The sequence below is a fragment of the Geobacillus sp. LEMMY01 genome (genome assembly GCF_002042905.1).
Classification (GTDB): domain Bacteria; phylum Bacillota; class Bacilli; order Bacillales; family Anoxybacillaceae; genus Geobacillus; species Geobacillus proteiniphilus.
Window position 1 is genome coordinate 1 of record NZ_MVKA01000011.1, and the last position, 57,671, is coordinate 57,671.

A 57,671-nucleotide genomic window follows, 5' to 3' on the forward strand; every position below is an offset into this window, starting at 1 on the left:
TGAACATATCGACAGCCTTCCTGTCATCAAACAGTACATCCAACAGTTGCAATTGCTTGGCCGCCATATGACGAACGCGCCGCCCATTTATGTTCCCCGCGCCTCTCAAGGGTTGCCGGCGAAATATGTAAAACAGTTCCAGCTGGAGTCGATCGTCATCGCCCCGATCTACGTTCCGTCAGAAAACCGTCTCATCGGCGCGGCCATTTTGGATTGCGGCCCGAGAACGCCGTTTCAATTGTCAAATGATATTTATACCGCCGTGATGAAATTCGGCCAAAGCGCCGGGGAAATCCTAGCTAAATTTAGCGGCGGGCGTCCGGAAATCGCCCCATCGACGCCCCATTTGTCACCGCGGGAAATCGAAGTGTTGAAGCTTGTCGCCGAAGGGGCGTCCACGTATGAAGCAGCGAAGCGGCTCCATTTGAGCGAGTATACGGTGCGTGATTACGTCTCGGCCATTTTGCAAAAAATGAACGCCAAAAATCGGACGGAAGCGATTGTCAAAGCGATCCGCGACGGGATTATTTGACAATGGCGCATCCTTATTTTCAGGCAACGATCGCTCTTGTCGAAAAACGGGGGCACTCCCCCCTCAAAGGAAGCGAAGGTGTCCCAAAAGGATCGGGACACCTTTTCTTATTCCGGCATATACGTATCAAACAGCTACTGGAAAATGATATGTCGTGCTTTGTTGAAAGAAGAACCACCATTTGAGACAGCTGCTTGTCGCGCCTTATGGCTTTGCTTCGCTCGGTGGCGGGTTTCCTTCTCCGCTCCCATCGGGAGACGGAACACTTTGCCCCGAGGAAGGTTGGTTTTCTTCTGCCATCCCACTTTCCTCCGATTGGTTTTGCTTGTCGAACCACTCGGCGAGCGCGCCGAGCCGACGTTCGAGCTGCCACATTCCTTCCTGCCAAATCTCACCGGTCTTCACTTGCCCATCGAGCTGGTTTTGGATCGCTTCGAGGAAGACGCGCAAGGAAGAGATCGCTTTCATCGCTTCCGATTGCTCCCCGAGCTTCAGCTTTTCCGTCACATAAGCCGCCGCTTTCTCCAATACGTTCTTTTGTTTCTCCCACGCCGCCACGTCTTGGTTTGTTGCGGCCAGCTGTTCTTCTCCTTTTTGTTTCAGCTCGCGCCAACCGGCAAGAATCGTTTCATACTGCTTCCTTTCGCCGCTTCCCACCGTTCGTTTGTCCGCGATTTGCGCTTCCAGCTGTTCGAGGGAGCTGGCGAGACCACCTCGTTTTTCTTCGATGCTCCTCCATTCGTTCTCCCGCTCCTTCACCCGCTCAGCGAGCGCCGGAACGTCCGCCTGCAGCGTTTTCACCATTTGCGCCGCGCTGTCGTCGCCTTGCTGCTGTTCGTCGAGCTGCCAAATAAGCCGCTCCGCTTCTTTCGCGACATCGGTTTGTTCGAGTGCGTTTTGTTGTCGTTCCGCTTGCGCTATGGCGGCGCCATCGAACGATGTGGATAAAGACATATCCGGAATGGAAAGGCGCGACGCTGTCAATTTTGTCACCACCAAGGTGACGTCTTTCAGGCACTGCTTAATGGGAAAGCCATCAAAGCAAAGGCCGCCGAATGTTAGTTTCGTCACATCCAGTTTCATCCATGTGGCGCTCGCCTTTCCGCCTGAACGAATCGATAAGACCATTGTTCCTTGTGGCGTGTCGATGACCTGCTCCATCGACAATCCGCTGATGTCCGCTTGAATAAACGCAATGGGCAGTTTCCCGACAATCACTTTCGGCGAACCGAGAATGATCCCTCCTAAATCCAAAATGCCTACCACTTTGTCAGCGTGAATGACAAATCCTTTTTCCTCCTCCGCCGCCAACGAATGCGTTCCGCCAAGCGGCAGGCAGAGAAGAAGCAGCAGAACAAGAAGGATGATTTTCTTCCATTTGATTCGCCCCATCGTTCATTTTCTCCTTCCTCTATCCCGTCATCGTTGGCGAATGTGGAGGAAGCGGTGGGGGGGAAGACGGATAATCGCTGTCGGCCGACTGCTCTTTCTGTCCGTTCCATCCAGCCACGAGAGCACCGCCAAGCAAGCCGATGACGCCCCCGATGATGAGGCCGCCCGCCGCACCAATGAAGGAAAGGATAGAAGTGAGGATGAGAAAGCTGCCGAGCACGACATGGCTGTCCGGTTTGATGATGCTCAGCACCGCCAGCACCATCATCACCAGCCCAGTCACCAGCCCAGCCCACATCAGCCCGCTTCCAGGAAGCAATAACATGGGAAATACGCTAATTCCAACGATTAATACAAACACCGCCCCTGCGATCGCCAACGCCGAGCCCAGCACAGGCCGATAGCGATTGGCAGCGAGCAAATAGCCGAAAGAACACGGAACCCCCCAGCCGAGGGCGTACGAACCAAGCGGGCCGATCCACCGGACAGCTGTATGGACAGACAAAAAACCGAAGTGGAGAAGCGAAACGACGACCACGCTAACCCCAGCGGCCAAAAGCAACACCGCTCCCCCCCGTCGGGCGGCCGCCCACGCTTGCCGCCACGTTTCCGTCCGCCGTTTATGCCAGCTGGCGCAAACCACGCATCCCCCCAATGCAAGAGCGATGATGATCGCCATAAGGACGACAAGCGGCGCCGATTGCACCCACGATTGCCACGGAAACGACCGTTCGGCGACGCCGATGGCGTTCAAAGCCAGAAACGTCCCAACTGATCCTCCAAAAAACATCCACAAATAATGGAGCAAAGTGCGGACGTAACGCCCTTGTTCTTCATGGCGGACAATCATGTTATGAAAAAGAATCGCAAACAATACACTGCTTGCCATCCCTCCTGCCACCGCACCGATGGCCCCGAGCGATACCCATTGGCTGCCGCCGACGAACACTCCTGGCAAAAAGGCCACCGTTCCGTATTTTATCCGCGACAGCACCGACGGGCGGTCTTGAAGCGGCCAAACAATCAGCGCCAGACCGACAGCCAAGGCCAAGCCCCCCCATAGCGCCCCATCCATCCCTCCTCCGATGACAATCCCGCCAATAAACGCTCCTGTCAACGCACCGACGATCACCATCTGCACGATCTCGCCCATCTTTCTCATCGTCTTTCCTCCTTGTTCTTTTTGTCTTGGCCTCCCTAATGTCCCTTTCACACTTTTGACGGGTGTTGGTCAGAAAAGGATCCGGCTTTGAGAATGCTACACAATGCTCAATGCGATGGACTTTGTAAAGCTTTCATAGACGACTATGACTCAAACATTCATCGCCCAGCTGCGCCAGACGCGAACCACGTTGTTTCGTTTTTCGGAAACAAGATGACAGGAATGTTTGTTCCTATTCATTTTGGGAGGAATAGGAAATGAACGGTCCAAATAAGAAATGATCAAGACGGATTAAAAATCACCGACGCGGCTGCCGTCTTTCATATTCGCGACGACTTTCAGCTTCATGTTTGGAATGGTAATCGATCCTGCCGACAAATAGTGCGTATTCAAGCTCGGTTTTTCAAGCGTCAAGCTCGGCGCGCTCAAATCGATGACATTGAGCGGGTTGTCGGTTTTATGTTCTTGCACCTCTAGCCCCGTAAATGACGTACTAGCCGCTTGAATGCCTGTAACGCGCAGTTTCAAATTTTGCCCGCTGACATTGCCGCCGGTGACGACGACGTCAATGCTTTTAATGCCATAAGCACCGAGAGCAGATTCGGTGTTGATGTTTTTCGTCAACACCAAGTTCGTAATATCGGCTGTTGCCAAGTCAATGGCGCCTTGTCCCCATGCACCTCTTTGTTCTGTTTCGCCGATGGCCGGATACAGCTTAAACCCTGTTCCCGTGATTTTGTCCGCGCTGATTGTAAACCCGCCGACCCCAGACAGCGGAAATGCGGCAAACGCCGTTCCTGACAAAAGCAGCATCGCCAGCAGCGCGATTAAAGCGGCGAAGCCGGCTCCACCGGCAATGGCAAACCGTTTCGTATTGACCGTAAACAAGCTCCCCATCATCCATGCCCCCCTGTTTTTCCATTCATTTTTTCTTTCTGTACATTCCGACAAGCGTTCAGTGATTCCTATTCCCCCCAAAATAAATACCTTGTTTCCTCGCAAACATCGATTCCCATCATCTTGCTTTGCCTAAGGGAAACGGTGGTTGATCCCCAGCCGAAGAAAACAGGAAAACGAGAACCGCTTTTGGCCATGAGACCCCAACCGTTGCTTCCGCGCTCCATTCTGGGTGCGCCCCGCTTTTGAAGCGGGCAGGCGGGGCGAGCCCGCCTGCGTGACTTCTTATGAATCGGAATCGGCGATCGCCTTCTCCAACTCCTCGACGCTGTCATACCGTTTCGCTCGGCTGATTTGTTTTTTGCGAATGTTGAACTGTTTGACGACATAGTTGTTCAGCATGTCATAGTCGATCTCGAGCGCATATGTGCGGGCGAGCTGCTGCTGGCGCTTTCCGAGCTCGGTCAAATAGGCGACATAGCCGACGACATGCGGCCATAATTCGTCCATATATTGGATGAACAAGTCGTAATACCGCTCATTTTCATTGACGAGCCGCTGGATCGTGTAAAGGCCGAATTGGATATGGCGGCCTTCGTCCATGTTCAAATAGTCGATGCCTTGCAAAAGGCCAGGGAACAGCCCGGCTTTTTTGTAAATTTGCCGGAACGTGTAATAACCCGATTCGGCGAGCGTCCCTTCGACGATCATGTTGTATACCGTGGCGGCGCGGATGACTGCTTCCGGCGAATCATCGGTGTACAGCCGGTTCATCGCTTCCGGCAGCGCTTCGTAAAAAATGCGTTTATAATGGTCGTTATGGAAGACGGACAAGTCCATGGCCCCGATGCCGACTTCCTGCTGCCATCGGGAAAACATCTCGACATGTTTCGCTTCATCATGCATAAACGTCGTCAAAAACATCACATCTTCGAGCCGCCCTTGGCGCGCGAGGGCGTTGGTCATCGGCAAAATATCGAGCGTCACGGCCTCCTCCCCAGCGGAAAAGCCGGCAACGAGCGGCAACGCCACGATCTTTTCTTCGCTTGTCAAACGGGCGAAATCTTCTTTATCTTGGCTGAAATCGATGTCCGCCGGGTTCCATTTCCCGTTCCGCTTCGCTTTTTCATACAATTTGTACATCGGATGCTCCCAATCGATCGTTCCTTTCACCGTTTGAAATCCGTCATGGCGAACCATCGTTTTCCCCTCCTTATGAAATCCGTCATGGCGAACCATCGTTTTCCCCTCCTTATGAAATCCGTTATGGTGGACCATCGGGTTCCCCTCCTTAAAACAATGTCATCGGCCGTTCGTTCACATCGCAAATGATCGTTTTCGTCTCTAAATACGCTTCAAGCGCCTGCATCCCAAGCTCACGGCCGAGGCCGCTCTGCTTATAACCGCCAAACGGCGCGGTCGGCGACAGCACTTGGTACGTGTTGATCCACACGGTTCCGCTTTTCACCCGCTGCGCTAAGCGGAGCGCCCGTTTGATGTCATTCGTCCAAACCGCTGCAGCCAAGCCGTAAATCGTATCGTTGGCAATGGAGGCGGCTTCCTCTTCATCTTGAAATGGAATGACAGCGGCGACCGGTCCGAAAATTTCTTCACGGGCGATGCACATCGATGGCGATACATCGGCAAAGACGGTCGGTTCAATGAAATATCCGCCACCAAACCCCTCGGGCACGCCCCCTCCAGCGGCAAGCCTCGCCCCTTCCCGCTTGCCGATGTCAATGTAGCGCAATACTTTCTCGTATTGCTCCCGGCTGATGACGGGGCCAAGGTCGCTGCGCGCATCCGTGCCGGGCCCGACTTTCAGCTTTTTCGCTTTGTTGGCCAACAGCTCGACAAACGTTTCGTAAACCGGCCGTTCGACTAAAATGCGGCTTCCTGCTTGGCACACTTGCCCTGAGTTGTAGAACACGCCAAACAGCGCGCTTTTCGCCGCTTGTTCGAGATCCGCGTCCGCAAAGATGATATTCGGCGACTTCCCGCCCAACTCCAGCGTCACCCGCTTAATGTGGGGAGCGGCCGTTTGCAAGATGTGGCGCCCGGTTTCCGTCTCGCCGGTAAACGCGATTTTCGGCACGCCCGGGTGGCGGACGAGCGCTTTTCCGGCCTCATCGAGTCCAGGCAGGACGTTGACGACGCCTTCCGGCACGCCGGCCTCATGGCAAATCTCAGCAAGCTTCAACGCCGTCAGCGGCGTTTCCGGCGCCGGTTTTAACACCATCGTACAGCCCGCCGCCAGCGCCGGGGCGATTTTCCAAGTCGGCATCAGCAGCGGAAAGTTCCACGGGGTGATGAGCCCAGCCACCCCGATCGGCTCCTTCATCGTCCACGCCATATAATCCGGCGCCGAGCCGGCGACGGAAAACGGCAGCACCTCCCCTTGCGGCTTGACGACGAGCGAGGCGAAAAAGTCGAAGCAGTCGGCGGCAAGCGGAATTTCGATAAACAACGCTTGATTGATCGGCATGCCGTTTTCCCGCGTCATGAGTTGCGCCAGCTCGTAATGATGCTGGCGGATCAGTTCGGCGATGCGCCGCAAGATGCGCCCGCGCTCGAGCGGCGGAATCGACAGCCAACGCCGGTCCGAAAACGCCTCTTCGGCGATGGCGACCGCCGCGTCGACATCTTTTTCCCCGGCGTTGGCCACACGGGCCGTCACTTGGCCTGTCGCCGGGTCGATGACGTCAAACATCGCGCCATCCGCCGCCGGCCTCCATTCGCCGCCAATCCATAAACCAGCTTCTGTTGTTTGCACAGAAATCATCGTCGTCTCTCCTTTCCCAACCACTATATCGGGCGCAAAGCCGATTGAGACAGCGCATTTTCAAGTGCTTACAGCGCCCCTGGCGACATCCCGCCATGCATTCCCAAGCTCGCCTGCTATGGCAACAAGTCGCTCCGCCCGATTTCCTGCAAATATTCGCGGTACGCCGGGTAAATGGCATCTAGCTGCGGCAGCACTTTCAACGCGTTCACAAGCGGCCCCTGCACTTTGATTTGCTGGCGGGCGAGCGCCTGCTGCAAGTCGAGCTGTCCGAGCCAAAATTTATGCCCCACATCAGCCGTCTGCTCAAAAATGAGCTCCGGGCGCAACGCTGTTTCGCCGCAGACGATTTTCAGTTTCCCATTTTCCTGCGCCCATGTAATTTTCGCTTCCGGCTTATGGAAAATGTATTGGACAAACGCGTCATATCCAGATCCTATCTCCGTCGCCGCAATCAATTCTTTTGACTCTTCCGTTTCGGCCACGCGCTCAAAAAAGCGGCCGAGAACGTCGTATACTTCCTGCTCACTTTGAAACACCGGCATGCATATCCCCCTCCCTCTAAGCATCGATGGACCAAGGCGCTGCGGCCCTCTTTTTTATTCATCAAAGCGGATGATGCCGCGAATGTTTTGCCCGCTCTTTAGGGCGGCGAATCCGTCGTTGATTTGGTCGAGCGAATAGACGGCGCTGATGAGCGGTTCGAGCTTCAGCTTGCCCGCCGCGTACAAATCAAGCAGCTTCGGGTAGTCAACCGGCGGATTGCCTTGGCCAAGCCAAGAACCGGTCAACGTTTTGGATTGGGACGGCAGCGAAAAGGCGTTGATCTCCACCGTTTCATGCGGCGCGGCGATGCCGACGATGACCGTCGTTCCCGCTTTTCTTGTCATGTTGTACGCGTCGGCCATCGTCTCCGGGCGGCCGATCGCTTCAAACGCATAGTCGACGCCGATGCCGTCGGTCAAGTCGAGCACGGCGCTGACGGCATCGTCCTCGCGGGCGTTTACGGTGTGCGTCGCCCCGAACGTTTTCGTCATCGCCAATTTTTCATCGACGACATCAATGGCAATAACTTGTTTCGCCCCCGCTAACGCGGCTCCTTGAATGATGTTGAATCCGACGCCGCCGGCGCCAATCACAGCGACTGTGCTGCCCGGGCGCACTTGCGCTGTATGAATGACCGCTCCCACCCCGGTCATGACGCTGCAGCTGATCAACGCCGCCAACTCAAACGGCACATCGCGGCGAATCGGGATGGCTGCCTGTTCCGGCACGACGGTGTACTCGCTGAACGCTCCGGCGGTTAAAAATTGATAGACTGGTTTCCCACGCAGCGAAAAGCGCGTCGTCCCATCCGGCAGCGTGCCGGTCGCCGTCAGTCGAGCCGCCTCCTCGCACATATCGGGCCGCCCGGTGCGGCAGTAGCTGCACGTCCCGCATGACGGCACCCAATTGAGCACCACATGGTCGCCTTGTTTGACACTTGTCACCCCTTCCCCGACTTCCTCGACAATGCCCGCTCCTTCGTGGCCGAGCACAATGGGAAGCGGGAGCGGCAATTGCCCTTGAACCACATGCCAATCGCTATGGCAAAGGCCCGCCGCTTTCATTTTCACTTTGACTTCCCCGCGCTTGGGGCTTGCCAAATCCAGTTCTTCGATTGACAGCGGCTCCCCGTAGCGGTGCAATACTGCGGCTTTTGCCATGTCGTTCCCTCCTTTTCCATCCGCCCATTACGCCCGCTTGCTGGCCATATCCGCTTCCTCTTCACGGATGCCGCGGCCCCGCAATGCATCCAAATAGGCGTCCCATTCCTGCTTGAGCGCTGATTTCAGCTTAAAAAAACCGAGAATAAGCGAGCGTGTTGAATGATCTTGCAAAAACACCTCACGAAACGCGTCTTCGAATTCTTCCCGTTTTCCTGGAATGCCATGATCCTTTCCATAAAGCAAATGCTTATCCAGCAACCGGCGAATGGTCGGGTTGCCCGGTCCGCCGCTTTGCCGGTAAAACGCCTCGATACGCTTTGACATCGTCAGCTCTTCTTGTTCCTCGCGCATGTTCCTTCCTCCCTCTTTAAAATCGCGGCCGCTGTTTGCGCGTCCGGAACAGCCGCCAGCCAAGGAAAACGACCAAGATGACAGAAGCGGCCAACCCGATGTTGGCGATCGTCGTTTTGCCCATGCCGAGAAACGTTCCGCCCGGGATGCTGGCGACAATAAACCCGGTGGCCATAATGATGGCAAACGCGATGAGGGAAAGCGCCAGCCGGTTGGCGATTTGATTGAGCGTATTGCGCGTCACCGGGTCGGTTTGGACTTGCACGGTCATGCGCCATTTGTTTTCGGCCATCGTCTCCAACACTTTGTTGAACCGGCGCGGGAAGGTGGCGATCATTTCCGCCGTTTCAGCGACAAGACTCGCGTTGGCGCGAAAATTAAAGCGCTTTCCGAGGATGCTTTTTAAAATCGGAATTTCATACGCCTCAACGACTTCGCCGTACGAAATTTCCGGGCAAATCCAGCGCGCCGTCCCTTCGGTGGCGGAAAATCCTTTCGCCCAAAGCGCCAAGCCGTTCGGGACTTTGCAGTAGTTGCGGAGCCCGATCGCCGTCGCTTCAAGGACGAGGCGGCCATAGTTGTAGCGGCTGCTCCCTTGATGGGCGGACACATAGTTTAACGTCAACGTCCGCAGTTCATCTTTCAATTTGACAACATCGGTGTAAATGGTGGGCGACATCAGTTCCATAAACACTTCGGCGGCGTCTTCCGCCTGGTTGAGCTGGATGTGCAAAATGACACGCATCAAAATTTGCGCCATCACGCTGTCCATCCGCCCGGTCATCCCCCAGTCGATGATGACCGCCTTTTTCGTCCGCTTGTCGATCATAATGTTGGAACCGTGGGCATCCGCATGGTAATGGCCGTCAAGCATCGTTTGCACGTAATGATGGACAAGATCGATCATGATGTTGACCCGATCTTCGAAGGTGAGAACATCGACAGGGAAGTCTTTAATGAGCCAACCGTCAATGTACTCCATGATCAAGACGTTTTTCGTCGCTTCATACACGTGCGGAACCGTGACATGTTCAGCCCTCCTTTCGTACTTTTGCTTCATTTCTTGCATTTTTCTTGCTTCTTCCGTCATGTCAAGCTCATCCATGGCGCTGCTGTAGTAATCTTGCACGAGCCCCCCGAGGTCAAGGGCAGCCTGTAGTTCGGGCGGCAGCCGCTTTTGCAGGCGGTCGGCCATTTTTTTAATGATGGCGATATCGGTCCGAAACAGCTTTTCGACCGTCGGACGCACGACTTTGACAGCCACAACGGGTCCGTCTTTTAATTTGGCTTTGTACACTTGGGCGAGCGACGCCGAACCGAGCGGCTCCTCCTCAATCCATTCAAACGTCTCCAAGCCGTCAGGCAGCTCCCGCTCCAAAATGTACTCGATTTTGGCAAACTCAATGGGCGGCACCCGGTCAAGCAATTTCTCCAGCTCAAGCGTAATCGGCTCTGGCAATAAGTCTTGCCTTGTAACAAGCACCTGCCCGAGCTTGATGAACGTCGGGCCGAGCTCCTCAAACGCTAGGCGCAGCCTCCGGCCGATATGGTGCAAATATTGTTTGTCTCCCTCGTTTCCTCGCAGCTTGCGGGTGATGGCGTCGCCAAGCACCATGCCAAGCCCGTTTTTGACAAGCACAGCGATGATTTTCCGCCGCCGTTTTCCCGCCGTAATGGCAGCCAGCTCCTCTTCAATGGCGGCGCCAATGGCCGCAAAGTCGCGCACTGGTTTTGGCTTGGCCGTTTCGAGTGATGCGTGCAACCCGCTTCCCTCCTTTCTGCTTACAGCCGCTCGATGATCGTGGCGGTTGCCATGCCAAAGCCGATGCACATCACTTGCAATCCGTATTTCCCGTCCATGTCCTCAAGCTCATGGAGCAGCGTCGTCATCAACCGGGCGCCGCTCGCGCCAAGCGGATGGCCGAGGGCGATCGCCCCTCCGCGCGGATTGACCTTTGTCATATCCGGTTCGAGTTCTCGCTCCCACGCCTTGACGACCGAAGCGAACGCTTCATTGACCTCGATCGCATCCATCTGATCGAGGCGCAAACCGGCCTTTTGCAAAACGCTTCTCGTCGCGGGAATAATGCCGGTGAGCATCATGACCGGATCTTCGCCGACGACCGCGCGGGCGACGATGCGGGCTCTAGGCCGCAAGCCAAGCGCTGCCGACTTTTCTGCCGACATGAGCAGCACGCCGGCCGCTCCATCACTGACTTGGCTGGAATTGCCGGCGGTGATGACGCCGCCTTTCGGCTGGAATGACGGCGTTAACGCCGCTAACTTTTCGAGCGAGGTGTCGCGCCGAATCCCTTCGTCGCGGGTGAAGGACACCGTCCCCTCCTCGCCCGGCACGTCAAGCGGAATGATTTCCCGCTCAAACATCCCGCGGTCGGTTGCCGCCGCCGCTTTTTCATGGCTTTGCAAGGAAAACGCATCAAGCTCTTCCCGAGACAATCCCCATTTTTTCGCGATCATCTCCGCAGAAATCCCTTGCGGCACGATGTTGTACCGATTTGTCAGCTGGCGGCTGAACCGCCCCATGTCGCTTCCCATCGGAACGCGCGTCATGCTTTCGACCCCGGCGGCGATGGCGATGTCGATGTCGCCGGCCAAAATCGCCTGTGCCGCGTTATGGATGGCCTGCTGGCTCGAGCCGCACATCCGGTTTAATGAAAACGCTGGCACGCTGGCCGGAAATCCGGCGGCAAGCACCGCCTGGCGGCCGATATTGCCGCCTTGCTCCCCAGTCATCGTCACACAGCCGACGATGACGTCTTCCACCAAGCTGGCATCCAGCCCATTTCGGTCGACAAGCGCCCGCAGCACCGGAACAAGCAAATCGACCGGATGGACGTTCGAGAGCGCCCCTTTTTTCTTGCCGATCGCCGTGCGCACAGCGTCGACAATGACGACTTCCCTCATGCCCCTCCTCCTTTTCTGTCTGGACATCGAACTTCCTTCAGCACGCATCGAAGCGCGGCGTCCGTTTCGTCAAAACGTAAACAATTCAATGCCGCCGGAGACGTTTAAGCCAATCCCCGTGATGTACTTCGCTTTATCGGAACAAAGGAACACGATGGCGTTGGCGACGTCTTCCGGTTCGCCCGGGCGGCGGAACGCCGTGCGCTGGATCATCCGCTCGTTCATTTTCGGGTTGCCCATGCGGAATGCTTCTGTATTGATGATGCCCGGCACGATGGCGTTGACGGTGATGCCGTAGCGCGCCCCTTCAAGCGCCATGCTTTTCGTAAAGCTCAACACCGCTCCTTTCGTGGCCGAATAGCTCGCTTGGCCGAAGCCGCCAAGCGTCCCGGCAACAGACGACATGTTGATGATCCGCCCCCATCCTTGCTCTTTCATATACGGCCATACCGCTTTCGTACAGTTGTACGTGCCGGTCAGGTTCACCCGCAAATCGCGCTCCCACAACTCGTCGTTTTGCTTTTCGATTTGCGAAACGTGGTCGAGCGTGCCGGCGTTGTTGACGAGAATGTCAATGGAACCGAACTCTTCCTTGACGCGGGCAAACACTTCTTTCACTTGCTCGCGGTCGGTGACGTCCATTTTGAGGGCCAGCGCTCGCCGCCCCATGGCGCGAATTTCTTCCGCTGTCTTTTCGGCGTACACAACTTTTGTACTTTGCATCACTTGTGAGAGCGGCCCATATTTTTGCGCCGTCTGTTTGCTTTCTTCATCCGATTCGAGCAAAATATCGGTAATGACGACATCCGCTCCCGCTTCGGCAAGCGCCAAGGCATCCGCGCGCCCGAGGCCGCGTGAGGCGCCGGTGACGACCGCCACTTTTCCTTTCAGCAGTTCCGCCCATGACGACATCGGTGATCCCTCCGTTTAACGTAAAAATTGCGGTTGTTTCTTTTGGAAAAACGCCGCCAGCCCAATCGCCGGCTCTCCCGTCTTAAACGTTGCCGCAAATGACGCCGCTTCGATGCCAAATCCGTCTTCTGGAAGCCCCTCGGCCGCATAGATGGCCCGCTTGGCGAGCCCCATCGCCCGCACTGCCCCTTCCGACAGCTGTTCAGCCAACGCTGCCGCCTCCTCTTCGAGCCGCTCCGGGGACGTGACGCGATGAACGAGGCCGAGTTCGAGCGCTTCTTGCGGGTCCAACCGCTTGGCGAGAAAAATGAGTTCAGTCGCTTTCGCCCGCCCGACAAGACGCGTCAGCCGCTGCGTGCCGCCCGCGCCGGGAATGAGGCCGAGCGAGACTTCTGTCAGGCCGATTTTGCCGCCGCCCATGATGCGGAAATCGCACGCCAGCGCCAGTTCACAGCCGCCGCCAAGCGCGTAGCCGTTGATGGCCGCGATGACCGGCTTCGGCATCGTCGCGAATCGGTCGAAACAGCGCTGCATGCGGGCGCTTTGTTCGGCGATGCCCGCTTCATTGCCGGCAAACTGGGTTCCTCGCTGAATCATGTCCTTTAAATCAGCGCCGGCGAGAAACGTTTTCGGATGGGCCGACGCGATGACGACAACGCGCACCCCACGGTCGACTTCCAATTCATCGGCCGCTTTCTCCAATTCTTCCATTAATCGCTCGCTAATGGCGTTCGCCGGCGGATGGTCGATGACGATCCACGCCACTCCTTTCTTCCGCCGTTCGATGTGCAGCGTTTCATATGGCATTGGGATCCCCTCCTTTCGTTCGATGGAACGGACGACTCCTGGATATTCTCCCGCCGTAAGCGAAGACGCTTCAGCCTCCGATCCGCTCTTTTATACATGCACGCCGTATGGGGCGTACAGCCGCCTTGCAGTGACAAGGCGCTGGATTTGCTGCGTGCCTTCGAAAATATCGAACACTTTCACATCGCGGTACAATTTTTCGACCAAATGTCCGTCAAGGCCGACGGGACCGAGCAGTTCAAGGCACATAGCGCACACATGAAGCGCCATTTTACCGGCGACTGCTTTGCAGACGGCCGCTTCCATCGCATTCGGCTCGCCAATGTCGGCTTTCCACGCCGCTTCCCACGTCAACAGGCGCGCCGCCTCGATCTCTTGCTCGGCTTCGGCCAGCCGCTCGGCCGCCTCGTAATACAGCCGCCCCTGTTTCGGATAGTCGCTCCGGACGATGTCAAGCGTATATTCATAGGCGGCGCGGGCGATGCCGACGGCCATGGCCGCGACGATCGGCCTCGTGCTGTCAAATGTTTTCATCGCCACTTGGAAACCGGACGGTTTATTCGCATTTGCGCTATACAGCTCTTCACTGCCAAGCAAATTTTCATCGGGAACAAAGCAGTCTTCAAACAAGAGCTCTGCCGTCTCATTGGCGCGCAAACCCATCTTATGGACGGTGCGGGTCGCGACAAATCCCGGCGTCCCTTTTTCGACGACAAACGCCCGGTGCCCGGCGCGGCCCAACTTCGGATCAACCGTGGCGAACACGACGACCCAAGAAGCGCGGGCGCCGTTGGTGATGAAAATTTTTTGCCCGTTTAATACATAGCCGCCGTCCACTTTTTTTGCCGTCGTGCGGATGCCGGACGCGTCCGAGCCGGCTTCCGGTTCCGTCAAGGCGTAAGCTCCCCAGCGCGGCTCCTCCTTCGTGAAAATGGACAAAAACCGCCGTTTCTGCTCCGGCGTGCCGCTCGATTGAATCGGCGGCCCGCCAAGGCCAGGGCCGGGAAGGGAAAGGGCGATGCCTGGGCATCCCCACGCGAGCTCCTCGGCGGCGATGACGGCCACGCGGTTGCCTTCGCGCTCTTTTTTCTCTTTCTTTCCTTCCGCATGAGACGGCGGACGCCCTCCGCCAAACGAAGACGCATTCAGCTGGATGCCCATTTTGTTGACTTTTTGCAGCCATTCGTCCGGCACCCGCCCGAGCCGGTCGGCCTCCAGCGCGATCGGGCGCACTTCATGTTTAGCAAACCAATGAACGAGTTCTTTGATTTGTTTTTGCTGCGGTGAGAATTCAAAGGAAATCATGGCGCCACCCTCTCTTTCCGTTTGCCCAGCAGCTGTTCGCCGCGGCGGATGAGCCAGTCCGTTTCCCGGCCGTACAGCATCACTTGCGCTTGGGCGTCGCGCATCCATTTTTCGGCCGGGTATTCTTGCACGTACCCGTGCCCGCCGAGCATTTGCACGGCCTGATCGGTGACATAGCGCAGCGAACGATGAGCCCGCGACAACGCCCTCCAGGCGTAGCCGCCCGCCTGTTCATCCCCTCGGTCAACCGCAGCGGCCGCTTGCCATACAAGCAGTTTCGCCCCGCGGCATTCGAACGCCATCTCTGCGATCGTAAATGACACCCCTTGGAACTTGGCGATCTCTTGTCCGAACGCCTTTCTTCCCGCGGTGTATTCAATGGTGTAATCAAGCGCCGCCTCCATCAAGCCGACTTCCTTCGCCGCTTCGATGACTTGGTTTCGGGCGCGCACGCGGTTGAGCAATGCGTGCGCTTCCGGTCCGCGGGCAACGAGTTGCTCCGGACCGGCGTACACTTCCGCAAACCGAAGGCGAGCAATGCCAGCAGCAAGCAGCCCAAGCCTTATGTCTCCTTCTTCGATCTCCCATACTCGCTCATCAAAGGCGAGCAATACCGTTTCCTCTTCTTCGTCCCTAGCGGCGATGACCGCCCAGTCGGCTTTCGACGCCAAGCGGACTGGAGACGACACCCCGTCCACAATATATCCGCTGCCGCGCCGGCGCACGCGAATCGCTTCCTTCAGCGGTTCTTTTTGTTCCGCTTCGTCGATCCAGGCGACAGTCGGCCATCCGCCTTTCGCCATTTCCCGGTACCGGTGCCACACGCGGTGCTCGGAAGACAGACGAAAGAGGGAAGACGCCTCTTGCGCCCCCGGAAGCCCTTGAATGACGCCTAAATCGCCATAGCTGAGCCCTTGCCAAATGAGCGCTTGCGACAGAAGGGGCAGTTCCAAGCCTCCCCACGATTCCGGGAGCTCGAGCGCCGACAAGCCGAGTTCATCCACCCGGTCACTCAAGTCAGCCGAAACGGTCCGGCGTTTCTCACACTCTCTCGCGGCCGGCCGAATTTTCTCGACGGCAAGGCTGCGGGCGACTTGAAAAAACGCCTGTTCTTCTTCAGTCGGTTGAAACGAAATCACCTTGTCCCTCTCCTTTTCCATTACGATTGGACAGCGGGAATAAACTCGCTGGCCCATTCACGCAGCTTCTTTTTGTCGATTTTGCCGATTATGTTTTTCGGCAGGTAGCCGACCTTTTTCAAAAAGCGCGGGCTTTTGTATTTCGCCACCCGCTTTTGGCAAAACTCAATCAGCTCCTCTTCGGTCACTTGGGCCCCACGCCGGACGACGACATACGCGGCGACTTCTTCCCCCATTTTCGGCGAAGGGACGCCGACAACGCCGGCTTCAAGCACATCCGGATGGGACATAAGCAGTTCCTCGATATCGCGCGGGTAAATGTTGAATCCGCCGCGAATGATGACATCTTTTTTCCGGTCGACGATAAACACGTACCCGTCTTCATCGATGCGCGCCATATCGCCGGTATACAGCCATCCGCCGCGCAACACTTCACGGCTTTCCTCTTCTCTCCCGTAGTACCCGTGGAACACGTTCGGGCCGGAGACGATCAATTCTCCCACTTCATTTGGAGGCAGGCGGTTCCCGTGTTCATCGACGACCGCCACTTGCACCCCGGGAAGCGGCAGCCCTACTGAACCACGCTTGACCGGCTTGGTCGGATCGGTAGCCGTCACAATCGGCGCCGCTTCTGATAATCCGTAGCCTTCTAGGATGAGGCAGCCAAATTTCCGTTCAAATGCTTCGGCCAGCTGCGGCGGCAGCGACGCGGAACCGGACACGCAGGCGATCAAGCTTGACGTGTCATACTGATCCGCCTCCGGGCAATGATACAACGCATGGAACATCGCCGGCACCATCGCCGTATGGGCGACTTGATAGCGCTCGATCGCTTCGAGCACTTTCTTCGGCTCAAAATACGGCAAAAGCACAACTTGTTCACCGAGCAAAAGCGCGACGTTCATCATGGTAAAGCCAAAGGCGTGGGAAAACGGCAGCACCCCGAGCGACACCCGTTTGGTGTGGACCGGCAGCCGCTTCGCGATTTCGGCCGCGTGTTCCGCATTGCTGCATAAGTTTCGGTGCGTGAGCAACACGCCTTTTGGTTTGCCCGTCGTTCCCGATGTGTAAAACAGCGCCGCTGTTTCCTCCTCGCCAACTGGCACCGAAAAGGCAGAGCCGTCCGTCCGTTTCATGGTGTGAAACAGCGAATGGGGAGAATCCGCCTCATCCAACGTGAACAATTGCGGAGATGACAAAAGCCCTTCCGCCGCTTCTTTCACCTTGGAGATGAGCCATTCGGTCGTCAGCACGGCTTTTGGCTGGCAATCAAGCAAGATGTGGCGCAATTCGTGCGCCTGCAATAGCGGCAGCACCGGCACGACAACCGCTCCCGCCTTGACAACGGCGCTGAACGCCCAAATCACCTCGGGACCGTTCGGCATCGTCACAACAACCCTGTCGCCTGACCGCACCCCCCGCTCGACTAACACACGGGCCAGACGCGATGACCATTCGTCGCAATCAATGTTCGTGTATTCTTTTCCCTCGAACAACAACAACGGATATGGGCCGTACTCCTCGATATTCCTTTTCCAAATATCTGTCAAATGCATCGTTCTCTCTCTCCTAATCCAGTTTGTCGGAAGACGGCAAACGCTGGTCTCTCCTCCGTTTGCCGCCTCCTTTAAGCCGCCTACGCTTGCTTCGCGCTGTTATAGGCAGCCAACACTTCTTGAAGGCGGAGCGCCAACCCCATATCCCCGTCAATCCGCAGCCGGCCGCTCATAAACGCCTCCGTTCCGTTCAATTCCCCTTCCGCCATTTTTTTGAAATCCTCGCTATCCAAACTTAACGTGCAATCGGACGGCTCTTGTTCCCCCTCGACGACAAATCCGGTGTCCGGCCGGAGCACCACTTGGTAGACACCGGCTTCAGCACCGCTTAAATTGAATTGGTATACGGCGACAATCCCTTCCGCTCTGGAAATGTCTTCTTTCAATTGTCGATCGATGAGCTCAAATACTTCTTTTACACTCGGCATGATTGTACCTCCTGACTATTTAGAACTATCAGAATTTTTATTGTACATCTTTACTATAAAACGCTTCCAAACAGCCATCCATCCCGACCATTCTCGGAATTTCCCCCCGCATTATGGCTGCACCCCCCGACATTTCTCTCCCCTAGCGACGGGTTTGCAACGCGCGAAGCAAATCTTGCTCCCCGATCAGCTCCAAATACCGCCAATAGAGGGGAAAGGCGGGGACGATGCGCGGCACGAGCTGCAACGCCTTCATTTTCGACCCTTTCGCTTTCATTTTCCCTGTCAGAAGGGCGAACGGCAGCTGAATGTTTCCCCCCCAAAATTGATGAGCGACATCCCCGCTCGTTTCAATGCGAATATCGGGGCGCGCGATTTCTTCGCCAAGAAGGACAGTATATTTCTCTGTCTCCTTCGTCCGTTTTGCGTCAATGCTGATCATTGCCTCCGGTTGAGTGATGGCAAACACAACAGCGATGCCGGAGCGGCTGATATCGGTTCCAATCCGGTTGATTTGCGTCAATTCGTCTCCATGTTCTTGATAGGACGGATGGCTCCCCCACCATGAGCGCAACTCCTCCCATGTCCGCTCGCGCGCCGGGATCATCATAAATTCGCCGATGACGCGGTACAAATGGTTCGCATCGTGGAAAACCGGCACGGTCATTCCCCCTTTTTCGATCGGTCTTTTCATTCCTTACACTAAAAGAAAACACCCCCGTTCACCATTCCGAATTTTGACGGGGCAGGACTGCGAACGCGATGGCTCGTACAGAAATTGAAGGGAGCTGGAAAGAGCGTAAAGGAACGACATCGGGCTGCATTCACGGCAGGCCATCAATGGCCGGTGATTGAACAGAAAATGTAGTTCAGCCATCAGATGGCTCAAATAAGGCTGCCTTTCTCTTCACAAAAGAACATTCAATCTAGAAATGGTTGTTTTTCAACAGCCTTATCGGTCTGGTTCCTTGCCAACCGCGGGTAGGGTTGCGTAAACAAGTGCTTCATCTCCTCTTTTTAACGTTCATTCCAACCGGAGCGAAAGTGGGGAGGAATCGATCGATTTTGTTTTTTGAAATGATCTACGCAACCACGGGCAAGTGGGGAAGGAGGATCAAGAGGCAGAAAAAAGCAACCTCCTTCCATATTCTTATTTTTTGGAACATGAAAAAAAGGTTGCTTTAGCAAGTTTTCGTTCATTTTGCGTTAAGTTTTCGTTTGCAAATGCCCAAAAACCCTTACAAATTCGCCAGCCGCATGACGTCGCGGGCGATCATCAACTCTTCATTGGTCGGGATGACGAGCACTTTGACCGGCGAGTGCGGGTAGCTGATGAACGCTTCTTTGCCGCGCACTTTGTTTAGAATAGGATCCCAGTAAACTCCCATAAACTCGAGGCCGCGCAGCACTTTAGCCCGCACGACTTCGCTGTTTTCGCCGATGCCGGCGGTGAAGATGATGGCATCGACCCCGCACATGCGCGCCGCATACGAGCCGATGTATTTATGAATGCGATTCGCAAACACTTCAAGCGCGAGTTCCGCGCGCTCATTTCCTTCGGCGGCCGCTTTTTCCAAGTCGCGCAAATCGCTCGAGATGCCGGACAGGCCGAGCATACCGCTCTTTTTGTTCAGCACTTCAATCACTTCATCGGCGGTCATTCCCGTTTTTTCCATAATGTACGGAATGAGCGCTGGGTCAATGTTGCCGGAGCGCGTTCCCATCGCCACGCCGGCTAATGGCGTAAAGCCCATGGACGTGTCGATCGACTTGCCGCCTTCAACCGCCGCGATGCTCGCCCCGTTGCCTAAATGGCACGAGATGAGGCGCAGCTGTTCGATCGGCCGGCCGAGAAGCTCCGCCGCCCGCTGGGTGACGTATTTGTGCGACGTGCCGTGGAAGCCGTACTTGCGGATGCCGAATTTCGTGTAATACTCATATGGCAAGCTGTATAAAAACGACTGTTCCGGCATCGTCTGGTGGAACGCCGTGTCAAACACCGCCACGGCCGGCACGTCCGGCAGCACTTCCTGAAACGCCCGAATGCCGACGAGGTTGGCCGGGTTATGGAGCGGGGCGAGCTCGGACACTTCTTCAATTTGCTTGATGACGTCCTCGGTGATGAGCACCGAATCACTGAACTTCTCCCCGCCGTGGACGACGCGGTGCCCGATGCCGTCAATTTCGTCAAACGAACGGATAATGCCGTAGCGAATGAGCTTATCAAGCAGCATTTTGACGGCCGCGGCATGATCCGGAATCGCCGTCACTTCTTGATGTTTTTCGCCATTTACGACAATGGTGAAAATCGCGTCGTCAAAGCCGATCCGTTCGACGACCCCTTTGGTCAACACCGTTTCTGCCGGCATCTCAAACAGCTGGAATTTCAACGAGGAACTTCCCGCATTAATGGCTAGCACTTTCGCCATCGAAAACACAGCTCCTTTTTGCCAAAATCCGCTCGCGCTTACCGTTAGTGTGCGCGATCGGGCGCCGTTTCACTATGCCTTTTTCATTGTATGCCTCCCGTTTTCGTGTTTCAAGCGCGGCTTTGTTTCGCAACCGGTTGCAAAAAAATGTTTTTATCTTGTGAAAATACAAACGGCCTCCGGAAAAGCGAAGGCCGTCAGCTCTCTTTTTCCGCGGCGATCCACGCGTTGATTTTCGCCATCATCGCCTGCATCGCCGATTTGTTGGAGAATCGCGGCAGCTCAACAAGCAGCACGTGTTTCGGCTTTTTGACATTCGGTCCTTTCTTTTGCAAAATAAACACACTTTTCGCCGCCTGATCGTTTTTAAACATCGACAGCGGCAACTGCAAGACTCCTTGGACGATGGCCGACTCCTTTAAAAATTCGTTCAGCTGCCCCGCCTGCGGGCTCGAGAACAACGTATTCGGGATGAGGAAAAACAAGTAGCCGCCCTCTTTCGTATAGCGCAAGCTTTGCTCGATGAACAAATGATGGGCATACGACCGTCCTTCCTTCGCTTTTAAGGCGAAGCGGGCGGCATTATCGTCATCGGGATAATAGCCGACCGGCAAGTCGCAGACGACGACATCAACCGGCTCGACAAACAGCGGCCTTAGGCTGTCTTGATTAAACAGCTGCACCGGATGCTTTTGCAAGTTCGCGTTGACGTACGCCAATTTGACAAGCAGATCGTCGACATCGCTGCCGTAGCTGTTCGCCTGTTTTCCCCGAAGGCCGTTTAACACCGCCGTCAATAAATTCGCCGTGCCGACGGCCGGGTCGAAGATCGTCAGCGCCAAACGCGAGCGCGTAAACTCGCGAACTAAATACGCCAAAAACAAACTGACCGCATCCGGGGTCATTTGATGATGCGGCTGGACATGTTTGCGCATCCCTTTTAACACCGCAAGCTGAAACGCCTTGCGGATTTCTTCGTTTTGAAACCGTTCCAGCATCAGTTCGCGATACTGCTTTTTCAACCGTTTCGCGTTCAGTTCGCTCACTTCGCTTTGCAGCACGTCGCCGTGGAACAAATTTTCCCCCGTCTCCGCGACGGCCTCCAAATACGTGCATTGCAATTCTTCTTGCAAAATCTGGGCCGTTTCATCCAAAACCGTAAACATTCGTTCGACTGGCGTCATCATGTCAGGCCTTCCCTCCTTTCTAGCCGCGCCCCTGCTCCTTATTGTACGCCCGCTTGGCTTCACAGGCAAGAAAGGGCGGCAGAAAAGAAACGACCCCGAACGAGTCGGGGCCGCTCTCCATTCTTTCGCATATGACAAGTGAAGCAACCTGCTGCTCTTCGTTATTTCGCCGCTTTCGCCGCTTCAATCGCCGCTTCGTAGTTCGGATGGTTCGTCACTTCCGGCACGTATTCGACATACGTCACCGTGTCATTGCTGTCGATGACAAACACGGCGCGAGCAAGCAGGCGCAGTTCTTTGATCAAGACGCCGTATGCTTGTCCGAACGAGACATCGCGATGGTCGGACAACACTTGAACGTTCTCAATGCCGGCGGCGCCGCACCACCGCTTTTGCGCAAACGGCAAATCGACGCTGATCGTCAACACTTTCACATTGTCGAGCTTCGCCGCTTCCTCGTTAAACCGGCGCGTTTGCGCGTCGCAAACCCCAGTGTCGAGCGACGGAACGACGCTGATCAGGCGGACGTGCCCTTTCGTATCCGCGAGCGTCACTTCCTGCAAGTTTTGATCAAGCACGGTGAAATCCGGCGCTTTGTCGCCGACTTTCACTTCGTTGCCGACGAGCGTGACCGGATTGCCTTTAAACGTCACATTGGCCATGGGTTCTCTCCCCCTTTAGAAGAAATATGTACTTATTTCCATACTGAATCTCCCAACGACTAAAGTCGTGGGGTTCTCGCGTACTAAAGGGTTTCTCGTACACCTGCGTGCAGAACTCACCCTTATTCCGCAAGACTTTCATGAGCAAACACCTCAATGGTGCTTCACGCCCTGTGCGTCCGATTCAAGACGCTTTAAGAAAAGTATATCACTTTTGACTGCGTCAAAGCAATCGGTTCATCCCATGGAGTCAGTCAAGACTTTGTGGAGAACATTTTTTCGGTTCACTACGGGTGTTGTCAATCACTAGTTAGCGAACCATTTTCAGGAATTGATATCGTAAGCGCTTTCGGACTCTCATCCCTCATCTTGAGGTGATGATATTGTATTCCATTTTTTTACACCCAACCAAAATCCCGAAGCGCCGACAACGCTCGATGGATCGGCGTCCCGGATGACCGCTGCAGACACGGTAGATTCTGACGCACCACATCTGCCCACAACCGTCCTGCCTTCCGTTTGGCCTGTTCAACCCGCTTGGACTTCGTCGAGGCCGAGGCTGCCGTTCGGGTCTCTTCTTCCTCCACCAACTGCCCATTTCTCCGCCAAATCCCGTCGATTCGGGCTGCCATCGCCCTCAGAAACGCCCGAAGCCCTTGGTCTTTCCAGCTGCGGCGGGATTTCACCCGATGCGCAAACCGGCTCATCACGCTCTCGGCGTGGCCCATCGGACGCATGCCGGTCGTCTCCACCCCTTGCTCCGACAGCCACTCCCGATAGTCCCGGATGCATCCCGGCATCGACTCGATCCGACGGATCATGGCAGCCATCTGCTTCTCTTTCGCTTCGTCCTCCAACGTGCCGACCGCGCTGTTCAGCTCCACCAGAAGCCCCTCTTCGTCTTGTTTCGCCAGCTTCTTCCGCACCTCCCGCCAACGCGGATGGCCGGACAGACACTGACGCAGCTCCCGCGCCACATGAAATCGATCCAGCTGAAAGCACGCCCGCTTCCCAAAATACTCCCGGCAGGCCGTGATCCACGACGCCGCGTCGCCGTTGATGATCAAAAGGTCCCGGCACGGATCATAGGCATATTCGTTCATCAGCCACTCTTCAAACCGTTCCCACACGTCTCCCGCCCCTTCATGGAGGTAGTGGCGCCGGTTCACGAGCTCGAGCTGCGAACCGTTTCGTTTCCATCCCTCGTGAATCGCCAGGATTTTCTCTTCTTTCGCCCGTTTCCCTTTCCCCTGGCGGGAAATGAACAGCCCATCCGCCTCCACAAACAGCACTCGGCCGTGCCGTTGGGAAACAGGGTGGTGCAGCGAGACAGGGGCCTCCAGCACCAGTTGGCGAATCGCCTCGTGGCTTAGGACCGCATACCCCACGATCGACTCCAACGTACGGGCTGCTTTGCGGTAGGAAGAGCACTCTACGGCCAACTCGACCGCCGTTTCCTCGAGGCAAGGGCTGATCGACTGCGCTCCATCAAAGCCCAGTTCGGCATCCAGCAAGAAGGTATACGCCCCCGCCTGCCGATCATAGTAGTAGTTCCGTCGAAACGTCACTTCTCCAAACAGCGTTTGGATCGTGGTCGGCCGTTTGTCTTTCAGCTGATACCGGCGCTTGTCCCGCGCTTCCGCCAGTTGTTGATCGATCTCCTCCAAAAGGGCCGCCAACAAGACAGCGAACACCTTTTGAAGAGTTCTGACTAATTGTTCCTCCAGCTCTTTTAATAAAGGCCATTCTGTGGTAAGATGTTTCATGGACTCTCTCCCTCCTGTTTTATGGATGTTGGTCATCACCATCATAGCAGGGAGAGAGTCCTTTTTGCATGACATTTGCTTTTTTCTACCGCGCTTCGCTTGGTGGCCCCGACGAGCGTCGCGAACAAAAGTTCGCAACCCTCGTCGGGGATCATTTCGGAATGTCACCCACAAATATTTTACTCACACWTTCSSATGWCTARAGWTTGCGCCAACKGAYWGMMRAAAACGCCGGWYGCCAACGGTMYSGCTRAATGTCAAAGTCATCKRCYTTTWSGYCTGCGGCGMSKTSWTTCWYKTYTTYCTKCWGCMTCGCCTGMATCTTCTCAAACGCCTGCGGCGCGACATCGAGAATTTTTTCGTATAAGTGCGTGCTTTCATCCAAATGGAGCAGCTTCACCCCGGACGAGTTGACGACGAGAAACGCAATCGGCGTAATCGAGACGCCGCCGCCGCTGCCGCCGCCAAACGGATGTCCGTTCCCTTGGGCCTGCCCGTTCCCGCCGGCTTGCGCCCCTTGGTGGCCATTTTGTTGGCCGTCAAGCATAAACTCGCTGCCGCCGGCGGCAAAGCCAAACCCGACTTTCGACACAGTCAAAATGACGCTGCCGTCAGGCGTCTCCACCGGGTCGCCGATAATCGTATTGACGTCGATCATTTGTTTTAAGTTTTCCATCGCTGTTGTCATCAGCCCTTGAATCGGATGGTTCGTCATCGTCATTCCTCCTAGTAGCCTTCATTTGCCTGCTTGGCTGCCAATGGGTTTCGCTTTGGCAGCCGCCGTCCGCGCCAATGTTTGACCACTCGCAATCCTGCTACCATAGCATGCCCGATTCGAAACTGAATCATACATAAAAACACCGTTTCCGAAGCGGCCCGATCGTAGGCCGGAACGATGGCGACAGCCGGAGTTGTTTTCATGTTCATATAGCGGCTCGCAGCGCCGATGATCATGTATTTCAGCGACCAGCCAAGCCCCACGAGCAGGCCGGTCGATGCTGCGTCGCCGGTGCCAATCGTCGTCTTCCATTCCCATTTCATAATCGTCACGTGACGGTAAAACTGTTTCATAATTTCGTGCAAGTCGACGACTTGCTCGAGAAACCTCTTCAGCTGCCGAAACAGGTCGGCGATTTTTTTTAGGGTCAATTTCCCTTTCTTTTCCTCTTTCCCGCGCGTTCCCTCCACTCCTTTTTTCTGGAGAAACGCCACCCCCGGCGCATCCGGATCCATGTCCAGCTTGATGAGCGGGACGCGAACGGTGTAGCGGAGGAGGCCAAACAGCGTGCGCACCACGATTTTGCATTCATCGTCGTCTTTCATATGGCGAAACACGACCGTCACCGATACTTTCATCCAGGCGACGAGAAGAAGCAAAAGAACGACCGTTGCGATGACCGCGATGACTGCTTTCAATGTCCGCCCTCCCTTTCTTGACCAACCGAACACCGCCAAAGGTAAAATTTGGGCAAATCAAGGGCGGCTTTCCTATTGCCTTCTTTTTTGTCCCCGTCGCCCTTGACGACCCTTTCGCACCTTTGGCAGGTGTTGGTCAAGGGCGAATCCGGCTTTGAGCACGCCCCACGATGCTCAATGGGATGGCCTGTGTGGGTTTTTCATAGAACTTTTGACGCTACCCATCATACATTGTCGCCATCTGGAAAAAAAATAAACCTGCCGTTTCGGCAGGCGGACATTGGTTGACGGTCCGTTCTTGATGCGGGCGGATTGTTACTCGCGGACGACGATCGTATCCGCGAACTGGTCATGCATCCCTTTTTTCTTTTCGGAAAACGCAACAAACAAAAAACCGATGAACAGCAATTTTTTCGCGATGAATTTGCCGACGACTTCGCGAAACAGCACGGTGAGCCAGGTGAGCGGCTCGCCGCGCTCATCGACCACTTTTAAGCCGAACACCATTTTGCCAAGCGTCTGCCCAAACGCTTTCGTCATCAACACGAAATAGGCGTAAAAGACGACGGCGGCCGCGACCGCCGCTGGCGCGAACAAATGGTCCCGCTCAAGCGGCCAATCGAACAGGCGAAAAAGCGGCCAAACGATGAGCCGGTTGAGGCTCGAGACAACAATGACATCAAGGCAATACGCCCAAAAACGAAGCCAAAAGCCGCCGTAGCAGAGGGGGCGCTCTGCCGGCGGGAGATGATCCGCCAGCGGCGCCGTTGCTTGCATGTCCGTCATGTTTCCACTCCTTTATTCGGCGTATAAATACATAAGCCGCGGCGAGGATGGGCGCGACAACAGGCGGATGAGCCCGGCCGCCTCGCTGTCCGGCTTCATCCGGTTCGACACCATCTCAAAGAGAGAGCTCCACGGCGCATCGTTCACGTATTTTACGACTTGAGCGCCGGTTAAATGATGCTCTTTTTTGAGCGCAGCGATCGCGTCATCCAAGTAGCCGAACTCGTCGACAAGGCGGAGCGCCTTCGCCTGTCGCCCGTCATAAATGCGGCCGTCCGCCAGCTTGCGCACCGTGTCTTCCGGCAGCTTTCTCCCTTTGGCTACCACATCAACAAACGCATCATACGAATCATTGATCAGCCGCTGCAAAATCTCCCGTTCCGCTTCGGTCATTTTGCGCGCCGGATTCATGATGTCTTTGTACGGCCCGCTTTTGATCGTGACAAGCTCCACGCCGTACTTCTTTGCCAGCCCTTCATAGTTGACGCTTTGCATGATGACGCCGATGGAGCCGGTGATCGTCTCCGGGCTGGCGAAAATTTTATCGCCGGCCGCAGCGATATAGTAACCGCCCGAGGCGGCCATGGCCCCCATCGATACGTAAATCGGCTTGTTCGTCTTCTTTTTCAGCTTCATCAGCTGATCGTAAATTTCCGCGCTTTCCGCGACACCGCCTCCCGGCGAATTGATGCGCAAGATGATCGCTTTGACGTCTTGATCCTCTTTCGCCTGTTTGATCATTTGCAAAAACGTTTGGTGGTTGTACTGTGATGAGGAAAGAAACGACTCCGCTTCCCCCGCATCTTGAATAACTCCGTTCACTTCCAACACGGCGATTTTTTTCAACGGGTCACCCTCGGCGATGACTTCTTCGCTAAATGGCGACTCCATGAGCGCCAGCCAGCTTTCCGACCAGCCGCCGGCCTTGTCGGACAAAAGAACGCCAACCGCTTGAACAAGCACCGAGATCACAAACAAGGCGGCGGCGATGGCCAACGCGGTCCATCGTTTTCGATTCATCGTCTTCCCCCCCCTGCATCGGCTGCCCATATTTTTAGAATCCTGGCAAACGTGGTACAATATTCATTGTACATCGATTGATTAGATGATGCCATTGGGAGGACGCAAAAAATGGATATGGAACGCAACCGTCTTTATTTTTTTTATAAGCGCGACGACGAGCTCATCGAACGGGTGAAGCCGCTCATTGAGCTGGCGGAGCGCGGTCCGTTTGTTGTCGTCGACGACTATCGGGAAGCGAACATCATCGTCAGCATCGGGGATGACGGCGCGTTTTTGCAGGCGGTCCGGCAGACGGGATTTCTTCCTGACCGTTTGTACGTCGGCGTGTCCGTCTTGCCGGCGCGCGGGTTTTACTGCGATTTCCATATTGACGACATCGATCATATGGTGGAAGCGGCGAAAAATTGGAAACTCGAAGTGCGGCGCTACCCGGTCATCGAAGTGACGATCGACGGCGCGGCTTCGTTTTTCTGCTTAAACGAATGTTCGATCCGCTCGCAAATCATTAAAACGATGGCGATCGACGTTTTCATCGACGACTTGCATTTCGAGACGTTCCGCGGCGACGGCATCATCGTGTCGACGCCGACCGGCAGCACCGGCTACAATAAATCGGTGCACGGGGCGGTCGTCGATCCGCTCTTGCCGTGCTTTCAAGTGAGCGAACTCGCCTCGCTCAACAGCAACCGCTATCGGACGCTCGGCTCGCCGTTCATTTTGAGCGGCTCGCGGACGTTGACGCTGAAAATGTCAGAGGAAACGAGCCATTTTCCGATCATCGGCCTCGACAATGAAGCGCTGAGCATCCAGCATATTGAGCGGATTGACATTCGTTTAAGCGACCGGGTGGTCAAAACGGTGCGCTTGAAAGACAATTCGTTCTGGGATAAAGTGAAACGCGTCTTTTTGTGAAGCGTGTGTCTGTTCTCCCGGCGAAACACCGAATCTAAAATGGCGAATCCGTTCGACGCGCATGCGGCAAGAGGGTGTCTCGTTGCTTTTGAGACACCCTCTTGTTTGGTCGCCGCGCGGACATCGCTCCGCTTCTGGCAGCCGCCAGCTCAACCGGCTCTTTCTGCTTACGACGACCGGCCGGCAAGGCGGGCTTCCCGCTCGCGCAGCTCGACGCGGCGGATTTTTCCGGACGCCGTTTTCGGCAAATCGTCGACAAACTCGATTTTGCGCGGGTATTTGTACGGCGCCGTCAACTGTTTCACATGTTCTTGCAGGGCCGGAATCAGAGACGGATCGTCTTTGTCGACCCCGTCGCGCAATACGACAAACGCTTTGACGACATGGCCGCGCACTTCATCCGGACTGGCGACGACGGCGCACTCTTTGACGGCTGGGTGCTTGACAAGCGCGTCTTCGACTTCAAACGGGCCGATCGTATAGCCGGCGCTGATGATGATGTCATCCCCGCGGCCTTCAAACCAGAAATAGCCGTCTTCGTCTTTGCGCGCTTTGTCTCCCGTAATGTAGTAGTCGCCGCGGAACTGCATCGCTGTCCGCTCCGGATCTTTGTAATAATACTTAAACAGCGCCGGCGTTTCGATATGGACGGCGATGTCGCCGACTTGTCCGGGCGGGCACGGCTCGCCGTTTTCATCGATAATTTCGACGCGGTTGCCTGGCGTCGGTTTCCCCATCGAACCCGGCTTGATGGGCATTCCTTTCATGACGCCGACAAGCAGCGTGTTTTCCGTCTGCCCGTAGCCGTCGCGCACTTCGACGCCGAAATGCTTGGCAAACGTGTCGATCACTTCGCGGTTGAGCGGCTCGCCGGCGGACACGGCGCTGTGCAAATGGGATAGGTTATAGCGGCCGATGTCCGGCACTTTCGCCATCAAACGATACTCGGTCGGCGTGCAGCAAAGCACATTGATGTTGTATTTTTCCAATAGATGCAAATATGTTTCCGGTTCAAAGCGGCCGTAGTAGACGAACCCGGTCGCCCCCGAACCGAGCACCGATAAAAACGGACTCCAAATCCATTTTTGCCACCCTGGTCCGGCCGTCGCCCAAACGAGGTCGCCATCTTCAATGCACAGCCAGTTTTTCGCCGCGGTGCGCAAATGGGCGTACGCCCAGCCATGGCAATGGACGACTCCTTTCGGATTGCCGGTTGTGCCGGACGTGTAAGACAAAAACGCCATATCATCGCGCGAGGTGTCCGCCGCCTCGAGCGTTTCGCTCTCCTTCGCCATGGCGTCTTCAAGCGGAATCCATCCGTCTCGGGGTTCCCCGATGACGAACTTCGTCAAACGGTCGATGCCGTCAATCGGCGCAAATTCGTCCGTATACGGCGCATAAGCGACAACAGCTTTCGCTTCGCTATGGACGAGCCGATATTGCAAATCTTTCGTCCGCAGCATCTCCGAGCTTGGGATGACGACAAGCCCGGCTTTGAGCGCCCCTACGTACACTTCGTATGTTTCAATGAGGCGCGGCATCATGACGAGCACTTTATCGCCTTTTTCGAGCCCATGCGATAAGAAAGCGTTTCCAATTTGGTTGGCGCGCGCCATCAAGCGGCCGTATGTAATCTCTTTCGTTTCGCCTTGCTCGCTCTCCCATTTCAACGCGATCCGGTCCGGGTCGGCGGCCGCATGCCGTTCCATTTCCGATGTTAAATTGTAGCGCTCGGGAGCAATCAAGTCTTCCCGCCTCATCGTTCCTCTCCCCCTCTGTCTTGTTTCGCCGCGGTCGGCATCTCTATTATACAAAATAGTCGTTCTATTTTGAATACCGTTTTTCCCATGTCAACTACTCCCACTTAGCTAACGCTTGAAGTGGGGGCTTGCAACTCCCCAGAAGTGCGAACGGGCATCAATCTCCTTCCTTGACTTGGGGTTGCATCAGGGGCAGGTTGACGACTACCCAACGACGCAGGTCATGCCTGCATCATTGCCGAACGATTCGGCGCGTCTGTTGGCGGTGCTTGACTTCCACGCACAACAGACAGATGTACGTTCGATGTTTTACGGTTGCAACGTTTCCTGCAACCAACTCCCTACATCGAGCAACGTAATTTGGAGTGCCTTGATTCAACGGTTTTCTCCATGCCTTTATTCTATCATACACAAAAGAAAGGAGGAAGGGCGATTCCTCCCCCACTTACTCCCTTTGGTCGTTGAAGTGGGGGTCTCCTCGCCAAAGATGATGAAAGCGGCGGGGAATGCCCCCGCCGCGTAAGCCAGCCGTATGAAATTAGAATTGGCGTGCGCCGCCCAATTGTTGCTGCGCCATGGCTACGAGACGTTTCGTAATCTCGCCGCCGACCGAACCGTTGGCGCGCGAAGTCGTGTCAGCACCTAAGTTCACGCCAAATTCTTGAGCGATCTCATATTTCATTTGCTCCAGCGCTTGTTGCGCACCCGGAACAAGCAGTTGATTGGTTTTGTTTCGTGCCATCTGTTTTCACCTCCTTGTACCTATAGAATGTGTGAAAACAGATGGCGATATGCAGCGATGCTTTTGGTAAATTTTGAGATTCAAAACAGCTCGGCAAACTCATCGCCCTGCCCTGTTTCTTCATCAATGACGAGCGTTTCTGTGTCATTGACTGCCTTTTCCAGAAGCGGAGCGAGGTCGAGCTGGCTCTCATAATGGAACACTTTTTCTTTTTTCGGCTTCGTTTTCGGCGCTCTTGGCGTAAAAATGGTGCAACAGTCTTCATACGGAAGAATGGAAATATCATGTGTGCCGATTTGCTTCGCCAGCTCGATAATTTCAAGTTTATCCATCGAAACAAGCGGGCGCAAAATCGGGGTGTTGGTCACCTCATTGATCACGTACATGCTTTCTAGCGTCTGGCTCGCGACTTGGCCGAGGCTTTCGCCTGTGACAATCGCCAACGCCCGCTGGCGGCGGCGCAGCGCGTCGGTGATCTTCAGCATCGCCCGCCGAGTGGAAATGAGCGAGTACTCGTTCGGAACGCCTTGGTAAATGGCTTGCTGCACTTCCGTAAACGGCACGATGTGAAGCTTGATTCTCCCGCCGTATGTCGTCAACTTGCGCACGAGGTCAATCACTTTTTGCTTCGCCCGTTCGCTTGTAAACGGCGGGCTGAAAAAGTGGACGGCCTCGATTTCCAAGCCGCGCTTCATCGCCAAATAACCAGCAACCGGGCTGTCAATGCCGCCGGAGAGCATGAGCATCGCCTTGCCGCTCGTTCCGACCGGCAGGCCGCCGGCGCCGAAAATGTCGCGGCACGTGACATATGTCCCGTCTTGGCGCACTTCAATGCGCACGTCAATATCCGGCTCACGCACGTTGACCCTAAGTCCGTCCGTCTGCCGCAAAATATGCGCCCCCACCTCGTAGTTCAGCTCGTCGCTTCGATACGGAAACTGCTTATCGACGCGGCGGGCGCTCACTTTAAACGTTTTTCCTTTGTATGGGAGCTGGCGGACGGCGGCGAGCGCCGTTTCCTTAATGGCGTCCAGATCGTTTTCGCACTTCATCGCCAGGCTGAACGAATGAATGCCAAAAACGGTTTTCAGCTTTTCGATGATCGGTTCATGCGGCTCGCCGTTTAATAAAATGTACATTCGGTCGCGCATATATTCAATCTGAATCCGCTCGAACGCCTGCAGTTTGCGGGCAATGTTGTTTTTAAGACGCCGGACGAAGATGTTCCGGTTTTTTCCTTTCGTCGTCATTTCTCCGTAGCGGATCAAAATGCGGTCATAGTTCATCATCTTATTCCGTTACCTCGCTTAATGTTTTGATCGCCTGTTTGATCGCCGCCACCGCCGGCGCGATTTCTTCCTGGCTATTGTCAAACGACAAGCTGATGCGAATGCCGCGCTCGGCGCGGCCCTCGCCGAGCCCCATGGCCAAAAGCGTCTTGCTCGGCGCCTTCTTTTTCGATGAACAGGCCGACGTCGTCGAAACGTAGATTCCGCTTTTTTCTAGTTCGTGAACAAACACTTCCGGCTTCACGCCGCGCTTTAACGAAAAGTTGATGATATGAGGAGCGGCGCCATCGCGCGGCGTGTTGATCTCGATGTCTGGAATCGCAGAGAGCGCTTCAAGCCACTCGTCTTTCAATGCTTGAAGCCGGCCGATGTCCCGCTCGTAGCGCTCGAGCGCCAAGCGAAGCGCCTTCGCCATCGCGACGATGGCGGCGACATTTTCCGTTCCGGACCGAAGCTGCCGCTCCTGCCCGCCGCCGGCAATCAACGGCGCCAAGCGGACGCCTTCACGGACGTAAAGCAAGCCGGCGCCGCGCAATCCGTGAAATTTATGCGCCGATATCGTGCATAAATCGACGCCGGCTTGCTTCAAGTCGAGCGGCACTTTGCTGATCCCTTGCACCCGATCGACGTGAAACAATGTTTTCGGATAGCGGGCCAAGAGGGCGCCGATTTCTTCGATCGGCTGCACCGTGCCAACTTCGTTATTGACGTGCATGACCGACACGAGAATCGTATCGTCGCGCAGCGCGCGTTCCACTTGCTCAACCGATACCCTTCCTTCGCGGTCGACCGGCAAGTACGTCACCTCAAAACCAAGCTCCTCAAGCTGGCGGCACGGTTCGGCGACAGACGGATGCTCGATTTCCGTCGTAATGATATGCCGGCCGCGCCGCTGATATTGCCAGGCGACCCCTTTGATGGCGAAATTGTTCGCCTCCGTTCCGCCGGAGGTAAAAACGATTTCGTTCGGCTTAACGCGCAGCATGGCGGCGATTTGTTCACGCGCCTGCGCCAAAAGCCGCTCCGCCTTCATGCCCAGCCCATGGAGCGACGACGGATTGGCAAAATAGTTCGTTGCGACGGCGACGAACGAATCGACCACCTCGGGAAATGGTTTGGTCGTCGCACTGTTGTCAAGATAAATCATCGCTTCCATCCTCCGCTCATTGTCGGCAAAATATCGCTGTCCATCGTCCATCTTAACCAAAACAGGCGCCAATCGGCAACGAAAACACACAGTCATTTACATTATTCACCAAAAAACCGATAAATATCGGTGAAAGCCGACATTTATCGGGTGGTTTATCACTGCTCCCGGCTGTTATCCTCCTGCCATAATTTCTGCACACGGTCAAACGCGCCCGGCTCGACTTCTTCAACGGCCGCCACCGCCTGCCGGAGCGCCTCCTCATAATCATAATGGCGAAATAAAAATTCGGCTTCTTCCAGCCCTTTGCGGACCGCTGGATAGCGGCGGCGGTAGCGGTTGCCGTATTGAATCGTCCGCTCCGCCAGCGTCGCCTGTTCGATCATTTCCACCGTCCGCTCATACAGCCGTTCCACAGCCGCTTTCGCCTCCTCCAACGCTTGGTCGACCGCCGGCATGTCAAGCGGCTTTTCTTCAAGACGCGCGGCAACGGCTTGCAAGCTGCGTCTCGCTTCCGCCAATTCAAGCGCATACGGTTCAGGCAGCCCCGGCAGCCGGCTTTTTTGCACAAGGCGGAGCGCCTCGGCCAATGTTTTTCGCATGCCGTCAAGCTTTTCGCGGGCGATCAATTCGTCTTTGCGCAGCGTCTGCAGCATCGTTCGAAACTGTTCATGCTCTTCCTTCATGAGGTCGATTTGGGACACAAGCTGCTCAAGCTCCTCTTTCAGGAGCGAATACGCTGTTTTCGCCTCGGCAACGCGGCCTTGAATGAGAAAAAACCGCTTTTGCAACTGGTGCAGCTGCTTTTCGATGCTCCGGTACTTTTCGAGGTCGCTTGGCGCCAAATGGTAGCTTTGCTGGACGAACAGCGCCTCGGCCTCGGTTTCCTTCGCCTCGGCGGCGAGCTCCTGAAGCATGCTGCCAATGCGCGGCATTTCCGTTTGCACATATTGATGCGCGAGCACTTCGTTTTCGAGCAAATCGTAGAGCGCGTCGATCTCTTCTTTCAGCTCAGCGACAATCTGCTTCGCTTCTTCGATGCGCAGCTCATGGATCATGGCCAGACATTGCTCGATTTTTTCCCGCTTTTCCTGAAGCGTGCGCTCCATGTGCAAATGGTCAAGGATGTATCCGCGCTCTTCCATCTCTCGATAGCCATCAGCCAACTCAGCGAGCTGAGCTGGCAACGACGTTTGGCATTCGCCAAGCAGTTTAGGAATTTCTTCCATCATAGCTGTGAGCCGGCCGAGCTCTTCCTTCAGCGTCAGAACCACATCGCGCGCCGCCAAATAGTTGCCGGCTTCCGTCAATTCGGCAAACCGCTGAAACTGCTTTTCCGCTTCCGTTAAACGGACGTCAAGCAAGTCGGCAGCCGAACCGAACGTATAACGGTAAGCAAGCAACGCCTTTTTCGCTTCCCGGTGAGCCGCACGCAGCTCCTCGATCTCCGCCCGGCTTTGTTCCTCGCTGCCGATCAACTCATTCACTTCATGAATGATTTCATGCACTTCTTCCTCAAGACGACGCAATCCGTCGGCGATCTGCCCAAGCAGCCGGCGCGCCTGCCGGTAGCGGTATTTGTCGAGCAGCCGCTCCGCGTCAAACAGCTGTTCTTCCACATTCGGCAGCTTGACGGCTACAATGTCGTCCCATTGCTGGCGCCATCGTTCAAACAGCTGCTCCGTCTCCCCTGTCATATTCAGCTGTTTCACTTTCGCCAGCTCATCCGGCACCGGCCTGTTCATCAAGTTGATTTTCCATTCCTCGAGCCGATCGATTTCCCGGTACATCCGCTTCCGGTACACATGATTATATATGATTGCCCCCGCTCCGAGGAGCAGAACGATCCATGCCATTCCCATCCGCTGATGCCCTCCTTGCACTCAAGCTACTTCTATCGAACAAACGAAAATAGCGGAGAAGGCAGAAATATATGTTTTTCAATGTTTTTATGATACCATGTTAACGACATTTTTTGACCAAAATTTTTATTTTTTTTACAGGATTTTTGCTATGATACATAAGGGAGAAAGGAGGAAAATCGATCATGCGCGACGGGCATATTCATACGCCGTTTTGTCCGCATGGAAGCCAAGATCCGCTTGAGGCCTATGTAGAGCGCGCGATCGAACTGGGCTATACCGACATTTCCTTTACGGAGCATGCCCCGCTTCCTGAGCGGTTTATCGATCCGACGCCCAACCAAGACTGTTCGATGGAGCTGGGCCAGCTTGAGCGCTATTTGCACGCCGTCACTGAGGTGAAAGCCCGCTACCGAAACGACATTGCCATCCGTGTCGGGCTCGAAGTCGATTTTATTCCTGGCTTTGAGGAAGAAACAACCCGCCTGCTCGACGAGGTCGGCCCGTTGCTTGACGACAGCATTTTATCGGTTCACTTTTTGGCCCACGAGGGGCAATATGTATGCCTTGATTACAGCGAAGATATGTTCGCCGACATCGTCCGCCTGTTCGGATCGGTCGAACGCGTCCACCGCGCCTACTACGAAACGGTGCGGCAATCGATCCGCACGGAGCTTGGCCGCTACAAACCGAAACGCATCGGCCATATGACCCTTGTGCGCAAGTTCCAACGCCGTTTCCCATGCTCGGAACCAATGGATGAGTGGATTGTTGCCATTCTCGATGACATCAAGCAGTTCGGCTATGAATTGGACTACAACGGCGCCGGCGCCGCCAAACCGCTCTGCCTTGAGCCGTATCCGCCGGGCGGCGTGATCGCCGAGGCGCGGCGGCGGGGCATCCCGATCGTCTATGGATCCGACGCCCATCGCGCCGCCGACTTGCACCAAGGACGGGACAGGATGGACCGTGAGGCGCTTTCGGTTGACAACCGCCCGCAGCCGTCATAAAATAGGCGAATCAGCCATTTCCCTGCTTGCATCCTGCTGGATGTTGAGGCCAGAGTCCTGCTCCAACCATGATGAAAAAGGAGGCTAGTTCTATGTTTCGTCCCATGGCTTACAACGGAACACGCGAAGAAAATTACGCGCTCGTCATCGAACAGCTGAAATCGCTCATTTCCGGGGAACCCAACTTCATCGCCAACTTGGCGAACGCAGCCGCCTTGCTCAACCAGTTTTTCACCGACATCAACTGGGTCGGTTTTTATCTCGCAGACGGCGAGGAGCTTGTGCTTGGCCCGTTCCAAGGCTTGCCGGCATGCGTACGCATTCCGTTCGGCAAGGGGGTGTGCGGCACGGCGGCCGCCAAACGGCGGACGGTGGTCGTTCCTGACGTTCACCAATTCCCGGGCCATATCGCCTGCGATGCGGCGTCTCAATCGGAAATCGTCGTGCCGCTCATCAAAGACGGCCGCGTCATCGGCGTTCTTGACATCGACAGCCCGGTGAAAAACCGCTTCGATGACATCGACCGCCGCTACTTGGAGCAGTTTGCCAGCGTGCTCATTTCCGCCTGACGAAAAAAGCGCACCAAGCGCGAAGAAGGAATCCGCTTGCCCGGATTCCTCTTTTTTACACCTTATACAAATGACAGTCATCGTGCACAAAAATGCAGTTTTTTCCCGTCTCTTTTGCCATATAAAGCGCGGCGTCGGCTCGTTTGAACAGCTGTTTTGCATCCTCGCAGCCATGGCGCTCCCACCATGACACGCCGCACGAAACGGTCACCGTCGGAATCGTTTGTTCTCTGACTTTTTCTGTGATGCGGCGGGCAATCGAAATGGCTTCAGACAGCGGCACTTTCGGCAAATACACCGCCAGCTCTTCCCCGCCCCAACGCGCCGCCACATCGCCATCGCGAATGTTGGCGCGCACCGTCTCAGCCACTTGGACGAGCACCCCATCGCCCGTTTGATGGCCGTACACATCGTTGATTTGCTTAAAGTTGTCGATGTCAAACAAAATGAGCGCCCCTGATGCATCGGATTCCATGGATGTTTGGATCACCTCGTCTAAGTAGCGGCGCGTATGCAGCTTTGTCAAATAATCGGTGATCACCAGCTTCTCGAGCTCTTCGCGCAGCATCGCGTTCATAAACGCCAGCGTTGAATGTTGAACGAGCGATTCCAAGAGCTTAAACATCTCAAACGTAAATCGGTATGGCTCGCTGGCGAGCGCAATGCACAGTCCTTTCGTTTCTTTGTTTTGCTGCATCGGCGCCGCCATGATGGAGCGAAACGGACCGAAAGCGGACACGCATACATCGCCGGCAAATAAAATGTCATTTCCGCTTTGGCGTCGCTTTTCCACCCATTCGATATAGGGCTCGGACCGATGGTCGAAAAAAAACGGCGTGCTGCCTGGCAAAAGCTCCCGCTTGCCGTCGGCAAACAAGAAAAAACCGACTTCGTCTGCGCCGAACGATTGTTGGATTTGCGATACCATGTACTCAATGGCTTCGTGAAGCCGCGGCCGGGCGTTCAATTGGCGCATCGTGTCGTTGATGAGCTGCAAATCGGCGACAAGCCGGCGCGACTGTTCATACAATTTGGCGTTCTCAAGCGCGCTTCCAGCCGTGCTCGCCAGCAGCGAAATAAAATGAATCTCCCGTTTTGGAAATGGCGCGGCGTATGGAGCGATAATTTCAATCACCCCATACACCGCCTGCACCCCTTTAATCGGGGCGTACAGCATCGAGCGCGGCGGCGCCTCCATTTCCTCGCATTGCACTTGTCCAGTCAAAAACGCCCGCAACGCCGCCGTCTGTTTTTCGCTTTCATCCAATACAAGCGTTTTGATCGGCAAATTTCCGCGCAGATGGTTGTCATGCGACAACAGAAGGTGGTAGGTGAACGATGGATAGACGTTTTGCAGCGTGCGGATAATTTCTTCAAGCACATCATCGATACGCATCGAGGAATGAATTTTCGCGGCGAAGCGATGCAGCTGTCCATACCGTTTCTCTTCGCCCGCCCCTTGCAGCACCGCGCTAAGTTTCCGAAACAATCGCGCCAAATCCGCCCGGATCTCCCACAACAACCGTTCGTCAAAACCACCGTCTTTTCGATACATCAGCTCGACCATCGCCGGCGCCTCATCGGAAAGCATGAAAAAGAGCCGGGCCGCCATATGCGGCCCACCGGCATCGACAACAGCGACTTTCCGTTCTCCATCAGCCGCGATCGGCCGAGCGTCCGGCGTCCCAACCGCGGCCGCTTCCGGATAAAAAGCCGCCCGCACCGGGTCGTACAAATAAAAAACGGCTTGCTCGAGCGCCAGCTCTTCTTTTAGCAGCGCGAGCAACTCGCCCGCCGCCGCCGAAAACGGCCCATCATCCTGAAACGCCAAAAACCAGTGGAAAAATTTTTGTTTAAACGATTCATACCGCTTCATTTCTTCCTTGTTCATCGCCTTTTCCACCCAAACCGGCATCATCATTCCAAACGCGAGAATGGGATGACAATTTTTTTCTAAAAATTGCATCTTTTATTATATCATACGAATAGCGAAGAAGGGAAACAAAATGTTGACTTTATCCTCTAAAAATCATATAATAGCCTTTGTGTAAAATATAGCAGCCTTTGTGCCCACCTTTATGGTCCATTTTGTTCCTCGGCCCGCCGAGGTGCATCGTGTAACTCTTAGCTGCGAGAGCGAGGATGCATGAAAACGAAATGGCCATAATTGTTGGCGCACATCTGCTTTTATTTTACGGGAATAAAAGCGTAAGGAGGAGCAACGAATGGCTCGTTATACTGGCCCAATGTGGAAAATTTCCCGCCGCCTCGGCATCTCGTTGAGCGGCACGGGGAAAGAATTGCAAAAACGTCCGTATCCGCCTGGCCAACATGGTCCGGGGCAACGGCGGAAATTGTCGGAATATGGCTTGCAGCTGCAAGAAAAACAAAAGCTGCGCCATATGTACGGCGTGAACGAACGCCAATTCCGCAAAACGTTTGAAGAAGCGGGCAAAATGCCGGGCAAACACGGCGAAAACTTCATGATTTTGTTAGAATCGCGCCTAGACAACCTCGTCTATCGCTTAGGGTTGGCCCGCACGCGCCGTCAAGCCCGCCAGCTCGTGACGCACGGCCACATTTTGGTCGACGGCAGCCGCGTCAACATCCCGTCGTACCGCGTCAAACCGGGACAAACGATCGCCGTTCGCGAAAAATCGCGCAACTTGCAAGTGATTAAAGAAGCGCTCGAAGCGAACAACTACATTCCGGATTACTTGACGTTCAATCCGGAAAAAATGGAAGGAACGTACACCCGCTTGCCGGAACGTTCCGAACTGCCGGCGGAAATCAACGAAGCGCTCATCGTCGAGTTCTACTCGCGTTAAGGCGCAAAAAAGATCCGAAATGCCGATGCATTTCGGATCTTTTTTCTTAGGCGTAGCGAATCAAATAATACTTTTTCTTCCCGCGGCGGATGACCGTAAACCGCCCCTCAAGGCGGTGTTCAGCCGTTAATATGGCTCCGACGTCTTGAAGGCGCTCGCCGTTGACGTAAATGGCGCCGTTTTGGATGTCTTCGCGCGCTTGCCGCTTCGATGGCGAAATGCCGGCAGAAACGAGCAGCTCGACAAGCGGAACGTCGCCTCCTTCATGAACGAATGACGGCACATCTTTGAACCCTTGCTCAATTTCCGCCGCTGTCAAATTGGCAATGTCGCCGCTAAAGAGCGCTTCAGAAATGCGAATCGCTTGCCTGAGCGCCTCTTCGCCGTGCACGAGCTTTGTCACTTCCTCGGCAAGCGCCTTTTGGGCCGCCCGCTTCTCTGGGGCCTCACGAAGCTCTTGTTCAAGCGCTTCGATTTCCTCTTTCGACAGGAACGTAAAGTACTTCAAGTAACGGATCACATCGCGGTCATCGGTGTTGATCCAAAACTGGTAAAACTCGTACGGCGATGTTTTCTCTTTATCGAGCCAAATCGTGCCGCTTTCCGTTTTCCCGAATTTCGTGCCGTCCGCTTTCGTCACAAGCGGGATCGTCAAGCCAAACGCCCGCGCCTCGCCTTTCGTTTTGCGAATAAGCTCAAGCCCTGCCGTGATGTTGCCCCATTGGTCGCTTCCGCCGATTTGCAGGCGGCAGCCTTCTGTCTCGTACAACTTCAGGAAGTCATACGCCTGCAGCATCATATAACTGAACTCGGTAAACGAAATGCCCGTCTCGATGCGCGATTGCACCGACTCTTTCGCCATCATGTAGTTGACGCTGAAATGCTTGCCGACGTCGCGCAAAAACGTAATGACATCAAGCGGCCCAATCCAGTCGTAGTTGTTTTTGATTTTCGCCGGATTGCCGTCCGCTTCAAAATCTAAAAAGCGGCCGAGCTGCTCTTTAATACGCGCGCTCCATGCCTCGACCGTCTCTTTGGCATTGAGCGTGCGCTCGCTTTTTTTCCCGCTCGGGTCACCGATTAATCCTGTCGCCCCACCGACTAGGGCGATCGGCCGGTGCCCCGCCTGCTGGAAGCGGCGCAGCGTCAAAATGGCAGCCAAGTTGCCAATATGCAAACTGTCCGCCGTCGGGTCAAACCCGCAGTAGAGCGTCACCCGCTCCTCATTCAACAGCTTGCGCAACCCGTCTTCATCCGTCGTTTGGTTGACGAGCCCGCGCCATTGCAATTCTGCAAGCAAATCCATGTCCTTCACCTCTCTATGAATGTCACGAAAAAGAAAACACCCGCCCGTGATGAAGGGGCGAGTGTCGAACCGCGGTACCACCCTACTTAGAAAGCATGACGCTTTCTCGCTCATTTGGATAACGGCGCCGGCCGGCGGATGGCTACTAGGTGCCAAAACCGTTCGCCATCGCTGCTCAGGGAGGTAATTCGCGCCTGCCTGTGGGCTGGCTCGCACCGTCCGCCAGCTCTCTGCACCAGGGAGACAGCCGCTACTTGTTCCCGTCATCGCTTTCTCATATGAAATATATACATTTTTTTATCATAGCGATGCACTCGCTGTCAACCCTAACGCTTTTCGCACAAACGGCGAAAAATCGGCAAAATTCCACAATGACATCCCTTTCCTATGGTATACTTATACATAATGATCCACCACATAGGGGGGCCGGCATGAAACGAAACCAACTTTCCTTTTCTCTCGAAAAAGCGTGGCATTATTTTTCACTTACATACGATGTTGTTTGGAACGTCATCTTGATTTTGCTCATCGCCACACTCTGCCTTGTCTGCTTTGCCATCGGCGCGGGAGCCGGCTATTTTGCCTTTTTGGTCAAGGATATGCCCGTTCCCTCGCCCGACGAGATGAAAAAGGAGATTTACAGTTACGGCGAAACGAGCCATATGTACTTTGACGGCGGCGTGTATTTAGGGCGATTCCGGTCCGACCTTGACCGCGAGGCGGTGCGCCTGTCCGACGTGTCTCCGTACGTCGTGCAAGCCATCATCGCGACCGAAGACGAACATTTTTATGAACATGACGGCGTCGTTCCGAAGGCAGTCATCCGCGCCATGTTTCAAGAGCTGACGAACTCGCCGGTCAAAAGCGGCGGGAGCACGCTTACGCAGCAGCTCGTCAAAAATCAACTGCTGACAAGCGAAGTGTCGTTCGAGCGGAAGGCGAAAGAAATGCTGCTTTCGCTTCGCCTGGAGAAATTTTTTTCCAAAGAGGACATTTTAGAGGCGTATTTAAACGTCGTTCCGTTCGGCCGCAATTCTTCGGGGCGCAACATTGCCGGCATCCAAGCCGCGGCCCAGGGCGTCTTTGGCGTCAACGCCAAAGAGTTGAATCTCGCTCAAGCGGCGTTTTTGGCCGGACTGCCGCAAAACCCGTTCGTCTACACCCCGTTTGCCGCTGACGGCAGCGTCAAACCGGACATCTCGGCGGGCTTGAAGCGGATGAAAACGGTGCTTTACCGGATGAAGCGGGCCGGCTATATTTCCGAAGGGCAGTACAAGGAAGCGCTTGCCTATGATGTGGCGAAGCATTTCGCCGCCCCGAAGCCGTCGCCGTTTGAACGGTATCCGTTTTTGACGATGGAAATCGAGAGACGGGCAAAAGACGTGCTGGCGGAAACGTTCGCCAAGCGCGACGGCTATAAGCCGGAAGAGCTGAAGCGCGACCCCGCTCGTTCCCGCCGCTACCTCGGCGAGGCGGAAAAAGCGCTGCGCCAAGGCGGATATCGTATTTACACGACGATCGACAAGAATATTTATGAGCAGATGCAGCGCATCGCCGCTCGTTACGCCTATTACGGCAGCGACAATGTGTATTACACCAAAGACAAGAAAACGGGAAAAATGGTCGCCCATCGCCAACCGGTCGAAGTCGGGGCGATGCTCATCGAAAACAAAACCGGAAAAATCATCAGTTTCGTCGGCGGCCGCGATTACAAGCGCGAACAGTTGAATCACGCCACCCAAGCGCACCGTTCCAACGGGTCAACGATGAAGCCGCTCTTAGTATACGCGCCGGCGATGGAGATGGGCGTCATCCAGCCAGGCACCATCATTCCCGATCTCCCGCTGTCGATCGGTTCGTATACGCCGAAAAACGCGGACGGAAAAACGCACGGCCTTGTCTCGGCGCGGCGCGCGCTCGAGCAGTCGTACAACATCCCGGCCATTCGGACGTATATGAGAATCCGATCCCGACATCCGATCGACTATTTGCATAAAATGGGGATCAAAAGCGTCGCCAAGCAGGAAGAAAACAACCCGGCTCTAGCGATCGGCGGGACGCACATTGGCGTCACGGTCGAAGAAAACGTCAACGCCTATGCGACGTTCGCCAATTACGGATCGTTCGTTGACGCCTACATGATTGAGAAGATTGTCGACAAGAACGGAAAGATCGTTTACGAACATCAAAGCAAGCCCGTCCCGGTGTTTTCTCCGCAAACGTCGTACTTGATGATCGATATGATGCGCGACGTGCTTCGCGGCGGAACAGCTTCGGCGGTGCCACGCTACTTGAAATTTTCCGCGGACTGGGCCGGCAAAACGGGGACATCGCAGGACAAGCGCGATTCTTGGTTTGTCGCCGTCAATCCGAACGTCACCTTCGGCGTTTGGATCGGCTATGACCGGCCGGCGCCGCTTGAATCGCGCTACAAAGGGCTTTCCTACAGCCGGCGCACCCAGCTGTTATGGGCGCAGCTGATGAATGCGGCTTATGACCAAAATCCGAAGCTCATCGCTCCGTCGAAGCGGTTTCTCATGCCAGGCGGCATCGTCCGCCGCGCTTACTGCGCTGCAAGCGGCTTCAGCCCATCGGCGGCGTGCGAAAAAGCCGGGCTTGTCCGCTACGATTTGTACAATACGAAGTTTGCGCCGCGGACAGGAAGCGAGGACGATTTGACCGAAAGCCGGCTCGTCATCATCGGCGAGCGTCGCTATGCGGCGCTCGAGACAACGCCGGAAGAGTTTGTCACCCGCGAGGTCATTGTGAATCCGGACCTGCTCGCCGATTGGGGGATCAACGGCGAGGTGCAGATCGACGATGTGTTTGTTGTCGCCCCATTAAAGGAAAACGGGCGCCCCCCATCCCCGCCCGTGATCCGCCTCGACGGCGGCCAGCTCGTTTGGAACCGCCATAATGAGCCGGATGTGATTGGCTACCGTGTCTATCAAGTGAACGAAATGGGGGCGCGGCGCATCGTTGCCACCGTAAAAGCCGGAGGGGCGACCACGTTTTCCAAATTGCAGCCAGGTGCAGCGTATTGCGTCACCGCTGTGGACATCGCCGGACAGGAATCGGCGCCGTCGAATCCCGTTTCGCTGCCGTCCGCCTCGTCAACCGATTCCGGTCATCAAAAGAGCGGCGAGCCGTCTTCTCCCCCGCCGTCGGGTGACGTGGAGTGACAAGGGGCTGACCCAAAAGGGTAATTTCCCTTAAACAAAACACAACATATTGTTTCTTATTGATTGTTTTATACCTATATACGGTAATAAGAAAGGGTGTCCCGATCCTTTTGGGACACCCTCTTTCTTGTTTTGTGAAGATGGGGGAAGCACAACGATTTTCGCCAAATGGATGGTTCTTAAGCGAAGGGGAAACGGGCATTTATGAGGTTTTTCAAATTGAGAAATCACGCTGTTGGCCGCGTTTTCCGTTCAATCACCGTCCTTGCAGCCGCCCCAGCTTCGGCTTTTGCCGGAAAAGAACAACAGCGCCTGGAACAGCGGATGTTCCAGACGCTTTTCGCTCGTCAGTCTTCCATCGTCGACAAATCGCCGGTCGGCAAGTTGAGCTCCCACGCTTTTAAGACGCGGCGCATGATTTTCCCGCTCCGCGTTTTCGGCAGTTTGTCGCGGAACTCGATCTCACGCGGCGCTGCATGAGCGGCGAGCCCTTTTTTCACAAATTGGCGGATGTCTTCTTTCAGTTCCTCGGACGGCTCGTACCCTTCGCGAAGCGCGATGAACGCTTTGATGATTTCCCCGCGCACCGGATCCGGCTTTCCGATGACGCCGGCTTCGGCAACGGCCGGATGCTCGACGAGCTTGCTTTCGACTTCAAACGGCCCAACGCGCTCGCCGGATGTGTTGATGACATCGTCAACACGGCCTTGGAACCAGAAGTAGCCGTCTTCATCCATGTAGGCCGAATCGCCGGATACGTACCAGTCGCCGATAAAGTATGATTCATATTTTTGCGGGTTGTTCCAAATCGTTTTCATCATCGACGGCCAGCCTTTTTTGATGGCCAAGTTGCCCATCCGGTACGGCGGCAGGACGTTTCCTTGGTCGTCAATGATCGCCGCTTCCACGCCCGGAATCGGTTTCCCCATCGATCCCGGCTTGATTTCCATGCACGGGTAGTTGCAAATGAGATGCCCGCCTGTTTCCGTCATCCACCACGTATCATGGATGCGGCGGCCGAACACTTTCATCCCCCAGCGGATGACTTCCGGGTTGAGCGGCTCGCCGACGCTCAAAATGTGGCGGAGCGAGCTTAAATCGTATTTTTTCACGACTTCATCGCCTGCGCCCATCAGCATGCGGAACGCCGTCGGCGCGCTGTACCAGACGGTGACGCCGAAATCTTGGATCGTTTGATACCAAGCATCCGGGCTGAAGCGGCCGCCGACGATGACGCTTGACGCTCCGCACAGCCACGGGCCGAAGATGCCGTACGACGTCCCGGTCACCCACCCCGGGTCAGCCGTGCACCAGTAAATGTCATCCTCTTTTAAATCGAGCACCCATTTCGCCGTTTGATAGTGCTGAATCATCGCGTTATGGACGTGCAGGACGCCTTTCGGCTTGCCGGTCGAACCGGATGTATAATGCAAAATCAGGCCGTCTTGGCGGTCGACCCATTCGATGTCGAAGTGCTTGCTCGCCTCATTCATCCGCTTTTTCAAATCGATGTACGGCCCTTCCTCGACAATGTCGTCGCCGACCAAAAAGACGTACTTCAACTCTGGCAAATCACCAACCGGCACGCGCGGCAAGAGCTCCGGCGTCGTAATGATCGCCTTCGCCCCGCTGTCTTCAAGGCGGTCGCGCACCGCTCCTTCCATGAACGCCTCAAACAGCGGCCCGACGATGGCGCCGGTTTTAATGATCCCAAGCACCGCAAAGTACAGTTCCGGAGAACGCGGCATAAACACGAACACACGATCTCCTTTTTGAATGTCCGCCGCCTGTTTTAAGACGTTTGCCACCTTATTGGACATCTCTTTCATTTCTTTGAACGTATATTTTTCATTCCGCACGGCGTCGCGATAGTAGAGCGCCACTTTATTTTTACGGAACGACTCGGCATGGCGGTCGATCGCCTCATACGCCATATTGACTCGTCCCGTTTCATGCCAAGAAAACTCTTTCTCCACTTCCGACCATTGAAACTGTTTGTATGTTTCCTCATAGTTTTTTAAGTTGTAGTCCCCTTGTACGACGGGTAGCCGTTCTGTTTTCATTCTCCAATCCCCCTTATGTAAGTGATTACATTTCTATTATAGTAGATGCGAAACAGTTTCTCAATTTTTAAAATATTCCTTGTCCCCGCTTTTTGAAATTTTTTTGAACCGCGCCAGCCGACGATGTTTTCATGTATAATGGTAAAAGAACGACCAATTTAGGTGGTGGCCGAATGGAACATAAAAAAACGTATAACGCCAAAGAGCTGAAAACCCCGAAAGGAACGCTTCTCATCGAAGGGCCAGTGACGCCGGAAGCGTTGGCCAGCTACGAATTCCACCATGACCTAACTTCCTTCCGCCAGCCTGCCAAACAGCACAAAGCGTTGATCGAAATCGCCAAGCTGCCGGAAGGGCGGATTATCATCGCCCGCCGCGGGGAGGTGATTGTCGGGTATGTGACGTTTTTGTATCCTGATCCTCTCGAACGTTGGTCGGAAGGGAACATGGAAAATTTGCTCGAGCTTGGCGCCATTGAAGTCATTCCGGAGTTCCGCGGGTTTGGCGTCGGAAAAAATTTGTTGATCGTCTCGATGATGGACGACTCCATGGAAGACTATATCATCATTACAACCGAATATTACTGGCATTGGGATCTAAAAGGCACTGGGCTGAACGTATGGGAGTACCGAAAAGTGATGGAGAAAATGATGAACGCCGGCGGGCTCGTCTGGTATGCGACCGACGACCCGGAAATTTGCTCCCACCCGGCGAATTGCCTCATGGTCCGCATCGGCAAACGGGTGGACGCCGAATCGATTCAACGATTTGACCGGCTCCGGTTTATGAATCGTCACATGTACTAAATGCCATGCACAAAGGGGAGAGGAGAACGATGCTTGTCGAACAAGTGATGAAAGCACCGGTCGTGACGGTCCGCGCGGCGAATACGATCGCCGAAGCGTTGCAGCTGCTTCACCATCACCGCATCCGCCATCTGCCGGTCGTCGACGAGGAAGGACGTCTAGTGGGGCTTGTGACGAGCCAAGATTTGCGCGAAGCGAGCCCGTCCATTTTCCGCCTTTCCGAACAGTGGGAAGACTTGGAGAAACCGGTCGGGGACGTGATGAAAACCGACGTCATCGTCGGCCATCCGCTCGATTTTGTCGAAGAGGTGGCGGCGCTCTTTTACGAACACCGAATCGGCTGCCTGCCGATCGTCAACCATGGGAAACTCGTCGGCATCATCACGCAAACGGATTTGCTCCGCACCTTCATTGAGCTGACCGGCGTTCATCAACCCGGGTCGCAAATCGAGATCAAGGTGCCGAACGAGGCCGGCATGCTCGGCAAAACGGCGGCCATCATCAGCGAGCGCCATGTGAACATCGCCAGCGTCCTGTTGTATCCGGACCCAGATCCGAATTATAAAATTTTAGTCTTCCGCGTGCAGACGATGAATCCGATTCCGTTGATCCGTGATTTGCAAAACGCCGGCTATCACGTGCTATGGCCGAACTTGCCGGGGGTTACGTCATGAGCCAAACTTGTGTTTTCGTCTACAGCGAACAATTTCTTCAGTACAAATTTCATGACGACCATCCGTTCAACCAGCTGCGGGTCAAAATGACATACGACTTGCTTTGCACGCTCGGCGCGCTCGAAGACCGCCAGATCGTCGCCCCGCGCATGGCGACCGATGACGAGCTGGCGCTCATTCACGACCGCTCCTACATCGAGGCGGTGAAAGCGGCCGGGCGCGGCGAGCTGTCGGAAGCGGCGGCGCAAAACTACGGCCTTGGCACCGAGGATACGCCGATTTTCCCAAACATGCACGAAGCGAGCGCTCTTTTGGTCGGCAGCACGCTCACCGCCGTCGACGCGGTTCTTTCCGGAGCGGCCGAGCATGCGCTCAACCTTGGCGGCGGTCTGCACCACGGCTTCCGCGGCAAAGCATCCGGCTTTTGCGTCTACAATGACAGCGCGGTCGCCATTCAATACATCCGGGAGAAATACGGACTGCGCGTGTTGTACGTCGACACGGACGCCCACCACGGCGACGGGGTGCAATGGGCGTTTTACGACGATCCGAACGTTTGCACGTTTTCCATTCATGAAACGGGGCGCTATTTGTTCCCAGGGACCGGAAATGTCAACGAGCGCGGCTTAGGCGCGGGCTACGGCTATTCGTTCAACATTCCCGTTGATGCGTTCACGGAAGACGAATCATGGATCGCCGCCTATACGACCGCGCTTCGGGAAATCGCCGACTTTTTCCGCCCGGATGTCATCGTGACGCAAAACGGCGTCGACGCCCACTATTACGATCCGCTCACCCATTTGTCGGTGACGATGAAAACGTACCGCGCCATTCCGAAACTCGCGCACGAAATCGCACATGAATATTGCGGCGGACGCTGGATCGCCGTCGGCGGCGGCGGCTATGACATCTGGCGCGTCGTGCCGCGGGCGTGGGCGCTCCTTTGGCTCGAAATGACGGGACAAGCCGATGTGTCCGGCCCGCTGCCGGATGAGTGGCGCGAACGTTGGCAACCGCTTTCACCCGTCGCGCTTCCGCTTGAGTGGGACGACCCGGATGACTTGTATCCCCCGATCCCGCGCAAGGCGGAAATTAGCGAAAAAAACGCGCAAACGGTGGAAAAGGCGTTGTATTTCATTCGCAGTCAACGCCGGGCGGGGACTTGATTTTTTTCTCCATTTACAGAAAACAACGGATTTCTACGCCCTGTTTTCCTGGTCAACTTCCGTTTTCACCGAAAAACGGACCGACTGCAAGGCGGTTGCAGCCGTCAAAAAAGAAATGGAGCAAAGCAAGCAAGAAGCTGGCCCCCATGTCGAGGCCAGCTTTTTTCATTTCGTCGACTCACGCACCTCCAGCCGATGCGGCAAGACGACGATATGATTGTTCACTTGTTCTTTGTTCATATACTTGGTCAGCAGCCGCATCGCCACCGCCCCGATGTCGTACATCGGCTGCACGACGGTCGTCAGCCGCGGCCGCACCATCGTCGCCAATCGCGTGTTGTCAAAACCGACGACTTCCAACTCATCCGGCACGCGCACCCCGTGGTCTTGGGCGCTGTGGATGATGCCGAGCGCCATTTCGTCCGTGCCGGCAAACACCGCCGTCGGCCGTTCGGCAAGCTCCGTCATTTTCTCATACGCCTCCAAGCCGGAGTCGTACGAATTGTCGCCCTCAATGACGAGCTCTTCCTCATACGGCGCGCCGTGTTCCTCAAGCGCGCGGCGGTATCCGGCAAGCTTCCGCTGGTTGATCGGGTCATCGGTCGGACCGGTCACATAGACAATGCGGCGGTTTCCTTTTTCCAGCAAATACGTCACCGCTTCAAACGCCGCCTGCTCATAGTCGATGTTGACCGATGGAATCTCCTCCGGCCCGATGGTGGCCGCCAGCACGATCGGCACCGACGATTTTTGAAATTCGGCGACGTGCTCCTCAGTGATCGTGCCGCCCATAAACAACAGGCCGTCCACTTGCTTGGCGAGCATCGTGTTGAGCAAATGCAGCTCTTTTTCTTTGTTTTGGTCGGAGTTGCTCAAAATGATGTTGTACTTGTACATTGTGGCGATGTCCTCAATGCCGCGCGCCAGTTCGGCGAAGAAAATGCTTGAGATGTCCGGGATGATCACCCCGACTGTCGTCGTTTTTTTGCTGGCGAGCCCCCGCGCCACGGCGTTCGGGCGGTAGCCGAGCCGTTCGATGGCCTCAAGCACTTTTTTTCTCGTCGACGGCTTGACGTTCGGGTTGCCGTTGACGACGCGCGAGACGGTCGCCATCGAGACGTTCGCCTCCCGCGCCACATCATAAATCGTTACCGTCATGTTGTTTCACTCCTTTTCGCTCGATCCAATAACCGGTCAAATTCCGAATGTATGTACAACTATCATATGATACATTATCGCCAACTCGCAACGAAATCGCAACCATTTTGCCGGTTTGTTCACAAACCGTTCACGGGTAGTTTATCCGAAATCGGCCATCGGCATGAAAGAGAAGCCGTCATTTCACTGTCTTCTTTCGGCAATCGGCTTCCATCCGCACCCAAAACAGAAGACGTCCCCAACACGATGGGACGTCTTTTCATGTGGAAATGTCGCACCTTGCTTTTTTGCCGGCCTCGCTCTCTTACGCCCGAACGAACTGGCGTTGGAAGGCGCGCACTTCTTCCATAAACTCGTTGAATTGGGCGATGTCCATTTGCTGGGCGGAATCGGACAAGGCGACGGCCGGATCCGGATGCACTTCGGCCATGACGCCGTCGGCGCCGATCGCCAAGGCCGCTTTGGCGCACGGGATGAGCAGATCGCGCCGCCCCGTTGAGTGGGTGACATCGACGAACACCGGCAAGTGCGTTTCTTTCTTCAAAATCGGCACGGCGGAAATGTCGAGCGTGTTGCGCGTCGCCCGCTCGTACGTGCGGATGCCGCGCTCGCACAAAATGATCTGCCCGTTTCCTTGCGACATGATGTACTCAGCGGCGTTGATGAATTCTTCGATCGTCGCCGCCAAGCCGCGCTTCAGCAAAATCGGCTTATTCACTTGGCCGGCCGCCTTGAGCAGCTCAAAGTTTTGCATGTTGCGCGCGCCGATTTGGATGACGTCAATGTAGTCCAAGGCGATTTCAATGTCCGCCGGCGTGACGATTTCGCTGATGACCGCCAAATCAAACTCATCGGCGATCCGTTTCAAAATTTTCAGTCCTTCCACGCCGAGCCCTTGGAAGTCGTACGGCGATGTGCGCGGTTTGTACGCGCCGCCGCGCAGCAGCTTGATCCCTTGTTTTTTCACGGCCTCCGCCACCGCTGCGACTTGTTCATAGCTTTCCACGGCGCACGGGCCCATGACGAAATATTGGTTGCCGTCGCCGATTCGCTCGCCTTTCACTTCGACAATCGTGTTTTCCGGATGCTTTTTCCGCGAGACAAGGAGCGCCTTGCGGTGATCGTCTTCCTGCAGCTCGAGCGCCGCTTTAAAAATTTCCTTGAAAATGTGCTGCAGCGTCGACGTTTCAAACGGCCCATCGTTATGCTCGGAAATGAGGTCGAGCATCTTCCGTTCGCGCACCGGGTCGTAGCGGTGCGTCCCTTGCGCTTCTTTAATTTTTCCGATCTCCTGAACGAGCCGTCCTCGTTCATTGATCAGTTTCAACAGCTGCAAGTTGATCTCATCGACTCGCGCCCGCAGTTCGTCTAATCTCTCATTGCTCATGCTTTTCTCATCCTTTCGCCAAGTGTAGTGCATTGTTTTCGCCGCTTGCCGGCAAGCGGCGCCCCCGTCTTGGAGAGCGAAGTCGTTTAATTAGTGTTTATTATAATCGATGGAGCTATCGTTGTCACGAAAAAAATGCTTTTTTGATTAAACGCTTTTAAGCAATAAAGCAAAAAGTGTGCAAAAAACCGCCCGCAGTAAAGGCGGACGGTCAAGCGCCGACATGCTCCGAGAGCGCGCCATACGTAATGGCCCAATGGGACGCATGCCAGACGACGCGGCCGTTTTCAAACAGCAGCACTTGCGGCGACTCGTGTTTCACCCCGGTCGTTTCGGCGATATAGGTTGAGAGCGGTCGCGCCTCTTGGACGTACAGGCAATACACCGCCAGCTCCGGATGGTCTGCGGCGAACTTCTCGCATTCGCCAAACGCCGCCTGGCTGATCGGGCAGGTGAGGCTATGCTTGACGAACAAAAAACGCTCCGTTTCCTTCATGACGCGCTCAAACTGTTCGATCGTCTCCAGCTTCTCCATTCCCATCTCTCTCACTCCGCTTCTTTTCGCGACGTGATGTTTTGCTCGGCGTCATCAAGCGCCGCCTCGGCTTCCTCAAGCAGCTTTTGCAGCGTTTCCCGGTCGGCTGGCCCGGCGGATGGCGGAATCGGAATCGTCGCCTCCTTGGCCTCCTCTCCCGCGTTTTCCCCGCCGGATGGCGCCGTCGTGGATTTCAACGGAATGAAGCTGGCGATTTCCTTCGTTTTCTCTTTCGCCGTTTCCAACCATTCGACAGCCGTTGTTTTCACCGGCTCCCACGTTTCATCGTTGCTCCACTCGGCCAGCCATTTCCGCCCTTTTTCGCTCGTCAAAAACAACGCAGCAGCCGCGCCGGCGATGCCGCCGACCAGCGCTCCAAGCAAAAATCCACCGTTATTTTTCGCCATTCGATACACCCTCCTTTAACGATTGTTTTTTTCTCCATTTTTCCCGTAAATCGAGCAAAACATTTGTCCAGCGCAACGCCTTCACCCATTTTCCTTGCCCCAGGCCCGCCCGCGCCGACAAACCGGCAGCCGCCTGCCGAAGCGCGCGGTTGAGCGAACGGATCGTGCCGCCGATCTCTCCGACCGCTTCGATTGCGCCATTTAGCGTTTCTGCTTTTTTTTGCACATCGCTGGCGATGCCGTTGGCCGTATGGAGAAGTTCACGAACTTCTTTCGCCACCGTTTGCACTTGCTCATCGGCATGATCGATCGCCGCCGTCAGCCGGCGCAGCGTTTCCTGCAAAACGATGAGCGTCCTGGCTATGTAAACGACAAGCAGCAAAAAAGCAAGCGCGATGAGCGCCACGCTTCCATACAAAAGCCATTCCACCCGATTCCCTCCTTGCCCATTCGAACGTTTCATTCCCTTTGTACCCATCTTTTCCCGCTTTCAAACTTCGACATAGAAAAGACGGCTTCCTTTTTGAAACAGGAAAAAACGGGCCATCTTCATCACAGCCCGTTCCCTGTCGGCCGTCAGGCGGAAAGAACGGCCCGTTCGTACGCTTGTTGAAACTTTTGAATGTCGCCGGCACCCATGAACACCAACACCGCGTCTTGATGCTGCTTCAACACGGCTACGTTTTGTTCCTCAAGCAGCTGGGAACGCGGAATTTGCGCCTGCAAATCACGGATCGTCAGCTTGCCCTCATGTTCGCGCGCCGAGCCGAAAATGTCGCACAAATACACGTGGTCCGCTTGCAGCAAACTTTCGGCAAACTCGCGCAAAAACGTCTGCGTCCGTGTATACGTATGCGGCTGAAAAATAGCAACCACTTCGCGCCCCGGATATTTTTGCCTTGCCGCCTCCAATGTCGCCGTAATTTCGCGTGGATGATGCGCGTAATCATCGATCAGCACTTGGCGCCCGACCGTTTTTTCACTGAAGCGGCGCTTCACGCCTTGGAACGTTTGCAGCCGCTTGGCGATCGTGCCCGCATCCACCCCTTCGTAGTGGCAGAGGGCGATCACGGCGAGAGCATTCAATACGTTATGAGTGCCGAAGCGCGGAATGGCAAACGAAGCGAAAAATGTGTTGCGCACGAACACATCAAACGCCATCCCTTCCGTCGTCTTGACGATATTACGCGCCTGAAAATCGTTTTCTTCGCCGAATCCATAAAACAAAATCGGCACTTTCGCCTGAATGTTCGGCAAATACGGATCATCCCCGCAGGCGACGATCGCTTTTTTCACTTGATTCGCCATTTGCTGGAAAGCGGAAAACACATCGTCGACATTGGCAAAATAATCCGGGTGATCAAAGTCAATATTTGTCATGATCGCATAATCTGGAAAGTAGGAAAGGAAGTGCCGGCGGTATTCGCACGCTTCAAACACAAAGTATTTGCTCCCTGGCTCTCCTTTTCCCGTGCCGTCTCCGATCAAATAGGACGTTGGATGGGCTCCTTGCATCACATGGGCAAGCAACCCCGTCGTCGTCGTCTTTCCATGCGAACCGGTCACCGCGATGCTCGTAAACTTGCCTGCCAGCTGGCCTAAAAAGCGATGGTAACGAATGACAGGCACACCAAGCTGACGGGCTGCCTCGATTTCCTCATGCGTATCCGGAAATGCGTTGCCGGCAATGACCGTATAACCTGGGCGAATATTGTCTTTCGAAAAAGGCAGCACCGGGATTCCCCGCTCTTCAAGCGCCTTTTGCGTGAAAAACCATTTCTCTACATCCGACCCTTGCACCGTATAGCCAAGGTCATGAAGCACTTGCGCGAGCGCGCTCATCCCCGTGCCTTTAATGCCTACAAAATGGTAAGCTGTCATCGTTAAGCCCTCCAACCATCGTCTCTCTGTAAGACAGTATATGATATCCATCTCGTTTTGCCATTTCTCTCATTGCGGTGCACCATCCATTTCATTTCCTCATTATAGCACGTGAGGAGGCAAAACACTACCGCCCGCCCAAAGGAGGCCGCACGCCCTCAGCTGTTCTGCTCGCGCCAGCGCTCCCACTCGTCCTCGCTCATCAACACATCGCGCGGTTTGCTGCCGCGCGCCTCCGAAATCAACCCTCGTTCCTCCATCATCTCGATCAACCGGGCAGCGCGGTTGTAGCCGATGCGGAAATGACGCTGCAGGCTCGATGTCGACGCTCCTCCTTGGGCGATGACAAACCGGCACGCCTCCTCGAACAGTTCGTCATCCTCGCCGCCCATCGACGCCGTTTGCCGAAAATCCTCCGGATCAAACAGATAGGATGGGCCTTGCTCTGCTTTCACGTGCGCTGCCACCCGCTCGATTTCTTCATCGGAAATAAAGCAGCCTTGCAGCCGCACCGGCTTGGCCGAACCATTTTCCAAAAACAGCATATCGCCGCGCCCAAGCAGCCGCTCAGCCCCATTCACATCTAAAATGGTGCGCGAATCGACTTGGGAGGAGACGGAAAACGCGATGCGCGTCGGAATGTTCGCCTTGATCAACCCGGTTAGAACATCGACCGACGGCCGCTGCGTCGCGATCAACAAATGGATGCCGCACGCCCGCGCCTTTTGCGCCAGCCGGCAAATCGATTCTTCGACATCGGCTGGGGCGGCCATCATCAGGTCGGCGAGCTCATCAATGACGATGACGATGTACGGCAGCGGCGGCTCGCTGCTTCCGCGTTCGCGAAGATGGGCGTTATACTTTTCAATATCGCGCACGCCGGCGTGGACAAACTGTTCATACCGCCGTTCCATTTCGCCGACCGCCCACTTGAGCGCCCCCGCCGCCGCCTTCGCCTCGGTGATCACCGGGCTGAGCAAATGCGGCAGCCCGTTGTACGGCGCCAGTTCGACCATTTTTGGATCAATGAGCAGCCATTTCACTTCGTGCGGCGCTGCTTTATACAACATGCTGATGAGCATCGCGTTCATGCATACGCTTTTTCCCGACCCGGTCGCCCCGGCGATCAGCCCATGCGGCATTTTTCGGATGTCGGTCACGACCGGCGCACCGCTAATGTCAAGCCCAAGCGCCACTGTAAGCGGCGATGGGCTTTTACGGAACGCTTCGCTTTCTAAAATTTCACGCAGGCGCACCGGACGGCTCGTTCGGTTCGGCACTTCAATGCCAATCGTCCGTTTTCCCGGGATCGGCGCTTCGATGCGAATATCTTTCGCCGCCAGACTGAGTTTGATATCATCGATTAAACTCGTAATCTTGCTCACTTTCACTCCTAAATCCGGCTGCACTTCAAACCGCGTCACCGTCGGTCCTTGCGTCGCCCCGACGACTTTGGCGCCGATATGGAAGCTCGCAAACGTCCGGTCCAAACGCTGGCATTGGTCGCGAAGCCACTGCTCGTCGCGTTCGGCCGCTTTCTCGGGCGGTTCAAGAAGCGCCAATGGCGGCAGTACGCAGCCGTTCGATCGATTTGCCGCCTTTTCTTCCAGCTTGCGCCAATCTTGCTTTAACATGATCACATTATACGGGATGCGCGTTCGTTCGGGGCGGGAAGCCTCCTCCCGGCCCGCGGGCGCCGCCGAGTGACGGATTTCGCGATCTGGGGTCGTCTCCCGCTGTTCTGTCGAAGAAGCGCTCCCTCCGTCTCCATTCCTCATCTGTGACGGCACCCCTCGTCCTTCGCTCTCCAAGCCGCCGTCTGTTACGTGCGGCGCGCGTTCGTTGCCTCGTTCGTCCAGCTCCTGCCCTTTCTTTTCATCCGCCTCGGCATCACGTTCTTCCTGCCCTGCCGCCGGCGCCAGCTCATTTTTTCCTTCCGTTTCCATAACAGCCGCGGGCATCGCTCCGCTCGCGTCTTCGTTCCATTCCTCTGCCCGCTTGGCCAAAGACGCCTCTTCTTTTGGCCGTGCAGCCGCCCGGCTTTCCGTGCCCTCTCGCGCGTCTCGCCGTGTCGCTTCGCCGCGGAGGGCCTCTTCCCGAACCGCCTCATCGCTCCGATTCTCCATGCCCCCCGCGGTCAGCTCGGGTTCATCCGCTCGTTGCCGCTGTTTCCCCCGATTCCGATCATATCCAAAAATTGGGGATGGAACATCGGACGGGCGGAACGGTCGTTTTTCCGCTATTTCCCTTGAAACGCCAGCCGACGGGCGCCGACTCGGCAGCGGCCCGGATTCCTCGCTTTTCGTCCGCCTCGGCCTTTCCCGATTTTCACCCGGCTGGTCATCCGGAATCAACGGAAAGCGGAAGCGGCCTTGCGGATATTGGTAAATGACATTCACCGCGCCGCGTTCGGGCATGTCGGCCGACAGAGGGGAATTCGCTCGCTGCTCGTTCCCTTCCTCTTCCTCGTCGCTCGTGAGAAAACGAAGCCATCGTTTCCAAAATTTCATCCATCACTTCACTTCTTTCTTTGCCTTCGTTGTCGGAAAAAAACGCCACTGGCGTCGTTCCAGTGACGAAAAAACAGGCGGAATCCGTCTGCACCGCCCGTCGGAACGTCAAAAAACGAACGGCTGGCCGACCTCATACTCATCGGACAGCACCAAAATGCCTTTCTCCTGCGGGGCGTTTGGCAGCCCAAGCTCGCGGGCCGAACAAATCATGCCGGATGACCGGACGCCGCGCAGCTCGCTTTCTTGAATGACGAGGCCGTTGGGCATGACCGCGCCGGTTTTGGCGACGACGACTTTTTGCCCTTCGGCGACGTTCGGCGCTCCGCAGACGATTTGCAGCACCTCACCGCCGACATCGACTTGGCAGACGCTCAATTTATCGGCGTTCGGATGCTTCGTTTTCTCTTTCACATATCCGACGACAAACTTCGGCGACAAGTCAGCTTCGATCGGTTCGTCAAAACCGTTTTTCGCCAAGATGTCGTTGATGACGCCGACGAGCTCCTCATTCACTTCCAGCGGACCGTTGCCGGAAAACGGATAGTACGAAGACGCGGAAAAAATGTTATAGCCGACCGTCTCGCCCGTCCGTTCGGAAATGATGCGGACGACATCGCGTTGTCTGACAAACGTCCGTTCCTCATCCGCCGCCGGTTTCAGCGACACAAGCAGCACGTCGCCGACCCCTTCTCGGTTGTAAAACACGTTCATCGCTTCATTCCTCCTTGCCGCTACGTTCTCCGTTTTTTTCCTAAAATGAAAATCGGTTCAAGTTTCCCATTTTCGTATAAAAACGACAGCGCCGTGATCGGCACGCGGCCGCCGGCAAAAAAGCTCATCGTCATTTGCGCGAGCACGTCATAACCGATGTCGTTGCGCACATCAGCGATGATGAGCACATCTTGATGCGGAACAGCGACGGCCATCGTTCCTTCCACGCGCGCCCGCATGTCGGCCAAAAACGATTCGTTTAAAATGCGGCTCGCATCATAGCCGTCATTTGTGTTCAAAAAATAAAACACGTTGTCCGCCACCCGGTCCTCTTTCACCGGCGTCGGCAGCGACCTGACGTTGAAACGGGCGATTTCCTTCACCCGCTCGCGGCTCCATTTGTCTTTCTCAACCATGTGCTCATCAATCAAGCGATACGTTTTGCCTAGGTCGAGCGCATAGTAAATGCGCGTTTCGGCTGTATGATCATCAAACAGCAACGGAATGCCTTCTTTCGTCTCCGTCGGAAACGACGCCGAGCGAATGACAGGATAAATGTTTCGCTCGTTGCCGGACAGTGTGGCGTCTTCTTCCATC

General features: G+C 55.4%; 50 protein-coding genes, 1 pseudogene and 1 other annotated feature (1 of these 52 running past the window's edge). Of the genes and pseudogenes, 9 read left to right on the forward strand and 42 right to left on the reverse strand.

The window, feature by feature from the left end:
* A partial coding sequence (locus B1A75_RS07030; protein WP_139761715.1) for a response regulator transcription factor occupies nt 1–532 on the forward strand: 532 nt, incomplete at its 5' end.
* Nucleotides 533–736: 204 nt separating this feature from the next.
* Here B1A75_RS07030 and B1A75_RS07035 read toward each other — a convergent pair.
* From B1A75_RS07035 to sppA, 25 genes and pseudogenes are all read right to left on the reverse strand, one after another.
* Nucleotides 737–1,924, reverse strand: coding sequence for a coiled-coil domain-containing protein (locus tag B1A75_RS07035; protein ID WP_079935970.1), 1,188 nt, complete (start codon nt 1,922–1,924; stop codon nt 737–739).
* Nucleotides 1,925–1,943: 19 nt separating this feature from the next.
* Nucleotides 1,944–3,086: a DUF6114 domain-containing protein gene (locus B1A75_RS07040; RefSeq protein ID WP_079935971.1), complete on the reverse strand. Its 1,143-nt coding sequence runs from the start codon at nt 3,084–3,086 to the stop codon at nt 1,944–1,946.
* Between the two features lie 291 nt (nt 3,087–3,377).
* The gene (locus tag B1A75_RS07045) at nt 3,378–3,983 is read right to left on the reverse strand and encodes a DUF6230 family protein (protein ID WP_063330147.1); all 606 of its coding nucleotides are present in this window, start codon (nt 3,981–3,983) and stop codon (nt 3,378–3,380) included.
* 285 nt (nt 3,984–4,268) lie between these two features.
* Nucleotides 4,269–5,183, reverse strand: a complete 915-nt coding sequence (locus tag B1A75_RS07050; RefSeq protein ID WP_254866607.1) for a R2-like ligand-binding oxidase — start codon at nt 5,181–5,183, stop codon at nt 4,269–4,271.
* 91 nt (nt 5,184–5,274) lie between these two features.
* Nucleotides 5,275–6,765 (reverse strand): aldehyde dehydrogenase family protein, encoded by a 1,491-nt coding sequence (locus tag B1A75_RS07055; RefSeq protein ID WP_079935972.1) that lies wholly within the window; start codon nt 6,763–6,765, stop codon nt 5,275–5,277.
* 116 nt (nt 6,766–6,881) lie between these two features.
* The gene (locus tag B1A75_RS07060; protein WP_079935973.1) at nt 6,882–7,310 is read right to left on the reverse strand and encodes a hypothetical protein; all 429 of its coding nucleotides are present in this window, start codon (nt 7,308–7,310) and stop codon (nt 6,882–6,884) included.
* Nucleotides 7,311–7,364: 54 nt separating this feature from the next.
* Complete coding sequence (locus tag B1A75_RS07065) at nt 7,365–8,471, reverse strand: Zn-dependent alcohol dehydrogenase (protein ID WP_079935974.1); 1,107 nt, start codon at nt 8,469–8,471, stop codon at nt 7,365–7,367.
* A 27-nt stretch (nt 8,472–8,498) separates the two neighbouring features.
* Entirely contained in the window at nt 8,499–8,825 is a 327-nt protein-coding gene (locus B1A75_RS07070) for a hypothetical protein (protein ID WP_063330143.1), read from the reverse strand.
* A gap of 16 nt (nt 8,826–8,841) precedes the next feature.
* Nucleotides 8,842–10,587, reverse strand: coding sequence for an ABC1 kinase family protein (locus B1A75_RS07075; protein WP_079935975.1), 1,746 nt, complete (start codon nt 10,585–10,587; stop codon nt 8,842–8,844).
* A 20-nt stretch (nt 10,588–10,607) separates the two neighbouring features.
* Complete coding sequence (locus tag B1A75_RS07080) at nt 10,608–11,750, reverse strand: thiolase family protein (protein ID WP_079935976.1); 1,143 nt, start codon at nt 11,748–11,750, stop codon at nt 10,608–10,610.
* A gap of 69 nt (nt 11,751–11,819) precedes the next feature.
* On the reverse strand, nt 11,820–12,662 hold the full coding sequence (locus B1A75_RS07085) for an SDR family NAD(P)-dependent oxidoreductase (protein WP_079935977.1): 843 nt from the start codon (nt 12,660–12,662) through the stop codon (nt 11,820–11,822).
* Between the two features lie 15 nt (nt 12,663–12,677).
* Nucleotides 12,678–13,469: an enoyl-CoA hydratase/isomerase family protein gene (locus B1A75_RS07090; RefSeq protein ID WP_079935978.1), complete on the reverse strand. Its 792-nt coding sequence runs from the start codon at nt 13,467–13,469 to the stop codon at nt 12,678–12,680.
* A gap of 90 nt (nt 13,470–13,559) precedes the next feature.
* On the reverse strand, nt 13,560–14,774 hold the full coding sequence (locus B1A75_RS07095) for an acyl-CoA dehydrogenase family protein (RefSeq protein ID WP_079935979.1): 1,215 nt from the start codon (nt 14,772–14,774) through the stop codon (nt 13,560–13,562).
* Nucleotides 14,771–15,913: an acyl-CoA dehydrogenase family protein gene (locus tag B1A75_RS07100; protein ID WP_079935980.1), complete on the reverse strand. Its 1,143-nt coding sequence runs from the start codon at nt 15,911–15,913 to the stop codon at nt 14,771–14,773. The genes B1A75_RS07095 and B1A75_RS07100 overlap by 4 nt, the downstream gene beginning before the upstream one ends.
* Before the next feature lie 20 nt (nt 15,914–15,933).
* Nucleotides 15,934–17,469, reverse strand: coding sequence for a long-chain-fatty-acid--CoA ligase (locus B1A75_RS07105; RefSeq protein ID WP_079935981.1), 1,536 nt, complete (start codon nt 17,467–17,469; stop codon nt 15,934–15,936).
* An 80-nt stretch (nt 17,470–17,549) separates the two neighbouring features.
* The gene (locus B1A75_RS07110; RefSeq protein ID WP_079935982.1) at nt 17,550–17,897 is read right to left on the reverse strand and encodes an SCP2 sterol-binding domain-containing protein; all 348 of its coding nucleotides are present in this window, start codon (nt 17,895–17,897) and stop codon (nt 17,550–17,552) included.
* Nucleotides 17,898–18,039: 142 nt separating this feature from the next.
* Nucleotides 18,040–18,564, reverse strand: coding sequence for a hypothetical protein (locus tag B1A75_RS07115; protein ID WP_307898762.1), 525 nt, complete (start codon nt 18,562–18,564; stop codon nt 18,040–18,042).
* Nucleotides 18,565–19,135: 571 nt separating this feature from the next.
* Entirely contained in the window at nt 19,136–20,326 is a 1,191-nt protein-coding gene (locus B1A75_RS07120) for an acetate kinase (RefSeq protein ID WP_011232259.1), read from the reverse strand.
* A gap of 197 nt (nt 20,327–20,523) precedes the next feature.
* Nucleotides 20,524–21,513, reverse strand: a complete 990-nt coding sequence (locus B1A75_RS07125) for a class I SAM-dependent methyltransferase (RefSeq protein ID WP_079935984.1) — start codon at nt 21,511–21,513, stop codon at nt 20,524–20,526.
* A gap of 161 nt (nt 21,514–21,674) precedes the next feature.
* On the reverse strand, nt 21,675–22,175 hold the full coding sequence (tpx, locus tag B1A75_RS07130; protein ID WP_074043389.1) for a thiol peroxidase: 501 nt from the start codon (nt 22,173–22,175) through the stop codon (nt 21,675–21,677).
* Between the two features lie 398 nt (nt 22,176–22,573).
* Nucleotides 22,574–23,941 carry an ISLre2-like element ISGsp3 family transposase gene (locus B1A75_RS07135; protein WP_079935985.1) on the reverse strand — a complete coding sequence of 456 codons (1,368 nt, stop codon included), beginning with the start codon at nt 23,939–23,941 and terminating at the stop codon, nt 22,574–22,576.
* 199 nt (nt 23,942–24,140) lie between these two features.
* A pseudogene (ytfJ, locus tag B1A75_RS07140) lies at nt 24,141–24,656 on the reverse strand (GerW family sporulation protein).
* Nucleotides 24,657–24,667: 11 nt separating this feature from the next.
* The gene (locus B1A75_RS07145) at nt 24,668–25,357 is read right to left on the reverse strand and encodes a DUF2953 domain-containing protein (protein WP_074043390.1); all 690 of its coding nucleotides are present in this window, start codon (nt 25,355–25,357) and stop codon (nt 24,668–24,670) included.
* 315 nt (nt 25,358–25,672) lie between these two features.
* The gene (locus B1A75_RS07150) at nt 25,673–26,143 is read right to left on the reverse strand and encodes an RDD family protein (protein WP_074043391.1); all 471 of its coding nucleotides are present in this window, start codon (nt 26,141–26,143) and stop codon (nt 25,673–25,675) included.
* A gap of 12 nt (nt 26,144–26,155) precedes the next feature.
* Complete coding sequence (gene sppA, locus B1A75_RS07155; protein WP_053413909.1) at nt 26,156–27,163, reverse strand: signal peptide peptidase SppA; 1,008 nt, start codon at nt 27,161–27,163, stop codon at nt 26,156–26,158.
* A 111-nt stretch (nt 27,164–27,274) separates the two neighbouring features.
* Here sppA and B1A75_RS07160 point away from each other — a divergent pair, with 111 nt between their 5' ends.
* Complete coding sequence (locus tag B1A75_RS07160) at nt 27,275–28,078, forward strand: NAD kinase (protein WP_074043392.1); 804 nt, start codon at nt 27,275–27,277, stop codon at nt 28,076–28,078.
* Between the two features lie 167 nt (nt 28,079–28,245).
* Here the strand turns inward: B1A75_RS07160 and mbcS are convergent, their stop codons facing one another.
* The 5 genes from mbcS to ezrA form a co-directional block, all read right to left on the reverse strand.
* On the reverse strand, nt 28,246–29,838 hold the full coding sequence (gene mbcS / locus B1A75_RS07165) for an acyl-CoA synthetase MbcS (protein ID WP_074043393.1): 1,593 nt from the start codon (nt 29,836–29,838) through the stop codon (nt 28,246–28,248).
* Between the two features lie 538 nt (nt 29,839–30,376).
* On the reverse strand, nt 30,377–30,580 hold the full coding sequence (locus B1A75_RS07175) for an alpha/beta-type small acid-soluble spore protein (RefSeq protein ID WP_074043394.1): 204 nt from the start codon (nt 30,578–30,580) through the stop codon (nt 30,377–30,379).
* Between the two features lie 80 nt (nt 30,581–30,660).
* A complete protein-coding gene (gene thiI / locus B1A75_RS07180) occupies nt 30,661–31,866 on the reverse strand; it encodes a tRNA uracil 4-sulfurtransferase ThiI (RefSeq protein ID WP_074043400.1) in 1,206 nt (401 codons plus the stop codon).
* 4 nt (nt 31,867–31,870) lie between these two features.
* Nucleotides 31,871–33,016, reverse strand: a complete 1,146-nt coding sequence (locus tag B1A75_RS07185) for a cysteine desulfurase family protein (protein WP_033026000.1) — start codon at nt 33,014–33,016, stop codon at nt 31,871–31,873.
* A gap of 158 nt (nt 33,017–33,174) precedes the next feature.
* The gene (ezrA, locus tag B1A75_RS07190; protein WP_079935986.1) at nt 33,175–34,878 is read right to left on the reverse strand and encodes a septation ring formation regulator EzrA; all 1,704 of its coding nucleotides are present in this window, start codon (nt 34,876–34,878) and stop codon (nt 33,175–33,177) included.
* A gap of 185 nt (nt 34,879–35,063) precedes the next feature.
* On the opposite strand from ezrA, the gene hisJ reads away from it, so the two are divergent.
* Both hisJ and B1A75_RS07200 read left to right on the forward strand, forming a co-directional pair.
* Entirely contained in the window at nt 35,064–35,888 is an 825-nt protein-coding gene (gene hisJ, locus B1A75_RS07195; RefSeq protein WP_033025987.1) for a histidinol-phosphatase HisJ, read from the forward strand.
* A 92-nt stretch (nt 35,889–35,980) separates the two neighbouring features.
* Nucleotides 35,981–36,457, forward strand: a complete 477-nt coding sequence (locus B1A75_RS07200) for a GAF domain-containing protein (protein WP_033025989.1) — start codon at nt 35,981–35,983, stop codon at nt 36,455–36,457.
* A 55-nt stretch (nt 36,458–36,512) separates the two neighbouring features.
* Here the strand turns inward: B1A75_RS07200 and B1A75_RS07205 are convergent, their stop codons facing one another.
* On the reverse strand, nt 36,513–38,372 hold the full coding sequence (locus B1A75_RS07205; RefSeq protein ID WP_176202390.1) for a sensor domain-containing diguanylate cyclase: 1,860 nt from the start codon (nt 38,370–38,372) through the stop codon (nt 36,513–36,515).
* A gap of 310 nt (nt 38,373–38,682) precedes the next feature.
* Here B1A75_RS07205 and rpsD point away from each other — a divergent pair, with 310 nt between their 5' ends.
* The gene (gene rpsD, locus B1A75_RS07210; RefSeq protein WP_011232276.1) at nt 38,683–39,285 is read left to right on the forward strand and encodes a 30S ribosomal protein S4; all 603 of its coding nucleotides are present in this window, start codon (nt 38,683–38,685) and stop codon (nt 39,283–39,285) included.
* 46 nt (nt 39,286–39,331) lie between these two features.
* On the opposite strand, the gene tyrS is transcribed toward rpsD, so the two are convergent.
* The gene (tyrS, locus tag B1A75_RS07215; RefSeq protein ID WP_033025991.1) at nt 39,332–40,591 is read right to left on the reverse strand and encodes a tyrosine--tRNA ligase; all 1,260 of its coding nucleotides are present in this window, start codon (nt 40,589–40,591) and stop codon (nt 39,332–39,334) included.
* A gap of 50 nt (nt 40,592–40,641) precedes the next feature.
* Nucleotides 40,642–40,867 (reverse strand) — a binding site (T-box leader).
* 155 nt (nt 40,868–41,022) lie between these two features.
* On the opposite strand from tyrS, the gene B1A75_RS07220 reads away from it, so the two are divergent.
* Complete coding sequence (locus B1A75_RS07220; RefSeq protein WP_079935987.1) at nt 41,023–43,773, forward strand: transglycosylase domain-containing protein; 2,751 nt, start codon at nt 41,023–41,025, stop codon at nt 43,771–43,773.
* A gap of 347 nt (nt 43,774–44,120) precedes the next feature.
* On the opposite strand, the gene acsA is transcribed toward B1A75_RS07220, so the two are convergent.
* Nucleotides 44,121–45,836 (reverse strand): acetate--CoA ligase, encoded by a 1,716-nt coding sequence (acsA, locus tag B1A75_RS07225; RefSeq protein ID WP_079935988.1) that lies wholly within the window; start codon nt 45,834–45,836, stop codon nt 44,121–44,123.
* A 173-nt stretch (nt 45,837–46,009) separates the two neighbouring features.
* Here acsA and B1A75_RS07230 point away from each other — a divergent pair, with 173 nt between their 5' ends.
* The 3 genes from B1A75_RS07230 to B1A75_RS07240 are packed head-to-tail and all read left to right on the forward strand — an operon-like array spanning nt 46,010 to nt 48,482.
* The gene (locus B1A75_RS07230) at nt 46,010–46,642 is read left to right on the forward strand and encodes a GNAT family N-acetyltransferase (protein ID WP_079935989.1); all 633 of its coding nucleotides are present in this window, start codon (nt 46,010–46,012) and stop codon (nt 46,640–46,642) included.
* Nucleotides 46,643–46,671: 29 nt separating this feature from the next.
* Entirely contained in the window at nt 46,672–47,316 is a 645-nt protein-coding gene (locus B1A75_RS07235; protein ID WP_079935990.1) for an acetoin utilization AcuB family protein, read from the forward strand.
* Nucleotides 47,313–48,482 carry an acetoin utilization protein AcuC gene (locus B1A75_RS07240; RefSeq protein ID WP_079935991.1) on the forward strand — a complete coding sequence of 390 codons (1,170 nt, stop codon included), beginning with the start codon at nt 47,313–47,315 and terminating at the stop codon, nt 48,480–48,482. The genes B1A75_RS07235 and B1A75_RS07240 overlap by 4 nt, the downstream gene beginning before the upstream one ends.
* A gap of 165 nt (nt 48,483–48,647) precedes the next feature.
* Here B1A75_RS07240 and ccpA read toward each other — a convergent pair whose 3' ends face one another.
* From ccpA to B1A75_RS07285, 9 genes are all read right to left on the reverse strand, one after another.
* Nucleotides 48,648–49,640 (reverse strand): catabolite control protein A, encoded by a 993-nt coding sequence (gene ccpA / locus B1A75_RS07245; RefSeq protein ID WP_079935992.1) that lies wholly within the window; start codon nt 49,638–49,640, stop codon nt 48,648–48,650.
* Nucleotides 49,641–49,944: 304 nt separating this feature from the next.
* The gene (locus B1A75_RS07250) at nt 49,945–51,027 is read right to left on the reverse strand and encodes a bifunctional 3-deoxy-7-phosphoheptulonate synthase/chorismate mutase (RefSeq protein ID WP_013144453.1); all 1,083 of its coding nucleotides are present in this window, start codon (nt 51,025–51,027) and stop codon (nt 49,945–49,947) included.
* Nucleotides 51,028–51,238: 211 nt separating this feature from the next.
* Entirely contained in the window at nt 51,239–51,568 is a 330-nt protein-coding gene (gene ytxJ / locus B1A75_RS07255; protein ID WP_079935993.1) for a bacillithiol system redox-active protein YtxJ, read from the reverse strand.
* 5 nt (nt 51,569–51,573) lie between these two features.
* Entirely contained in the window at nt 51,574–51,969 is a 396-nt protein-coding gene (locus B1A75_RS07260) for a hypothetical protein (protein ID WP_079935994.1), read from the reverse strand.
* The gene (locus B1A75_RS07265; RefSeq protein WP_074044126.1) at nt 51,956–52,399 is read right to left on the reverse strand and encodes a DUF948 domain-containing protein; all 444 of its coding nucleotides are present in this window, start codon (nt 52,397–52,399) and stop codon (nt 51,956–51,958) included. Before B1A75_RS07265 ends, B1A75_RS07260 begins: the two co-directional genes overlap by 14 nt.
* Before the next feature lie 146 nt (nt 52,400–52,545).
* A complete protein-coding gene (murC, locus tag B1A75_RS07270; protein WP_011232289.1) occupies nt 52,546–53,850 on the reverse strand; it encodes a UDP-N-acetylmuramate--L-alanine ligase in 1,305 nt (434 codons plus the stop codon).
* Nucleotides 53,851–54,008: 158 nt separating this feature from the next.
* Nucleotides 54,009–56,360 (reverse strand): DNA translocase FtsK, encoded by a 2,352-nt coding sequence (locus B1A75_RS07275; protein ID WP_074044125.1) that lies wholly within the window; start codon nt 56,358–56,360, stop codon nt 54,009–54,011.
* A 108-nt stretch (nt 56,361–56,468) separates the two neighbouring features.
* The gene (gene ytpR, locus B1A75_RS07280; protein WP_074044124.1) at nt 56,469–57,074 is read right to left on the reverse strand and encodes a YtpR family tRNA-binding protein; all 606 of its coding nucleotides are present in this window, start codon (nt 57,072–57,074) and stop codon (nt 56,469–56,471) included.
* 20 nt (nt 57,075–57,094) lie between these two features.
* On the reverse strand, nt 57,095–57,671 hold the 3' portion of the coding sequence (locus B1A75_RS07285) for a DUF1444 domain-containing protein (RefSeq protein ID WP_074044123.1). The gene runs 221 nt beyond the window's last position; the window shows 577 of its 798 coding nt (coding positions 222–798); the start codon falls outside the window, past its right edge; the stop codon is at nt 57,095–57,097.

Coding starts and splice junctions, on each gene's coding strand:
- B1A75_RS07035 (WP_079935970.1), bottom strand. CDS start 1,924: ATGGGGCGAATCAAATGGAAGAAAATCATCCTTCTTGTTCTGCTGCTT.
- B1A75_RS07040 (WP_079935971.1), bottom strand. CDS start 3,086: ATGAGAAAGATGGGCGAGATCGTGCAGATGGTGATCGTCGGTGCGTTG.
- B1A75_RS07045 (WP_063330147.1), bottom strand. CDS start 3,983: ATGGGGAGCTTGTTTACGGTCAATACGAAACGGTTTGCCATTGCCGGT.
- B1A75_RS07050 (WP_254866607.1), bottom strand. CDS start 5,183: ATGGTTCGCCATGACGGATTTCAAACGGTGAAAGGAACGATCGATTGG.
- B1A75_RS07055 (WP_079935972.1), bottom strand. CDS start 6,765: ATGATTTCTGTGCAAACAACAGAAGCTGGTTTATGGATTGGCGGCGAA.
- B1A75_RS07060 (WP_079935973.1), bottom strand. CDS start 7,310: ATGCCGGTGTTTCAAAGTGAGCAGGAAGTATACGACGTTCTCGGCCGC.
- B1A75_RS07065 (WP_079935974.1), bottom strand. CDS start 8,471: ATGGCAAAAGCCGCAGTATTGCACCGCTACGGGGAGCCGCTGTCAATC.
- B1A75_RS07070 (WP_063330143.1), bottom strand. CDS start 8,825: ATGCGCGAGGAACAAGAAGAGCTGACGATGTCAAAGCGTATCGAGGCG.
- B1A75_RS07080 (WP_079935976.1), bottom strand. CDS start 11,750: ATGAGGGAAGTCGTCATTGTCGACGCTGTGCGCACGGCGATCGGCAAG.
- B1A75_RS07085 (WP_079935977.1), bottom strand. CDS start 12,662: ATGTCGTCATGGGCGGAACTGCTGAAAGGAAAAGTGGCGGTCGTCACC.
- B1A75_RS07090 (WP_079935978.1), bottom strand. CDS start 13,469: ATGCCATATGAAACGCTGCACATCGAACGGCGGAAGAAAGGAGTGGCG.
- B1A75_RS07095 (WP_079935979.1), bottom strand. CDS start 14,774: ATGATTTCCTTTGAATTCTCACCGCAGCAAAAACAAATCAAAGAACTC.
- B1A75_RS07105 (WP_079935981.1), bottom strand. CDS start 17,469: ATGCATTTGACAGATATTTGGAAAAGGAATATCGAGGAGTACGGCCCA.
- B1A75_RS07110 (WP_079935982.1), bottom strand. CDS start 17,897: ATGCCGAGTGTAAAAGAAGTATTTGAGCTCATCGATCGACAATTGAAA.
- B1A75_RS07115 (WP_307898762.1), bottom strand. CDS start 18,564: ATGACCGTGCCGGTTTTCCACGATGCGAACCATTTGTACCGCGTCATC.
- B1A75_RS07120 (WP_011232259.1), bottom strand. CDS start 20,326: ATGGCGAAAGTGCTAGCCATTAATGCGGGAAGTTCCTCGTTGAAATTC.
- B1A75_RS07125 (WP_079935984.1), bottom strand. CDS start 21,513: ATGATGACGCCAGTCGAACGAATGTTTACGGTTTTGGATGAAACGGCC.
- tpx (WP_074043389.1), bottom strand. CDS start 22,175: ATGGCCAATGTGACGTTTAAAGGCAATCCGGTCACGCTCGTCGGCAAC.
- B1A75_RS07135 (WP_079935985.1), bottom strand. CDS start 23,941: ATGAAACATCTTACCACAGAATGGCCTTTATTAAAAGAGCTGGAGGAA.
- B1A75_RS07150 (WP_074043391.1), bottom strand. CDS start 26,143: ATGACGGACATGCAAGCAACGGCGCCGCTGGCGGATCATCTCCCGCCG.
- sppA (WP_053413909.1), bottom strand. CDS start 27,163: ATGAATCGAAAACGATGGACCGCGTTGGCCATCGCCGCCGCCTTGTTT.
- B1A75_RS07160 (WP_074043392.1), top strand. CDS start 27,275: ATGGATATGGAACGCAACCGTCTTTATTTTTTTTATAAGCGCGACGAC.
- mbcS (WP_074043393.1), bottom strand. CDS start 29,838: ATGAGGCGGGAAGACTTGATTGCTCCCGAGCGCTACAATTTAACATCG.
- B1A75_RS07175 (WP_074043394.1), bottom strand. CDS start 30,580: ATGGCACGAAACAAAACCAATCAACTGCTTGTTCCGGGTGCGCAACAA.
- thiI (WP_074043400.1), bottom strand. CDS start 31,866: ATGAACTATGACCGCATTTTGATCCGCTACGGAGAAATGACGACGAAA.
- B1A75_RS07185 (WP_033026000.1), bottom strand. CDS start 33,016: ATGATTTATCTTGACAACAGTGCGACGACCAAACCATTTCCCGAGGTG.
- ezrA (WP_079935986.1), bottom strand. CDS start 34,878: ATGGGAATGGCATGGATCGTTCTGCTCCTCGGAGCGGGGGCAATCATA.
- hisJ (WP_033025987.1), top strand. CDS start 35,064: ATGCGCGACGGGCATATTCATACGCCGTTTTGTCCGCATGGAAGCCAA.
- B1A75_RS07200 (WP_033025989.1), top strand. CDS start 35,981: ATGTTTCGTCCCATGGCTTACAACGGAACACGCGAAGAAAATTACGCG.
- B1A75_RS07205 (WP_176202390.1), bottom strand. CDS start 38,372: ATGCCGGTTTGGGTGGAAAAGGCGATGAACAAGGAAGAAATGAAGCGG.
- rpsD (WP_011232276.1), top strand. CDS start 38,683: ATGGCTCGTTATACTGGCCCAATGTGGAAAATTTCCCGCCGCCTCGGC.
- tyrS (WP_033025991.1), bottom strand. CDS start 40,591: ATGGATTTGCTTGCAGAATTGCAATGGCGCGGGCTCGTCAACCAAACG.
- B1A75_RS07220 (WP_079935987.1), top strand. CDS start 41,023: ATGAAACGAAACCAACTTTCCTTTTCTCTCGAAAAAGCGTGGCATTAT.
- acsA (WP_079935988.1), bottom strand. CDS start 45,836: ATGAAAACAGAACGGCTACCCGTCGTACAAGGGGACTACAACTTAAAA.
- B1A75_RS07230 (WP_079935989.1), top strand. CDS start 46,010: ATGGAACATAAAAAAACGTATAACGCCAAAGAGCTGAAAACCCCGAAA.
- B1A75_RS07235 (WP_079935990.1), top strand. CDS start 46,672: ATGCTTGTCGAACAAGTGATGAAAGCACCGGTCGTGACGGTCCGCGCG.
- B1A75_RS07240 (WP_079935991.1), top strand. CDS start 47,313: ATGAGCCAAACTTGTGTTTTCGTCTACAGCGAACAATTTCTTCAGTAC.
- ccpA (WP_079935992.1), bottom strand. CDS start 49,640: ATGACGGTAACGATTTATGATGTGGCGCGGGAGGCGAACGTCTCGATG.
- B1A75_RS07250 (WP_013144453.1), bottom strand. CDS start 51,027: ATGAGCAATGAGAGATTAGACGAACTGCGGGCGCGAGTCGATGAGATC.
- ytxJ (WP_079935993.1), bottom strand. CDS start 51,568: ATGGGAATGGAGAAGCTGGAGACGATCGAACAGTTTGAGCGCGTCATG.
- B1A75_RS07260 (WP_079935994.1), bottom strand. CDS start 51,969: ATGGCGAAAAATAACGGTGGATTTTTGCTTGGAGCGCTGGTCGGCGGC.
- murC (WP_011232289.1), bottom strand. CDS start 53,850: ATGACAGCTTACCATTTTGTAGGCATTAAAGGCACGGGGATGAGCGCG.
- B1A75_RS07275 (WP_074044125.1), bottom strand. CDS start 56,360: ATGAAATTTTGGAAACGATGGCTTCGTTTTCTCACGAGCGACGAGGAA.
- ytpR (WP_074044124.1), bottom strand. CDS start 57,074: ATGAACGTGTTTTACAACCGAGAAGGGGTCGGCGACGTGCTGCTTGTG.